A 57,671-nucleotide genomic window follows, 5' to 3' on the forward strand; every position below is an offset into this window, starting at 1 on the left:
CACGTTGGGAGCAAAAACACCGCCATCCCACTGCGGAGCGCATCTAGCCCCCCCCCCCCGGTGCCGTGGCGGGTCGGACCGGGCAGGTCCTAGAACGGGTCGAACTCGTCGTACTCGCGCTCCGGGTCGACGCGCTCCGCCTCGCGGTCGCGGCGGCGCTGGGCCGCCGGGCGGGGGGCCTCCAGACGGTGGTCCTCACCGCGGCGGCCGAGCATCTCGGCGCCGGCCATCATGGTGGGCTCCCAGTCGAAGACGACCGCGTTGTCCTCGGAGCCGATCGCGACGCCGTCGCCCGCGCGGGCACCGGCCTTCATCAGCTGGTCCTCGACGCCGAGGCGGTTGAGGCGGTCGGCCAGGTAGCCCACGGCCTCGTCGTTGTTGAAGTCGGTCTGGCGGACCCAGCGCTCCGGCTTCTCGCCGCGCACCCGGTAGACCTCTTCGTTCTCGTCGTACGTGACGGTGAAGCCCGCGTCGTCGACGGCCTTCGGGCGGATGACGATCCGGGTCGCCTCCTCCTTCGGCTTGGCCGCGCGCGCCTCGGCGACGATGCCGGCGAGGGCGAAGGAGAGCTCCTTCAGACCCGTACGGGCCACGGCGGAGATCTCGAAGACCTGGTAGCCGCGCTCCTCCAGGTCCGGGCGGATCATGTCCGCGAGGTCCTGGCCGTCCGGGATGTCGATCTTGTTGAGGACGACGATCCGGGGCCGGTCCTCCAGGCCGCCGTACTGCTTGAGCTCCTCCTCGATGACGTCGAGGTCGGTGACCGGGTCGCGCTCGGACTCCAGCGTCGCCGTGTCGAGGACGTGGACCAGGACCGAGCAGCGCTCGACGTGGCGGAGGAACTCGAGGCCGAGGCCGCGGCCCTGGCTGGCGCCCGGGATCAGGCCCGGCACGTCGGCGATCGTGTAGACGGTCGAACCGGCCGTGACCACGCCGAGGTTCGGGACGAGCGTGGTGAACGGGTAGTCCGCGATCTTCGGCTTGGCGGCCGACAGGACGGAGATCAGCGAGGACTTGCCGGCGCTCGGGTAGCCCACCAGGGCCACGTCGGCGACGGTCTTGAGCTCCAGGACGATGTCGCGGGCCTCGCCGGGCTCGCCGAGGAGCGCGAAGCCGGGGGCCTTGCGGCGGGCCGAGGCCAGCGCGGCGTTGCCGAGGCCACCACGGCCGCCCTGGCCGGCGATGAAGGTGGTGCCCTCGCCGACCAGGTCGGCGAGGACGTTGCCCCGCTTGTCGAGGACGACGGTGCCGTCGGGCACGGTCAGGACCAGGTCCTGGCCGTCCTTGCCGGAGCGGTTGTCGCCGGCGCCGGGCTGACCGTTGGTCGCCTTGCGGTGCGGGGAGTGGTGGTACTCGAGGAGGGTGGTGACCGACTGGTCGACGACCAGGATCACGTCGCCGCCGCGCCCGCCGTTGCCGCCGTCGGGGCCGCCGAGCGGCTTGAACTTCTCCCGGTGGACGGAGGCGCAGCCGTGGCCTCCGTTACCCGCGGCGACGTGCAGCTCGACGCGGTCCACGAAGGTGGTCATGGTTGTGCCTCCAGAGAATTACTTACGTGCGGAATGTCTATCTAGTAACACGCGAAAGGCGGACCCGCTTCCCGGTCCGGGAAGTGAGGTCCGCCTCCGCAAAGAGTTCCGATCAGGCGACCGGAACGATGTTCACGACCTTGCGGCCACGGTGGGTGCCGAACTGCACCGCACCGGCCTGCAGGGCGAACAGCGTGTCGTCGCCGCCACGGCCGACGCCCGCGCCCGGGTGGAAGTGGGTGCCACGCTGGCGGACCAGGATCTCACCCGCGTTGACGGCCTGACCGCCGAAGCGCTTCACGCCGAGCCGCTGGGCATTGGAGTCGCGCCCGTTCCGGGTGGACGATGCGCCCTTCTTGTGTGCCATGTCTCAGTCCCTCTTACTTCGCAGCCGCGGGGATACCGGTGACCTTGATCGCCGTGTACTGCTGACGGTGACCCTGGCGACGGCGGTAGCCGGTCTTGTTCTTGTAGCGCAGGATGTCGATCTTGGCGCCCTTGTGGTGGTCCACGACCTCGGCCGTGACCTTGATACCGGCCAGGACCCACGGGTCGCTGGTCACGGCGTCGCCGTCGACAACGAGCAGGGTCGAGAGCTCGACCGTGTCGCCAACCTTGGCAGTGGAAATCTTGTCAACCTCAACGATGTCGCCGACAGCAACCTTGTGCTGGCGACCACCGCTGCGCACGATGGCGTACACGCGGATCTCTCTCTCACTCGGGATCGAAACCTCTGAAGCCAGCCGCTCACACGGGCCCGGGGGCCCGCGGCGTTCCGGAATCGGACGAGCGGCCTCTCCCGACGAGCGGGAGGGAGGTGCTCAGAGGCGCGGCGCATCGATAGACACGCCGACGGTCTAGGTTACGGGCGGCTGCCGCAGAGGGTCAAATTCGCCCGTGTGGTGCGGGCCGCCCTCGAAGGAGGGGCAGCGGCCCGCACCGGCCGGTCAGTCCTGGGCCGGGGCGGCGGTCTTCTCCGCCGTCTTCTTGGCCGGGGCCTTCTTGGCGGTGGTCTTCTTCGCCGCCGTCTTCTTGGTCGCCGCCGTCTTCTTGGTGGCGGCCTTCTTGGCGGTGGTCTTCTTCGCCGCGGTCTTGCGCGCCGCCGTCTTCTTGACGGGGGCGGGCTCGGCCTCGGCGGCCTCGGCCGGGGCCGTGGTCACCACGACGACGGCCGCCTCCTCGGCGCCCGAGGGCGAACCGGCGGGAGCGGTGGCCTTGCGGACCACCCGGCGACGGGCACGCGGCGGGGCGGCCACGGGGGCCTCCTCGACGACCGGCTCGACGACGGCCTCGGCGGCGGGCTCGGCCACCGGCTCCGGCGCCACGACGGGCTCCGGCTCCGGGGCGGCCTCGACGACGACCGGCTCGGTGACGACCTCGGCGGCCGCGTCCGTGGTCGAGACGACCGGGGACGTGACCCGACGGGTGGCACGGCGACGGCCGCGCGGCGCCGGGGCGGCGGTCTCCTCGACCACCGACTCGACCACCGGCTCGACGACGGGTTCGGCCACCGGGGCGGCCACCGGCGCGGGCTTCACGACGGGCGCCGGCTCGAAGTCGACACCCTCCGTCTCCACGACCGCCGGGACGACGGGCGTCGAGGCGACCGGCGCGGACACCCGGCGGGTGGCGCGACGACGGCCACGACCGCGCGTGGCGGCGGCCTCCGCCTCGGCGGCGGAGCCGTACAGCTCCTCGTCCGGGGCGATCGGCACCGGCACGGCCACCGGGGCGGCCAGCTCCGCGGCGACCTCGGCCTCGGTCTCGGCCTCGGCGGTCTCCGCCTCCAGCTCCGCGGCCTCGGCGTGCTCGTGCTCGTGGACGTGCTCGGCGCCGCCGCGGCCGCGCTTCTTCGAGCGCTTGCCGCCGCCACCGCCACCGGCGGTGGCCGGCTGCTCCATGTGGACGATGACACCGCGGCCGTTGCAGTGGACGCAGGTCTCGGAGAAGGACTCCAGGAGGCCCTGGCCGACCCGCTTGCGGGTCATCTGCACCAGACCGAGCGAGGTGACCTCGGCCACCTGGTGCTTGGTCCGGTCCCGGCCCAGGCACTCCAGGAGACGGCGCAGCACCAGGTCGCGGTTGGACTCCAGGACCATGTCGATGAAGTCGATGACGACGATGCCGCCCAGGTCGCGCAGGCGCAGCTGGCGGACGATCTCCTCGGCCGCTTCGAGGTTGTTCCTCGTCACGGTCTCTTCGAGGTTGCCGCCCTGACCGGTGAACTTGCCGGTGTTGACGTCGACGACGACCATCGCCTCGGTCTTGTCGATCACCAGCGAGCCGCCGCTCGGCAGCCAGACCTTGCGGTCGAGCGCCTTCATCAGCTGCTCGTCGATCCGGTACGTCGCGAAGACGTCGACCTCGCTGGTCCACTTGGACAGACGGTCGGCCAGGTCGGGCGCGACGTGCGAGACGTACCCGTGGATGGTCTCCCACGCGTCGTCGCCGCTGACGATGACCTTCGAGAAGTCCTCGTTGAAGATGTCGCGGACGACCCGGACGGTCATGTCCGGCTCGCCGTAGAGCAGGCTCGGCGCGGACGTCGAGATCTGCGCGGCCTTCTTCTGGATGTCGGCCCACTGCGCCTGCAGGCGCTCGACGTCACGGCGCAGCTCGTCCTCGCTCGCGCCCTCGGCGGCGGTGCGCACGATGACGCCCGCGTCCTCGGGGACGATCTTCTTGAGGATGGTCTTCAGGCGGGCGCGCTCGGTGTCCGGGAGCTTGCGGCTGATGCCGGTCATCGAGCCCTCGGGGACGTACACGAGGTAGCGGCCCGGGAGGGAGACCTGGCTGGTCAGACGCGCGCCCTTGTGGCCGATCGGGTCCTTCGTGACCTGCACGAGGACCGACTGGCCGGACTTGAGGGCGGCCTCGATGCGGCGCGGCCCGTTGGCCATGCCGAGCGCCTCGAAGTTGACCTCACCGGCGTACAGGACGGCGTTGCGGCCCTTGCCGATGTCGACGAAGGCGGCCTCCATGGACGGCAGCACGTTCTGGACCTTGCCCAGGTAGACGTTGCCGACGTACGAGGTGGCCTGCTCCTTGTTGACGTAGTGCTCGACGAGCACGTTGTCTTCCAGGACGCCGATCTGGGTGCGCTCGCCGTTCTGGCGGACGACCATGACGCGCTCGACGGCCTCGCGGCGGGCCAGGAACTCGGCCTCGGTGATGATCGGGACGCGGCGGCGGCCCTGCTCGCGGCCTTCGCGGCGGCGCTGCTTCTTGGCCTCCAGGCGGGTCGAGCCCTTGATGGACTGGACCTCGTCGGACGGCTCGGTCTTCTCGCGGGCCGGGCGCGGCTCGCGGACCTTGACGACCGTACGGACGCCGTCCTCCTCGCCCGCCTCGACGTCGGCGGAGGCGTCCCCGCTGCGACGGCGGCGACGGCGGCGGCGACGGGAGCTGCTGGAACCGCCGGCGTAGGCCTCGGCGTCCTCCGGCTCCTCCTCGCCTTCCTCGGTCTCCTCGGCCTCGTCCTCGGCGTGCGGCTCCTCGCCCTCCTCGGTCTCCTCGACCTCGGTGAGCTCGCCGCGACGGCGGCGGCGGCCGCCACGGCGGCGACGGCGGGACGGACGGTCCTCGTACTCGTCCGTCTCCTCGGCCTCCTCGACCTCGTCCACCTCGTCGGCGACGGCCTCGACCTCGGGCTCGTCGGCGACGGTGGCCGGGACGGGCTCGACGGCGACGGGCTCGCCACGACGGCGACGGCGGCGGCGGGAGCCGGACTCGGCGCGCTCGGCGGTCTCGGTCTCGACGACCTCGACGACCTCGGCGGCCTCGACCGTCTCGACGGTCTCCTCCTCCGGCTCCTCGACCACGGCGGCGGCCATGGCGGCGGTCTCCGGGGTCTGGAACATCGGCTCCGCGAAGACCGGGGCCTGGAAGACGGCGACGGCGGGGCGCGCGGCGCGGCGCGTCTCGCGGGCCGGGGCCGGCTCGGAGGTGAACTGCGGCGAGGTGGCGCGGCGGCGGCCGCGGCCACGGGTGGCGGCGGTCTCGGCGGCGGCGACCTCGGCCTCGTCGGCGGCGATCTGCTCGACGGCGGCCTGGGGCAGCGACTCGCCGGTGGCGGCCGTCTCGACGACCGGCTCGGGCGAGGCGGCCTTACGGGTGGCACGGCGGCGGGTACGGGCCGGGGCGGCCTCGGGGGCCTCCTCCACGACCTCGGCGACCGGCTCGGCGACAGCGGCCGGGGCCACGGCCACGGTCTCCTCGGCGGCAGCGGGCGCGCCGGCCGGAGCGGTGGCCTTACGGGTGGCACGGCGGCGGGTACGGGCGGGGGCGGCCTCGGGGGCCTCCTCCACGGCCTCGACCGCTTCCACGGCCTCGGCGACGGGCTCGGCGACCGGCTCGGCGGCGGCCGGGGAGGTCACCGGCGCGGTGGCCTTACGGGTGGCACGGCGGCGGGTACGGGCCGGGGCGGCCTCGGGGGCCTCTTCGACGACCGACTCGGCAGCGACCACCGGTTCGGCGGCCGGAGCGGCAGCGACCACGGGCTCCGCGGCTTCCTCAGCGACCACTGCCGCGGTGGCCTTACGGGTGGCCCGGCGGCGGGTACGCGGCGCGGGGGCGGCCTCGGCCTCGACCGGGGCGGCCTCCACGGCGGGGGCCTCGGCGGCCGCCGGGGTCTCCGTGGTCTCGGCGGTCGCGTCCGTCACCGGCGGACCGGCCGGCCGGGAAGCGGCGCGGCGCCTGCGGCGCGGCGGCAGCTTGTCACCGGGGGCGTTGGTGTCTTCGTTGGACTCGAGCATGCGGGGTTTCTCCCGTCACGCTCCCGGGCGCCGCGCCTGGTTCCGGTCCGGCGGCACGGTCGCGCCTGTGGCGCGGTGCCGCCGTCCGGGGCGCGGGCGCCGCACGGGAGCTCTAGGTCTGGCTCGCCGGTTCCGTACGCCCTGTGCGGACGGCCTGGCGAAAGTCTCCTGGTCTGTGCGCTGCCCGACCCAGGTGGCTCCCGAGTACCAGGGCGGCGCTACGACGACCGCTCCCTACGCGGAACCGGCACCCGGCGCCGTCGCTGAGGCAGCTGCCTCGCGGTCGGGCGCGAGCGGGTCGGTCACCGTGCCGGACTCCTCGTCGAAGAGCCCCTGCGCCAGCCTGGTCACCGCAGCGGGGACCGGCGGCGCCAGGTCGGCCACAGCTCGGAGACCGGACAGGACGTCGTCGGGTCGCACGGCAGGTGTCACGTGCCGAACAACCAGCCGCAGTATCGCACAGGCGCTGTCGAGCGGCCTATCACCCTGGGGATCGCCCTGGGGACGGGCCGCCGTCAGCTCGGTGACGGCGGAACGGGCGTCGAAGGTGCGGACTCCGTTCTTGGTCTTGCGCTGTACTTCCACCGTCTCGGCCGCGAGAAACGCCTCGATGGCCTTCTCCGCGTCCTCGACCGTGACGCCTTCGAGCCGCAGCTCCCACACGGAGGCGGTGAGCCGGTCGGCGAGACCCGAGGTCCGGGCCTCGACGGCGTCGGTGATGTCGAGGCCGGCCGGAAGGGACTCGTCGAGCAGGACCCGCAGGGTCTCCGGGTCACGCGTCTCGGTGAGCGCGATCTCCAGGTACTCGGCCTCGGAGCCCGTGCCCGTCGGGGCGGCGTTGGCGTACGACACCTTCGGGTGCGGGGTGAAGCCCGCCGAGTACGCCATGGGCACCTCGGCACGGCGCAGCGCACGCTCGAAGGCGCGCTGGAAGTCACGGTGGCTGGTGAACCGGAGGCGGCCGCGCTTGGTGTAGCGCAGTCGGATGCGCTGCACCGCCGGTGCGGGCGGCGGGCCTTCGGGCTGTCGCTTGCCCAGTGGTTCTTCTCCTCGATGCGGGGCGGCGCGGCTGGCGCCGTCCACGAGATGTACGGGCCCTGGGGGTCCCGCCCGGTTCACCCCCGCTTCCGCGGGGAGATCTCGGGGGCGGGCGCCACGCCGGGGACGTTCGTTGTACTACCCAGAGTACGCGCCCGGGCCGCCTCCGGTTCCCCGGGCTCGGTCAGCGGGGTCCGCCGAAGAGGGCGAGGCGGAGCTCGCGGGCGGCGGCGCGGACGGCCCGGGCGGCGACGGCGACGGGCGCCCACACCCAGGTGCGCAGCCAGTGGCCGACGGGCGTGAGGATCACCCGGTACGTCCAGGCGAGGGGGCGCCCGACCAGGTTCCACAGCACCCAGCCGACGGCACGCCCGAGGGCCCGGGAGATCTGGCCGGCCACTCCCCAGGCCCAGGCGACCGCGACGCCGACCGCCCGGCCGACCGGCGCGAGCACGTACCGCCAGAGCCAGGTCAGCGGGGTGACGAGCAGCAGGTCGACGACCCACCAGACGGCCTTGGCCACGGGGAGGAGGACCCGGCGCCCGAGCCACTTCAGGGGCGTGACGACCAGCAGGTCGGTCACCCACCAGAGGGCCCGGCCGACCGGGGCGAGCACCCACTCCCACAGGAACCGCAGCGGAACGACGACCAGGTGGTGGATCAGCCACCCGAGGGCCCGGCCGACCGGGGCGAGGACCCGGCGCCACAGCTGCGTGAGGCACCAGCCGAGCGCGTCCCAGACCAGCCGTACCGGCAGGACGACCACCAGGGCGATGGCGCGCGCCACCCCCGTGAGACACCCCGCGGGCTCGTTCTGGGGCTGCGACCTGGCCTTCTCCGTGTTCATGCCGGAAATGACGCGACGGCCCGGCAAAGGGTTTCCCCTTCGCCGGGCCGTCACTCAAGCGTTACTGATTGACGACCGTCAGCGGCAGCAGCTTCTTGCCGGTCGGGCCGATCTGGATGTGCGTGTCCATCTGCGGGCAGACGCCGCAGTCGAAGCACGGGGTCCAGCGGCAGTCCTCGACCTCGGTCTCGTCGAGGGCGTCCTGCCAGTCCTCCCAGAGCCAGTCCTTGTCGAGGCCCGAGTCCAGGTGGTCCCAGGGCAGGACCTCCTCGTAGGTGCGCTCGCGGGTGGTGTACCAGGCGACGTCCACGCCGACCTCGGGCAGCGTCTTCTCGGCGCAGGCCATCCAGCGGTCGTACGAGAAGTGCTCGCGCCAGCCGTCGAAGCGGCCGCCGTCCTCGTACACCGCGCGGATGACCGCGCCGAGGCGGCGGTCGCCGCGGGAGAGGAGGCCCTCGACGATGCCGGGCTTGCCGTCGTGGTAGCGGAAGCCGATCGAGCGGCCGTACTTCTTGTCGCCGCGGATCTTGTCGCGGAGCTTGCGCAGGCGCTCGTCCGTCTCCTCGGCCGACAGCTGCGGGGCCCACTGGAAGGGGGTGTGCGGCTTGGGGACGAAGCCGCCGATGGAGACGGTGCAGCGGATGTCGTTCTGGCCGGAGACCTCGCGGCCCTTGGCGATGACGTTGATCGCCATGTCGGCGATCTGGAGGACGTCCTCGTCGGTCTCCGTCGGCAGGCCGCACATGAAGTACAGCTTCACCTGACGCCAGCCGTTGCCGTACGCGGTGGCGACGGTACGGATGAGGTCCTCTTCCGAGACCATCTTGTTGATGACCTTGCGCATGCGCTCGGAGCCGCCCTCGGGGGCGAAGGTCAGGCCGGAGCGGCGGCCGTTCCTCGTGAGCTCGTTCGCCAGGTCGACGTTGAACGCGTCGACGCGGGTCGAGGGGAGGGACAGGCCGATCTTGTCCTCCTCGTACCGGTCCGCCAGGCCCTTCGCGATGTCGGCGATCTCGGTGTGGTCCGCGGAGGACAGGGAGAGGAGGCCGACCTCCTCGAAGCCCGTCGCCTTGAGGCCCTTCTCGACCATCTCGCCGATGCCGGTGATGCTTCGCTCCCGCACGGGGCGCGTGATCATGCCGGCCTGGCAGAAGCGGCAGCCGCGGGTGCAGCCGCGGAAGATCTCGACGGACATGCGCTCGTGGACGGTCTCCGCGAGCGGGACGAGGGGCTGCTTGGGGTACGGCCACTCGTCGAGGTCCATGACGGTGTGCTTCGAGACGCGCCACGGCACGCCGGAGCGGTTCGGGACGACACGGCCGATGCGGCCGTCCGGGAGGTACTCGACGTCGTAGAACGCCGGGATGTAGACGGCGCCGGTCTTCGCGAGGCGGAGGAGGACCTCCTCGCGGCCGCCGGGCCGGCCCTCGGCCTTCCAGGCGCGGATGATCTCGGTCATGTCGAGGACGGCCTGCTCGCCGTCGCCGATGATCGCCGCGTCGATGAAGTCCGCGATCGGCTCGGGGTTGAAGGCGGCGTGGCCGCCGGCGAGCACGATCGGGTGGTCGATCGTCCGGTCCTTCGACTCCAGCGGGATGCCCGCCAGGTCCAGGGCCGTGAGCATGTTCGTGTAGCCGAGCTCGGTGGAGAAGCTCAGGCCGAAGACGTCGAACGCGCCGACGGGGCGGTGGCTGTCGACCGTGAACTGCGGCACGTCGTGCTCGCGCATCAGCTCTTCGAGGTCCGGCCACACGCTGTAGGTGCGCTCGGCGAGGACGCCCTCGCGCTCGTTCAGTACCTCGTAGAGGATCATGACGCCCTGGTTGGGCAGACCGACCTCGTACGCGTCCGGGTACATCAGCGCCCAGCGGACGTCGGCGGACTCCCACGGCTTGACCGTGGAGTTCAGCTCTCCACCGACGTACTGAATCGGCTTCTGCACGTGCGGGAGCAGAGCTTCGAGCTGCGGGAAGACAGACTCGGCAGCAGACATCTCGAACCTTCGTGAGCTGGCAGGGGGGCGACTCTCAAGCGTACCCCGGTGCTCAGCGGGTCAGCGCCGCCGTGAGTTCCGGGCCCCCGGCGCGGGCCCAGACCTCCGGGAGCTCCCGCTCGATCTCGGCGGCCGCGGCCTCCTCGCGGCCGTAGAGAAGTCCCCAGGTGAAGGCCGATTCGCCGGCGCCGTGGGCCTGGATCGCGCAGTCGCGGAGGGCGGTGCGGGCGACGACGGCGTCCTGGTGTTCTCCGAGGAGGGTCTGGACGGCCTTGACGCGCTTGGCGAGCTTCCTGGCGGGCTTGCCGAGGGTGGGGCGGGCCGCCTCGGCGGCGTAGCGGGCGCGTTTGGCGGCCTTGCGGGCCTCGTGGAGGGCGAGGTCCCGCTCGTGGCCGGGGTCCAGGGCGAGGGCGTGTTCGATCCGGCCGCCGAGGCGGTCGTGGTCCTTGCGGACGGCGCGGGCGAGGACCGTGCGGGCGTCGCGGCGGGCGGCCTTGCGCAGCGGCGGGTCGGCGAGGAGCGCGGCGAGGGTGTCGAGGAGGGCGAGGTGGCGGTCGGAGTCGAGGGCGGCGAGGGCCTGGTGCCGGGCGTTCCCGGCGAGGGCGGCGTCCCGGCGGGACAGCCGGGCCTCGACGGGGCCGAGGGTGAGGGTGGGAGGCAGGTCGGCGAGGCGGGCGCGCAGGCGGGCGTCGAGGACCTCCTGGTCGCGGGCGACGCCGAGCTCCCCGGCGAGCCATTTCAGTTCGTCGCCGACGGGGTCGGTGACGGTCCGGTCGAGGACCCGGCGGTAGGTCTTGAAGGCGCTGCGCATCCGGCGGCAGGCGACCCGCAGTTGGTGGACGGCGTCGGGCAGGTCGCGCCGCACGGCGGGGTCGAGCGCGACGATCGCGTCGGCCTGTTCCCGTACGTAGGCGAGGACGGCGGCTCCGGACGTACCGGGTTTCCCGGAGGTTCCGGCGGCGCCGGGTTTGCCTTGGTCGGGGGCCACTTCCGGTTCCCGGCCCGTCTCCGCCAGGGCGCGGGCCAGTTTCGACGGTGCCGCCGACGGATGGATACCCGCCTCCTTGAGGTGCTTCTCGATGGCGTCGAGGAGGGCGGGGTCGTCCACGTCGTCGGCGAGTTCCACCTCGATCTCCGTCCAGGTGGCCACCGGTCCGTCGGGCAGGCGTTCGGCGTGGACGGTGTCGACGGAGAGTTCGGCGAGGGGGGTGCCGTCGGCGGCGAGCAGCCGGCGGACGTCGCGGGCGGAGCGGAGGCGGACGACGGGGACGATCTCGGCGTGCCGGACGCGGGAGCGCAGGAGCTCCGCGAGCTCGCCCGGCAGGGTGTCGCTCAGCGGGGCTCTGATCTCGTCGCGGATTCCGGCGGCGACGGGGAACTTCACGTGCCAGCCGGCGTCGCTCCCGCCGGTGCGGCGGCGGAGGGTGACCTCGTCGGCCGCGAGCCGGAGGTCGGGGGTGTCGTGGTAGACGGCGTCGAGTTCCGTGACGCCGTCGTCGACGGCCTCCGCCACTCCGGCGACCCGGGTGAGGTCCGGCAGCGGAGTCTCCCCCGTGGCTTCGTACTTCCGCTCGATCTCACGCTTCGTCTCGGCCATACCTCGAATCTAGTCGCGGTCAGGCCGTCATCGGGCGCTGTACGCGAATCGACTGGAGAAGTCCGATCGCCACCCAGACGGCGAACATCGACGAGCCTCCGTAGGAGACGAACGGCAACGGCAGGCCGGCGACGGGCATGATGCCGAGGGTCATGCCGATGTTCTCGAAGGCCTGGAAGGCGAACCAGGCGATGATGCCGGCCGCGACGATCGTGCCGTAGAGCTCGGTGGTCTCGCGGGCGATCCGGCAGGAGCGCCAGAGGATGACGCCGAGCAGGACGAGGATCAGGCCGGCGCCGACGAAGCCGAGTTCCTCGCCCGCGACGGTGAAGACGAAGTCGGTCTGCTGTTCGGGGACGAACTGGCCCGTCGTCTGCGAGCCCTTGAAGAGGCCCGCGCCGAGGAGGCCGCCGGAGCCGATGGCGATGCGGGCCTGGTTGGTGTTGTAGCCGACGCCGGCGGGGTCGAGGTCGGGGTTGGCGAAGGCCGCGAAGCGGTTGATCTGGTACTCGTCGAGCATGCCGAGCGCGGTGACGAGGACCGCGCCGAGGATGCCGGCGCCGATGAGGCCGAGGACCCAGCGGTTGGAGGCGCCGGAGGCGAGGAGGACGCCGAGGACGATGACGGCCATGACCATCACGGACCCGAGGTCGGGCATCAGCATGACGATGCCCATGGGGAGCGCGGCGAGGCCGAGGGCCTTGGCGACGGTGCGGTGGTCGGGGTGGAGCTGGTCGCCGGCGTCGACCTTGGCGGCGAGCAGCATCGCCATGACCAGGATGATCGTGATCTTCACGAACTCGCTGGGCTGGAGGGAGAAGCCGCCGCCGACGACGATCCACGCGTGGGCGCCGTTGATGGTGGCGCCGAGCGGGGTGAGGACGGCGAGGATCAGCACGATCGAGAGGCCGTAGAGGATCGGCACCGCGCCGCGCAGGGTGCGGTGGCCGAGCCAGATCGTGCCGATCATCAGGGCGAGGCCGATGCCGGTGTTGAGCAGGTGCCGGAAGAGGAAGTAGTACGGGTCGCCCTGGTTGAGCTCGGTGCGGCCGCGGGTGGCGGACCAGACGAGCAGCGAGCCGATGCCGGAGAGGGCGAGCGCCGACAGCAGGATGGGCCAGTCGAGCCGGCGGAGCACCGAGTCGCGGGCGGCCAGCTTGGCGAGGGTGCCGCGCTCGGGTGCGTACCGGGAGACGGAGAAGCCGTGGGGTGCGGTCATCGGTTCAGAGCCTCCCGCGGTGGGCGGGCGGGCCCGCCAGCTGGTTGTCGTCCGGCTTCCTGGCGGGCGTCGTGGGGTCGGCCGGCGGCTGGGTGCCGTCGGGCTTCGGCTTCGTCTCGTCGACCTTCTGGGCCTCGGGATCGTACGGCGTGATCTTCGGCGCGTCGATGGAGCCGTCGGCCTCGATCTTCGGCAGGGTCTTCTGCGGCTGCGGCAGCAGGGCCCGCTTGAGGTCCTGGTTGCCGGCGTCGTCGAGTCCGTAGAGCGCGTCGTAGATGTTGCGCACGGCGGGGCCGGAGGCGCCGGAGCCGGTACCACCCTGGGCGATCGTCATGATGATCGCGTAGTCCTTGGTGTACGTGGCGAACCAGGAGGTCGTCTGCTTGCCGTAGACCTCGGCGGTACCCGTCTTGGCGTGCATCGGGATCTTGTCCTGCGGCCAGCCGCCGAATCGCCAGGCGGCCGTTCCGCGGGTGGCGACTCCCGCGAGGGCTTCGTCTATCAAGTCGCGGGTGTCCTTGTCGAAGGGCAGCTTGCCGTGCGACTTGGGCGCGATCTCGCGTACGTTCTTGCCGTCGGGGCTGATGACGGCCTTGCCGACGGTGGGGTTCCACAGGGTGCCGCCGTTGGAGATGGCGGAGTAGATGGTGGCCATCTGGATGGGGGTGACGAGGGTGTCGCCCTGTCCGATGGAGTAGTTGACGGAGTCACCGGCGCGCATCAGGTTGCCTTCGAGGCAGTTCTCGTACGAGAGCTGCTGGACGTAGGTGCCGCCCTTCTTGCCGTACTTGCACCACCAGTCCTTGTTGTCCTCCCAGAACTTCTGCTTCCACTGGCGGTCGGGGACGCGGCCGGAGACCTCGTTGGGGAGGTCGATGCCGGTCTCGGCGCCGAGGCCGAACTGGTGGGCGGTCTTGTAGAACCAGTCCCCCGGGTTCTTCTTCGGCTTCATCCCGCCGTCCTTGATCCACTGCTGGTGGGCGAGGGCGTAGAAGACGGTGTCGCAGGAGACTTCGAGGGCGCGGCCGAGCGAGATCGGGCCGTGGTTCTGCGATTCGAAGTTCTTGAAGACCTGGTTGCCGATGGAGTACGAACTGGTGCACGGGTAGCGGCCGTCGAAGTCGTAGCCCGCGTTGACGGCGGCGGTGGTCGAGATGACCTTGAAGATGGAGCCGGGGGCGGCCTGGCCCTGGATGGCCCGGTTGAGGAGCGGGAAGTTGGAGTCCTTGCCGGTGAGGGCGGAGTAGTCCTTGGCGGAGATGCCGCCGACCCAGGCGTTGGGGTCGTAGTCGGGCTGCGAGGCCATGGCGACGATGCGGCCGGTCTTGGCCTCCATGACGACGACGGCGCCGGAGTCGGCCTTGTAGTTCTCGTTGGTGTTCCTGTCGACGACCTTGCGGGCCTCGACCATCGCGTTGTGCAGCTCCCATTCGGCGACCGCCTGCACGCGGGCGTCGATGGAGGTGACGACGTTGGCGCCGGGCACGGCCGGGTCGTTCTTGGCCTGGCCGATGACCCGGCCGAGGTTGTCGACCTCGTAGCGGGTGACGCCGGCCTTGCCGCGCAGCTCCTTGTCGTAGGTGCGCTCCAGGCCGGAGCGGCCGACCTGGTCGGAGCGGAGGAACGGCGACTCGGTGTCCTTGGCCTTCTCGATCTCGGCGTCGGTGACGGGCGAGAGGTAGCCGAGGACCTGCGAGGTGCGGGACTTGCCGGGGGCCGGGTAGCGGCGGACGGCGGTGGGTTCGGCGGTGATGCCGGGGAAGTCCTCGGCGCGCTCGCGGATCTGGAGGGCCTGCTGGGTGGTGGCCTCGTCGGTGACGGGGATCGGCTGGTAGGGCGAACCGTTCCAGCAGGGCTTGGGCGTCTTGGAGTCGCAGAGCCGGATCTTGTTGACGACCTCGTCGGACTTCATGTCGAGGACGTCGGCGAGCCGGGTCAGGACGGCCTTGCCGCGGTCCTTCATCTTCATGAGCTCGGTGCGGGACGCGGAGACCACGAGCCGGGTCTCGTTGTCGGCGAGCGGGACGCCGCGGGCGTCGAGGAGCGAGCCGCGGACGGCGGGCTGGACGACCTGCTGGACGTGGTTGTTCTTCGCCTCGTCCGTGTACTCCTTGCCGTTGCGGATCTGGAGGTACCAGAGCCGGCCCCCCAGCGTGAGCAGCAGGGAGAAGACGAGGATCTGGATGACGACGAGCCGGATCTGGACCCGGGGGGTCCGTCCCGTCTCGGGGATGTTGGTCATGCTGCCGGGGCCCCCTCGGTCACGGTCGCTCGGCTCCCTTGCTGCGTCCGGTGACGCGTCCGGTCGTCACAGTCGCTTGACTCCCTTGATGCGCCCGGCGCGTGAGGCGCGGCTCCGCGCGGCCTTCACGCGCAGGCCGCCGCGCTGGGTGCCGATCCGCAGGCCCGTGCCGGAGGAGAGCCAGCCGGAGGCGACGTCGGAGCCGTTGCCGCCGCCGGCGTCGGCGAGCGGGTCGTTCTCCGCGCGGCGGGCGATCGCCATGATGAGCGGCACCGTGAAGGGCGCGAGGAGCAGGTCGTAGACGACCGCGGTGAACAGCAGGAACCCGAGGCCGACATGGCGGGCGGCGGTGTCGCCGACGAGGGCGCCCACGCCCGCGTAGAGGAGCGTGGAGCCGACGGCCGCGGCGACGACGGTGGCCATGGGGCCGGTCGCGGAGGTCAGCCGGCCGTTCTCCGGCCTCGCGAGGCCGACGAGGTAGCCGATGACGCAGAGCACGAGGGCGTAGCGGCCGGCGGCGTGGTCGGCGGGCGGGGCGAGGTCGGAGAGGAGGCCGGCGGTGAAACCGATGAGGGAGCCGCTGACGGGTCCGTAGACGAGGGCGAGGCCGACGACGGTCAGGAGGACGAGGTCGGGGACGGCTCCGGGGAGTTGGAGGCGGGCGAGGACGGAGACCTGGACGACCAGGGCCACCACGATCAGGGTGGCGGAGAGGAGGATGCGGTTGAACTTCACGGTGTCACGCCCCCCTGGTCCTGCGGTGCCTGCTGGTTCTGCTGGTCGGTCTGCTGTCCGTCCGGTGGTGTCGCTGTCGGTGTGACCGTGACGGTGACGGTCGGGGCCGGCTTGGGCTTCTGCGGCAGGACCGTGTCGCGCGGGTCGGACGTCGGCGCCTGGACGACGACGCCGACGATGTCGAGCTTGGTGAAGCCGACGTACGGGCGGACGTAGATGTTGCGGGTCAGGCCGCCGGCCGCCGGGTCGACGCGGACGACCTGGCCGACGGGGACGCCGGGCACGAAGGGCTTGTCGGCGCGCGAGCCGAAGGTGACGAGCCGGTCGCCGGGCTTGACCTTGGCCTTGCCGTTGAGGAGCTGGACGAGGAGGGGGCTGTCGCCCTGGCCGGTGGCGAAGCCGAGTTCGTCGCTCTTCTCCATGCGGGTGCCGACGGTGAAGTCGGGGTCGCTGGCGAGGAGGACGGTGGAGGTGGAGGGGCCGACGGTGGTGACCCGGCCGACGAGCCCGGAGCCGTTGAGCACGGTCATGTCCCGGGTGATGCCGTCGCGGGCGCCGACGTCGATGGTGACGGTCCAGGAGAAGCCCTGGGCCGCTCCTATGGCGATGACCTGGGCGCCCTTGATGCCGTACTGGCCGGCGCCGGCGGTCTTGAGCATGGCGTCGAGCTCGCGCAGCCGGTTGCGGTTGCGGTCGTCGCTGCCGAGCTTCGCCTTGAGTTCGGCGTTCTCCTTCTCCAGGGCGGCGATCCGCGTGTGCCGCTCGCCGGAGTCCCGTACCGCGCCTATGGCGTTGCCGACGGGATCGACGGCGGCCGCCACACCCTTCTCGACCGGCCCGAAGACCGCCGCTGCGGCCTGTCGGGCACCGTCGACGGGTGACTCCTGGCCGCCGCGGATGTCCACCGTGATCAGTGCGAACGCGATGGCGATCAGCAGCACCAGGAGCAGCCGGCTCTCTCGTGTGTCCCTCACGTGCGGCGGCCGTGCCTTTCCTCGTGGTTCGGTTGTTCGGCTGTACGAGTGAAGCTGTACGGATTGAGCTGTACGGGTGGAGCGGTACGGGTGAGGCCGTACGGGTGGAGCGGTGTCGCTAGCGGCGCGGCTGGGCGTCCAGGACCTGCTGGAGGGCCTCGAACTCCTCCACGCACTTGCCGGAGCCGAGGGCCACCGAGTCCAGCGGGTCCTCGGCGATGTGGATCGGCATGCCGGTCTCGCGGCGGAGGCGCTCGTCGAGGCCGCGGAGCAGGGCGCCGCCACCCGTGAGAACGATGCCGCGGTCCATGACGTCACCGGAGAGCTCCGGCGGGCACTTGTCGAGGGTGGTCTTCACCGCGTCGACGATCGCGTTGACGGGCTCCTCGATGGCCTTGCGGACCTCGGCCGCGGAGATGACCACGGTCTTGGGCAGACCGGAGACGAGGTCGCGGCCGCGGATCTCGGTGTGCTCGTCCTTGTCGAGGTCGTACGCGGAGCCGATGGTGATCTTGATCTGCTCGGCGGTGCGCTCACCGAGGAGGAGCGAGTACTCCTTCTTGATGTGCTGGATGATCGCGTTGTCCAGCTCGTCGCCGGCCACCCGGATGGACTGTGCCGTGACGATTCCTCCGAGGGAGATGACGGCGACCTCGGTGGTGCCGCCGCCGATGTCGACGACCATGTTGCCGGTGGCCTCGTGGACGGGGAGGCCCGCGCCGATGGCCGCCGCCATGGGCTCTTCGATGATGTGGACCTGACGGGCGCCGGCCTGGGTCGAGGCCTCGATGACGGCGCGGCGCTCGACTCCGGTGATGCCGGAGGGCACGCAGACGACGACGCGGGGGCGGGCCAGGTAGCGGCGCTTGTGGATCTTCAGGATGAAGTAGCGGAGCATCCGCTCGGTGATCTCGAAGTCCGCGATCACACCGTCCTTGAGCGGACGCACGGCGACGATGTTGCCGGGGGTCCGGCCGATCATCTTCTTCGCCTCGGCGCCGACCGCGAGGATGCCCCCGGTGTTGGTGTTGATGGCGACGACCGACGGCTCGTTCAGAACGATGCCTCGACCCCTGACGTACACCAGCGTGTTGGCGGTCCCGAGGTCGACAGCCATGTCACGGCCGATGAACGACATTGAGTTCCCCTTGATTTCCCATGGCTGAGAGTGGTGCGGCGTGGAGTTTTCCATCGTAGTGCCGCCCGCACGGATGGGCGCGCGGTGGTCCACCTCTGTACAGGTGACGGCAGGACGCGGCGATCCGTTCCCGGGATTGGCGTTCATATGCCTGGGGGCGACCGAAATTCCTTCGGCCGCCCCACAGGGTGCTTCGTTCGGCTGACCGCTGGTCAGATCAGACGAGACCCGGGAAGAAGATCTTCAGCTCGCGCGCGGCGGACTCCTCCGAGTCCGAGGCGTGGATCAGGTTCTCCCGGACGATGGTGCCGAAGTCGCCCCGGATGGAGCCCGGCGCGGCGGCGATCGGGTCGGTCGGGCCGGCCAGCGTGCGCAGGCCCTCGATGACCCGCTCGCCCTCGACGACGAGCGCGACGACCGGGCCGGACTGCATGAACCCCATCAGCGGCTCGTAGAAGGGCTTGCCCTTGTGCTCGCCGTAGTGCTGCTCCAGCGTGTCCTGGTCCAGCGTGCGCAGCTCCAGGGCCGTGATGGTCCAGCCGGCCTTGCGCTCGATGCGGCCGATGACCTCGCCGATCAGGCCACGGCGGACGGCGTCGGGCTTGAGCAGGACGAGCGATCGCTGGCTCACGGGGGAACTCCTTCGGAAAAGCGGTGTGCGGGACTCCGAGGCTACAGGGCCCCCACGGTCCGCGATTACGCAGCGTCAGGCCCTGCCGAGGCCTGCGCGGCGGCCCAGCTCGCCTTCACCTCGTCGATCCGCCGCCCGTAGTGCACCGAGGCCCACCACAGACCGGCGAAGACCGCGCCGAGGAAGAACATCGTCGGGACGAAGAAGCCGCTGAGGATCAGCCCGATCTGCAGGGCCCAGCCCAGCTGCACCCCGCCGGGCCGGGTGATCATCCCGCACAGCAGCACGGAGACGAGCATGGCCGCACCGCAGACCCACCAGACGGTGGACGTCGCGAGGCTGTCGTCCTTCATGGCGACGAGACCGGCGAAGCCGATCACGAAGAACTCGCCGATCAGCGTCGAGGAACAGAGCACACGCATCGGGTTCAGCCCCTTCGCAGCAGCAGCCGGGCGTCGCCGACCGTGAAGATCGAACCGGTCACGAGGACACCCGCGCCGCCGTACTCGCCCTCTTCCTCCGCGAGGGTGATGGCCGCCTCGATCGCGTCGGGCAGCCGCGGCTCGACGACGACCCGGTCCTCGCCGAAGACCTCGACCGCGGTCGCGGCGAGCGCGTCCACGTCGGTGGCCCGCGGGTTGGAGTTCGCGGTGATCACGACCTCCGCGAAGATCGGCTCGAAGGCCTCCAGGAGACCCTTCGCGTCCTTGTCGCCGCTCGTGGAGACCACGCCGATGAGCCGGGAGAAGCCGAAGGCCTCGCTGACGCCCTCCGCCGTGGCCCGCGCGCCGTGCGGGTTGTGCGCGGCGTCCAGGATGACGGTCGGCGAGGAGCGGACGATCTCCAGACGGCCCGGCGAGGCCACCTGGGCGAAGGCCCGGCGGACGGTGTCGAGGTCCAGGGTCCTGGCGTGCTCCGCGCCGATCCCGAAGAAGGCCTCGACCGCCGCGAGCGCCACCGCCGCGTTGTGCGCCTGGTAGGCGCCGTGCAGCGGCAGGTAGACGTTGTCGTACTCGCCGCCCAGGCCGCGCAGGGTGAGGAGCTGGCCGCCGACCGCGACCTCGCGGGAGACGACGCCGAACTCCATGCCCTCACGGGCCACGGTCGCGTCCGTCTCGACGGCCTTCTTCAGCAGCACCTGGGCCGCGTCGACCGGCTGCTGGGCCAGGATGACCGTCGAGCCCTGCTTGATGATCCCGGACTTCTCGGCCGCGATCTCGGCGGTCGTCGCGCCGAGCCGGTCGGTGTGGTCGAGGTCGATGGGGGTGACGACGGCGACGGAGGCGTCGATGACGTTCGTCGCGTCCCAGGTGCCGCCCATGCCGACCTCGACGACGGCCACGTCGACCGGGGCGTCCGCGAACGCGGCGTACGCCATGCCGGTGATGACCTCGAAGAAGGAGAGCCGGTACTCCTCGCGGGCGTCGACCAGCTCCACGTACGGCTTGACGTCCTGGTACGTCTCGATGAACCGCTCGGCGGAGATCGGGGCGCCGTCCAGGCTGATCCGCTCGGTGATGCTCTGCACGTGCGGCGAGGTGTAGCGCCCGGTGCGCAGCTCGAAGGCGCCGAGCAGGGCCTCGATCATGCGGGCCGTCGACGTCTTGCCGTTGGTGCCGGTGATGTGGATCGAGGGGTACGCGCGCTGCGGCTCGCCGAGGACGTCCATCAGGGCCGCGATCCGGGTGACGGAGGGCTCCAGCTTGGTCTCGCCCCAGCGCGTGGACAGCTCGGTCTCGACCTCGCGCAGCGCCTTCTCCACCTCGGGGTCCTCGGGGCGGCTGGGCACGGGGTCGCCCTGCGGCGATCCGCCCTGCGTGCGCAGGGTGCGGCTGCCGGCCTCGATCACCGCCAGGTCGGGGTCGCGGTTCGTCTCTTCGTCGACGATGTCGTCGAACTGGTCATTCGGGTCGCTCGGCTCGCTCACGGGGCCAGTCTACGGAGCGGCACCGACAGGACATCGGACCCACCCCATTCGGGACTTTCGGCCCGAGGCGGTCTGGAGCCGCTCCGCCCCTGATCCGCCGGACAGGCCCTAGCGGTCCAGGCCCGTCGGGAGCAGCGCCGTCACGGCGTACGTGCCGCTCTCCCGGCGGGCCTTCAGGGTGCCGCCCATGCTGGTGACCCGCTCCTCCATGGAGACCAGGCCGGTGCCGGTCGAGACGGGCGACGGGTCCGGCGGGCTCTTCGGCAGCGGGTTGCGGACCTCGATCCGCAGGTCGGGCCCCTCGACCGTGATCGCGACGGTCACCGGGAGGCCCGGGGCGTGCTTGGCGGCGTTCGTCAGGCACTCCTGGACGACGCGGTGGACGGCGGCCTGCCGGAGCGGGGACAGCGCCTTGGCCTCCTCGGCGACCGTCAGCTCGACGGGGCCGCCCATGCGCTCGCTCTCCCCGGCGAGTTCGGGGAGCCCTTCGAGGCCGGGCGTCGCGGCGTCCCGGTCGGCGCGGCGCACGATCGTCTCGTTGAGCATGAGGTGGGCGCGCCGGGCGGTGTCCGCGAGCTCCTCGAAGTCCTTCTGGTGGGCCTCTCCCCTGGCCCGTACGGCGAGGACCTCGGCCCGTACCGCGAGGACGGTGAGCTCGCGGCCGACCAGGTCGTGGACGTCACGGCCGACGGAGATCCGCTCCTCCTGCACGGCCTGCCGGGCGGCGGCCTCGCGGCGCTGGGCCTCCAGGGCGCGGACGAGGTCCGTCCGGTACGCGGCGATGCCGACGCCGGCCGCGAGGACGCCGATCGGGACGACGAGGCTCAGGAAGTCGCTGACGGTCTCGCCGTGCTCGGCGGGCCAGCCGGGCGTCAGGAAGTAGCCGTACGCCACGGCGACGTACAGCAGGGTCGCGGTGATCGCGGCGCGCCGTCCCCGGTAGCGGCCGATCGAGTACAGCGCGAACTGGATCATGGTCAGTTCGTGCAGCCAGCCCATCAGGCCGAGCGCGACGACGTACGGGACCCAGGGCAGCCGCCGCCGGAGCACCAGCGTGGCCGCCCCGCCGGCGAGGACGAGGGTCGCGGTGACGCCGGTGAGGGAGTTGTCGGCGCGGGCGAGCCCCGGCACGTCCAGGACCATCAGGCCGAAGGCGAAGAGCGCGGCGACGACGTCGAGGGCGCGGGGCGAGACCGCCCACCGGTCCACGCAACGGCGGAGCGCGGGGACGGAGGGGAGGCGGGGCATGCCCTCCATCATCCAGGGTCTTTCGTCCCGGCGCCGTGGACCTGAAGTCCCGTCTGATGTGAGTTAAGGCACTTGGCCCGAATTGACGGTGTACATCTGGAAATACGGAAGGGCCCGGAACCGTCAGAAACGGTCCCGGGCCCTCTCCCTCGGCGACTAGGCCTGCGGCAGGGCCGCCAGCTGGGCCTGGATGCGGGCGATGTCCTCGTCCGCCTTGGCGAGGCGGCCCTTGATCTTGTCCACGACGTTGTCGGGGGCCTTGGCGAGGAACGCCTCGTTGCCGAGCTTGCCCTCGGCCTGAGCCTTCTCCTTCTCGGCCGCCGCGAGGTCCTTCGCGAGGCGCTTGCGCTCGGCGGCGACGTCGATCGTGCCCGACAGGTCGAGCGAGACCGTGGCGCCGGCGACCGGCAGGGAGGCGGTGGCGGCGAACCCGTCGCCCTCCGGCTGGAGGCGCAGCACCTGACGGATGGCGGCCTCGTGCGGGGCGAGCGCGGTGCCGGCCATCTCCAGACGGGCCGGGACCTTCTGGCCGGGCTGGAGGCCCTGGTCGGAGCGGAAGCGGCGGACCTCGGTGACGACCCGCTGGACCAGCTCGATCTCCTTCTCAGCGGCCTCGTCGCGGAAACCGGAGTCCTTCGGCCACTCGGCGATGACGACCGACTCGCGGCCCGTCAGCGTGGTCCACAGGGTGTCCGTGACGAACGGGACGATCGGGTGGAGCAGCCGCAGGGTGACGTCGAGGACCTCGCCCAGGACGCGGGCCGAGACCTTGGCCTGCTCGCCACCGTCGAAGAACGTCGTCTTCGACAGCTCGACGTACCAGTCGAAGACCTCGTCCCACGCGAAGTGGTAGAGGGCGTCGGCGAGCTTGGCGAACTGGTAGTCGTCGTAGTAGGCGTCCGCCTCGGCGACGACCTTGTTCAGGCGCGACAGGATCCAGCGGTCCGTCGCCGACATCGCGGAGGCGTCCGGCAGCGGGCCCTCGACCGTCGCGCCGTTCATCATCGCGAACCGGGTCGCGTTCCAGATCTTGTTGGCGAAGTTCCGGGACGCCTGGACCCAGTCCTCGCCGATCGGGACGTCGACGCCCGGGTTGGCGCCCTTGGCCAGGGTGAAGCGCAGGGCGTCGGAGCCGTACTTGTCCATCCAGTCCAGCGGGTTGACCGTGTTCCCGAACGACTTCGACATCTTCTTGCCGAACTCGTCGCGGACCATGCCGTGGAACGCGATCGTGTGGAACGGCGGCTGGCCGTCCATCGCGTACAGGCCGAACATCATCATCCGGGCGACCCAGAAGAACATCAGGTCGTAGCCGGTGACCAGGACGGAGTTCGGGTAGAACTTCTCCAGGTCCGGCGTCTGCTCCGGCCAGCCCATCGTCGAGAACGGCCACAGGCCGGACGAGAACCACGTGTCGAGGACGTCGGTGTCCTGCGTCCAGCCCTCGCCCGTCGGCGCCTCGTCGTCGGGGCCGACGCAGACCAGCTCGCCGTTCGGGCCGTGCCAGACGGGGATGCGGTGGCCCCACCACAGCTGACGCGAGATGCACCAGTCGTTGAGGTTGTCGACCCAGTCGAAGTAGCGCTGCGACATGTCGGCCGGGTGGATGTTGACCCGACCGTCGCGGACCGCGTCGCCGGCGGCCTTGGCCAGCGTCTCGACCTTGACCCACCACTGCAGGGACAGACGCGGCTCCAGCGTCGTCTTGCAGCGCGAGCAGTGACCCACCGAGTGGACGTACGGACGCTTCTCGGCGACGATCCGGCCCTCGGCGCGCAGAGCGGCGACGATCGCGGAGCGGGCCTCGAAGCGGTCCAGGCCCTGGAAGGGGCCGTGGGTGGTGATCACGCCGCGCTCGTCGAGGACCTCGATGGATTCGAGGTCGTGGCGCTGGCCGATGGCGAAGTCGTTCGGGTCGTGCGCCGGGGTCACCTTGACGGCGCCGGTGCCGAACTCCGGGTCGACGTGCGTGTCGGCGACGACCGGGATCGTACGGTCGGTCAGCGGCAGCTTGATCTGCTTGCCGATCAGGTGGGCGTACCGCTCGTCGTCGGGGTGGACGGCGACGGCCGTGTCACCGAGCATCGTCTCCGCGCGGGTCGTGGCGACGACGATGGTGTCGTCACCCTCGCCGTACTTCATGGAGACGAGCTCGCCGTCGTCGTCCTGGTAGTCCACCTCGATGTCCGAGATGGCCGTCAGACAGCGCGGGCACCAGTTGATGATGCGCTCGGCGCGGTAGATCAGGCCGTCGTCGAACATCTTCTTGAAGACGGTCTGGACGGCCCGGGACAGGCCCTCGTCCATGGTGAAGCGGTCCCGGCTCCACGCCAGGCCCTCGCCGAGGCGGCGCATCTGGCCGGCGATCTGGCCGCCGGACTCGGCCTTCCACTCCCAGACGCGCTCGACGAACGCCTCTCGGCCCAGGTCGTGGCGGGACTTGCCCTCCTTGGCGAGCTCACGCTCGACGACGTTCTGGGTGGCGATGCCGGCGTGGTCCATGCCGGGCTGCCACAGCGTCTCGAAGCCCTGCATGCGCTTGCGGCGGGTGAGGGCGTCGATCAGCGTGTGCTCGAAGGCGTGGCCCAGGTGGAGCGAGCCCGTGACGTTCGGCGGCGGGATGACGATCGTGTACGGCGGCTTCTCGCTCTTCGCGTCCGCCTCGAAGTACCCGCGCTCTACCCAGCGCTGGTACAGCGGCCCCTCTACCTCGGCCGGCGCATAGGTGGTCGGCAGTTCGGTGGTGGGCGCTGTCTGCTGCTGAGTGTTCTCGGTCACGGGCCCAGTTTAGGGGTGTCCCGGTCGTGTCCTGAAACGCTTTGGTTCGGTAACGGTGTGGCCCCCGCCGCACCTGCGGCTCCGTGGTTCCGACAGGATGTTCGCCAGGCATAAACATCCTGTGAGGGGAACCTGTCGATGAGCTACAACCAGCCGGGCCCGTACGGCGGCGGCCAGCAGCCCGGTCCTTACGGCCAGCCGGGCCCGTACGGCCAGCAGCCGCCGCAGCCGGGCCCGTACGGTCAGCAGCCGGGCCCCTACGGCCAGCCGCAGGCTCCGCAGCCGGGTTACGGATACCCCCAGCAGGCCCCGCAGGGCGTCCCGCCGCAGCAGCCCCCCTACGGCTACCCGCAGCAGCAGCCCGCCCCCTACGGCCAGCAGCCCCCGTACGGCGCCCCGCAGGGCCCCGGCGGCTACCTGCCGCACCCCCCGGCCCCGAAGAAGTCCAAGGCGGGCTGGGTCGTCGCGGCGGTCGCGGTGGTCGCGGCGATCGGCGTGGGGGCGTACTTCGTGCTGGGCGGGGGCGGTGGCGCGGTCGCCGACGACGGCCCGCACAAGCTGATCACGCCGGAGACGGTGCTCGTCGAGTACAAGAAGGACCCCGCCCAGGGGAAGAAGTCGACCGGCGACGAGTCCCTCAAGGAGGCCGAGCAGAACGGCGTCAAGAACGCCAAGCAGGTCAAGGCCTCCTACAAGGTGGAGAACAAGGCCAACCCGCTCGCGGCCAAGATGCTCTCCTTCAACGGTCTCTACGGCGAGATCGACGACCCCGAGAAGGTCGTCGACAGCATCTTCGCCACCGCCAAGGCCGAGGCCGAGAAGAACGCCGGCAAGGGCGAGACGCCGACGCTGGAGGGAAGCCCCCAGGCGTACACGCCCGCCGACCTGGACGGCGCCGTCCTGAAGTGCCAGCAGGCCAAGACGAAGGCCGACGCGGCCAACAACGTGCCCGCGTTCACCATCAACATGTGCGTGTGGGCCGACCACAGCACCGTGGGCTTCGTGGTCCCGGCCGACGCGGCCTCGCTGATGGCGGGCAAGGCCGAGTCCCCCGAGGACGCCGCCGCCCTCACCGCCAAGCTCCGCAAGGAAGTCCGCGTCAAGCTCTGATCCGCGGCACGCGTACGACGAAGGGGGGGCGGGGGGGGGGGGGGGGGGGGGGGGCGGGGGGGGGGGGGGGGGGGGGGGGGGTGGGGGGGGGGGGGGGGGGGGGGGGGGGGAGGAGGGGGGGGGGGGGGGGGGGGGGGAAGAACCCCCCCCCCCCCCCCCCCCCACGACAGAGCCCAACGACAGAGCCCCTCGACGGAGCCCCTCGACGGAGCCCTCTGCTCAGGCCTCGGCTCAGCCGAAGACCGCGAGGCTCTTCGCCTTGCCCCGCTGGTCCTCGACCAGCGCGAGCAGCTTCCCCTCGGGTCCGAAGACCGCGACGGGCCCCTTCGGGTACTCCGGCATCTCCAGGCGGACGCCGTTGAGCAGCAGCCTGGCGCGCTTCTCGTCGACGTCCCAGCGCGGGAACGCCGCCGCGGCCGCGTCGGCGACCGGCATGACCGTGAGGTCCTCCTGGAGCTGGTCCAGGGTGCGGGCGCTGTCCAGCTTGTACGGGCCGACCCGGGTGCGCCGCAGCGCGGTCAGGTGGCCGCCGACGCCGAGCCCGGCGCCGAGGTCACGGGCGAGCGCCCTGATGTACGTACCGGAGGAGCACACCACCGAGACGACCAGGTCGACGACGGGCGTGCCGTCCTCGGCCGTGGCCTCGCGGACGTCGTAGACCCGGAAGGAGGAGACGGTGACCGGGCGGGCCGGGATCTCGAACTCCTCGCCGCCGCGCACGCGCGCGTACGACCGCTTGCCGTCGATCTTGATCGCGGAGACCTTCGACGGCACCTGCATGATGGCGCCGGTCAGCTCGGCGACGCCCGCGTCGATCTGCTCGCGGGTGACCTTCGAAGCGTCGACCGACGCCGTGATCTCGCCCTCGGCGTCGTCGGTGATCGTCGTCTGGCCCAGGCGGATGGTGCCCAGGTACTCCTTCTCGGTCAGCGCGAGGTGACCGAGGAGCTTGGTCGCCCGCTCCACGCCGAGGACGAGGACGCCCGTGGCCATGGGGTCGAGCGTGCCGGCGTGGCCGACGCGGCGGGTCCTGGCGATCCCCCGCATCTTGGCCACGACGTCGTGCGAAGTGAAGCCCGACGGCTTGTCGACGATGACAAGCCCGTCGGGCGTCTTTTCCGAGGTGCTCATTCGGCGGCTTCGTCCTCGCCCGGCTTCTTGTAGGGGTCGGCGTCGCCCGCGAAGGTGGCGCCCGAGGAGGCCTCCCGCACCTGGGCGTCCGAGGCCCGCGCCTTGTCGAGGAGGTCCTCGATCGTCTTGGCGTTCTCCGGGAGGGCGTCGGCCACGAAGGCCAGGGTCGGGGTGAACTTGGTCCCCGCCGCCCGGCCCACGGCCGAACGGAGGATGCCCTTGGCGCTCTCCAGACCGGCCGCGGCGCTCGCACGGTCCTCGTCGTCGCCGTAGACCGTGTAGAAGACCGTGGCCTCCCGCAGGTCACCGGTGACGCGGGTGTCCGTGATGGTCACGTGCGTGCCCAGGCGGGGGTCCTTGATGCCGCGCTGCAGCTTCTCGGCGACCACCTCCCGGATGAGGTCCGCCAGCTTCTTCGCCCGCGCGTTGTCGGCCACTGGTCCTTCTCCTTCTTTGCCTTGCTCAAATCAGTCTTCATCAGTGTGGAGCCTTCGGCGCACCGAAAGGAGTTCCACCTCCGGCCGTGCGGCGACGAGCCGCTCACAGCGGTCGAGCACGTCCGATACGAACCCCGCGTCCCCGGACACCAGCGCGACGCCGAGACGGGCTCTGCGATGGAGGTCCTGGTCGCCCACCTCGGCCGCGCTCACGGAGAACTTGCGCTGGAGCTCGGCGACGATGGGCCGGACGACGGAGCGTTTCTCCTTCAGCGAGTGGACGTCGCCGAGGAGCAGGTCGAAGGACAGAGTCCCCACGTACATGCGGTGCCGGATGTCCCGCCGGTTCGGGTTCGGTGGCCTGCCACGCCGTCGCTTGGCAGGGACACCAGAACCGTACACGCAACGGCCGGGGCCGATCGACGGAAATACTTCCGCCGACCGGCCCCGGACGCAGCCCTACGCGTTACGCGCGCGGCTTCTCGCGCATCTCGTACGTCGCGATGACGTCGTCGATCTTGATGTCGTTGTAGTTTCCGAGGTTGATACCACCCTCGAAGCCTTCACGAATCTCGGTGACGTCGTCCTTGAAGCGGCGCAGACCGTGGATGGTGAGATCCTCGGCGATGACCTTGCCGTCGCGGAGCAGTCGCGCCTTGGTGTTGCGCTTGACCTCGCCCGAGCGGATGAGGACACCGGCGATGTTGCCCAGCTTGGACGAGCGGAAGACCTCGCGGATCTCCGCCGTACCGAGCTCGACCTCTTCGTACTCCGGCTTGAGGAGGCCCTTGAGCGCCGCCTCGATCTCCTCGATCGCCTGGTAGATGACCGAGTAGTACCGGACGTCGACGCCCTCGCGCTCCGCCATCTGCGCGGCACGGCCGGCCGCACGGACGTTGTAGCCGATGACGATGGCGTCGGAGCCCATGGCCAGGTCGATGTCCGACTCGGTGACCGCACCCACACCGCGGTGCAGGACGCGGATGTCGACCTCTTCGCCGACGTCGAGCTGGAGCAGCGAGGCCTCCAGGGCCTCGACCGCACCGGACGCGTCGCCCTTGATGATGAGGTTGAGTTCCTGGACGAGACCGGCCTTGAGCACCTTGTCGAGGTCCTCGAGGGACACCCGGCGGACGCGCTTGGCGAAGGCGGCGTTGCGCTCACGCGCAGCGCGCTTCTCGGCGATCTGACGGGCCGTACGGTCCTCGTCGACAACCAGGAGGTTGTCGCCGGCACCCGGGACGTTGGTGAGACCCAGGACCAGGACGGGAGTCGACGGGGTCGCCTCCTCGACGTTGTTGCCCTTGTCGTCGAGCATCGCCCGGACGCGGCCGTACGCGTCGCCGACCACCACGGTGTCGCCGATGCGCAGCGTTCCGCGCTGGACCAGGACGGTCGAGACGGCACCGCGACCGCGGTCGAGGTGGGACTCGATCGCAATACCCTGCGCGTCCTGGTCCGGGTTGGCCCGGAGGTCGAGCGAGGCGTCGGCGGTGAGGACGACGGCCTCCAGCAGGGAGTCGATGTGCAGACCCTGCTTGGCGGAGATGTCGACGAACATCGTGTCGCCGCCGTACTCCTCGGCCACCAGACCGAACTCGGTCAGCTGACCGCGGACCTTGACCGGGTCCGCACCCTCGACGTCGATCTTGTTGACCGCGACGACGATCGGGACGCCGGCGGCCTTGGCGTGGTTGAGCGCCTCGATCGTCTGCGGCATGACGCCGTCGTTGGCCGCGACCACGAGGATCGCGATGTCGGTCGACTTCGCACCACGGGCACGCATGGCGGTGAACGCCTCGTGACCCGGGGTGTCGATGAAGGTGATCCGACGCTCTTCGTCGTTGACCTGGGTGGAGACCTGGTAGGCACCGATGTGCTGGGTGATGCCACCGGCCTCGCCCGCGACGACGTTCGTCTTGCGGATCGCGTCGAGCAGTCGGGTCTTACCGTGGTCGACGTGACCCATGACGGTGACGACCGGCGGACGGGAGACCAGAGCCTCTTCGCCGCCCTCGTCCTCGCCGAACTCGATGTCGAAGGACTCGAGGAGCTCGCGGTCCTCTTCCTCCGGCGAGACGATCTGAACGGTGTAGTTCATCTCCTCGCCGAGCATCGTCAGCGTGTCGTCGGAGACCGACTGCGTGGCCGTGACCATCTCACCGAGGTTCATCATCACCGCGACGAGCGACGCCGGGTTGGCGCCGATCTTCTCGGCGAAGTCGGTGAGGGAGGCACCGCGCGACAGGCGAATGGTGTCGCCGTTGCCGCGAGGCAGCATCACGCCGCCCACGGACGGGGCCTGCATGGCCTCGTACTCCTGGCGCCTCTGACGCTTCGACTTGCGACCACGACGCGCGGGACCGCCGGGACGACCGAAGGCGCCCTGCGTGCCACCACGGCCACCCGGACCGCCGGGACGGCCACCGAAGCCGCCGGGACGACCGCCGAAGCCGCCGCCACCGCCGCCGGGACCACCCGGACGACCGCCGCCGCCACCGGGACCACCGGGACGACCGGCGAAGCCGCCGCCGCCACCGCCGGGACCGGCCGGACGACCGGCGAAGCCGGGACGACCGCCGCCGCCACCGCCGGGACCGCCCGGACGACCGCCGGGGCCACCGGGGCCACGACCGCCGGGGCCGGGACGCGGGCCGGCAGCGGGACGCTGCGGCATCATGCCCGGGTTCGGACGGTTACCGCCGGGCGCGCCGCCCGGACGGGGAGCCTGCGGACGAGGCATGCCACCGGGAGTGGGACGGGCACCGCCCTGACCCTGCGGACGCGGGGCGCCACCGGGGCCACCCTGCGGACGCGGGGCGCCCGGAACGGCACCGGGGCCGCCGGGACGGGGAGCGCCGCCACCCGGACGGGGCGCCTGCGGGCGCGCCATTCCGGTGGAGCCACCCGAGGTGAAGGGGTTGTTGCCCGGACGGGGACCGGCCGGACGGGCACCGCCGGGACGGGGAGCACCCTGACCCTGCGGGCGCGGGGCACCCTGACCCTGCGGGCGCGGGGCACCCTGACCCGGACGGGCCGGGCGCTCGGGGCGGTCGCCGGTGGGACGGGGTCCCTGGGCGGCGCCACCGGGGCGCTGACCGGCGGCGGGAGCCGACGGGGGCGCGGTGAACTCCGGGGCGGCCGGAGCCGGGGTGACCGGCTTGGGCGCGGGCTTCGGGCCCGGGCGGGGGCCCGAGGCGGCCGGAGCCGGAGAGGGGGTGCTGCTCGCGGGCGCGGCCGGAGTGACCGGAGCCGGCGCCGCAGGCGCGGCGGGGGCCGGCTTGGGGGCCGGGGCGCCGGGCTTCGGAGCAGCGGGACGTGCCGCGGCGGCCGGAGACGGCGCCGCGGGGGAAGGCGCAGCCTTGCGGGGCGCGCCGGGCTTGGCAGCGGTCTTGCCGGCGTTGCCGCCGGGACCCTGCAAAGCGTCAGTCAACTTGCGCACGACCGGCGCCTCGATCGTCGAGGACGCCGAACGGACGAATTCACCGAGTTCTTGGAGCTTGGCCATGACGACCTTGCTCTCCACACCGAACTCCTTGGCGAGTTCGTATACCCGGACCTTAGCCACTTCGCTCCTTTTAGGTCCGGTTACCGCCGGACCGTCGCTACTTCATGGGCGTACTCATCGCGTACTCATCGAGTGCTCATCGCAATCTCGACCTACTTCCAACTCGCGAGGTACCTGACCGCACGGTGTTCCGTGCCGTACATCTTGTTCACTGCGGTGCCGGCTCGACGTGGTGGCGGAGCGCCTCGGTGTCGAGCGGTCCCTGGACCTTGAAGGCCCTGGGGAAAGCCCGACGGCGTACCGCCAGGTCGAGACAGACCACGGCGGGGTGCAGGTACGCACCCCGGCCGGGCAGCGTACCGCGATGATCAGGAACGCACTCGTCCTTGTTCACCACGATCCGCAGCAGATCGCTCTTGGCCGCTCGCTCCCGGCATCCCACACAGGTTCGCTCAGGGCACGCGCAGGCATGCGTCCGGCCAGACACGATTAAGTCTACCTCCCCGTACCGACCCCACCCGTTTGGGGCAAGAATCGAACAGTTGTTGGCCAAAAAACGGTCTCAGTCCCGCTGCTCGGCCGGCTCCGTGTCCGGACGGATGTCGATCCGCCAGCCGGTGAGGCGCGCGGCGAGGCGGGCGTTCTGGCCCTCCTTGCCGATCGCCAGCGAGAGCTGGTAGTCCGGCACCGTCACGCGCGCGGAGCGGGCGGCCAGGTCGACGATCTCGACCTTGGAGACCCGGGCCGGGGAGAGCGCGTTCGCCACCATCTCGGCCGGGTCGTCCGACCAGTCGACGATGTCGATCTTCTCGCCGAGCAGTTCCGCCATCACGTTGCGGACGCGGCTGCCCATCGGGCCGATGCAGGCGCCCTTGGGGTTCAGGCCCGAACGGGTGGAACGGACGGCGATCTTGGTGCGGTGACCGGCCTCACGGGCGATGGCCGCGATCTCGACCGAGCCGTCGGCGATCTCCGGCACCTCCAGGGCGAAGAGCTTCTTCACCAGGTTGGGGTGCGTGCGCGAAAGGGTGACGGACGGACCGCGGACACCCTTCGCCACCCGGACGACGTACGTGCGCAGCCGCAGGCCGTGCGTGTAGTCCTCGCCCGGCACCTGCTCCTGCACCGGAAGGATGGCCTCCAGCTTGTCGTCCAGCCGGACCAGGACGTTCTTCGGGTCCTTGCCCTGCTGCACCACACCGGCGACGACATCGCCCTCGCGGCGCGCGTACTCGCCGAAGGTCACGTCGTTCTCGGCGTCGCGCAGCCGCTGCTGGATGACCTGGCGGGCGGTGCTCGCCGCGATCCGGCCGAAGTCCGACGGGGTGTCGTCGAAGTCCTTGGGCTCCTGGCCCTCCTCCAGGTCGGAGGGGTCCTCCTTCGCCCACACCGTCACGTGACCGGTGGCCCGGTTCAGCTCCACGCGCGCGTGGCGGCGGGCGTCGGGGGTCCGGTGGTACGCGATGAGGAGGGCCGACTCGATCGCCTCGACCAGCATCTCGAAGGAGATGTCCTTCTCCTGCGCCAAGCCCTTCAGAAGCTTCACATCGATGTCCACGGCTACGCCTCCTCTTCCTTCTTGTCCTTGCGGCTGAACTCGATCTCGACACGCGCCTTGGTGATGTCGGCGAAGGCGACCCGGCGGGCGGTGGGCTTGCGCCCCTTCACGCCCGGCACCTCCATGTCGAGGCCGTCCTCGTCCACCGCCAGGATGCGCGCGACCAGGTCCCCGCCCTCGGCGAGCGTCAGCTTCGCCAGGCGGCCGGTGGCGCGCACGTAGTGGCGGTGCTCGGTGAGGGGGCGCTCGGCGCCGGGGGAGCTGACTTCGAGGACGTACTCGCCGTCGCCCATCGCGTCGGTCTCGTCGAGCTTCTCGGAGATCTCGCGGCTCAGCTCGGCGCAGACGTCCAGCTCCACGCCCTCCTCCGAGTCGACGACGATCCGCAGCAGTCCGCGGCGGCCGGCCCGGGACACCTCGATCTCTTCCAGATCCAGGTCCTTCGCGGCGACGAGCGGCTCCACGAGTCCGCGCAGCCTGTCGCTCTGGGTGGTGCTCATCCGGGTGACTCCTCGGCCGCGTGTGCTGTTGTGGGTTCGTCGCGTGTCAGCACAAAGGGTATCCGGTCCGGGAGGGTGTTGCCGTCCATCGCCCCGAGGCCCGCGGGTACGCTCGCCTGCGGTGATCTCGACGATCTTCGACGACGGACGGCAGCCGAGGGAGAAGGCGTGACGACGACGGGCAGGCGTGCGGTCCTGGTGGCGGGCGCCGCGGCGGGGGCGGCCGCCCTCGCGGGCTGCACCTCCGCGCCCGGCGAGCAGCCCCGGCGGCCCAGCGCCGCCGAACGGGAGGCCGAACGGGTGGCGCGCGCCGAGGCGGCCCTGCGGCTGCGGTCGGTGACCGCCGCGCGGAGCCTGCTGGAACGTTACGACGCGACCCTCGCCGCCCACCCGGCCCTGGCGCCCCGGCTGACGCCGCTACGGGGCGCGGTGGCGGCACACGCGAAGGCGCTCGGCGAGGGCGGGACGCCGACGGGTCCGACGGAACCGCCGGGCGGGAACACGTCCGGGACGCCCGGGAAGACGCCGGGTGCGGGCGCCACGACGGCGGCGCCGGCCGGGGCCGCGTCCGGAACGCCCGGAAGGGTGCCGGGTGCGGGCGACACGACGGCGGCGCCCGCCGGGACCACGTCCGGGACGCCCGGGAAGACGCCGGGCGCGAAGCCCGCGGGGGCCACCGGGTCGGCGGCCGCGGCCGCGTCCGCGAAGCCCGTCGCCTCGCCCACGGCCGTACGGGTGGCGGTCGACCCCCGGGCCGCCCTCGGGGAGCTCGCCGCCGCCGAGCGGGCCGCTTCCGACGGGCACGCGGCCGCGCTGCTCACCGCCCCGCCCGAGTACGCCCGGCTGCTCGCCTCCGTCGCGGCGGCGGGCGCCGCGCACGCCTACCTGCTGACCGAAGGAGCCCGGGCATGAGTGCCCTCGACGCGACCCAGGCCGCGCTGGCCGCCGAGCACGCCGCGGTGTACGGGTACGGGGTCGTCGGCGGCCGGATCGGCACCGAGCGGCGGACCGAGGCCACCTCCGCGTACGAGGCGCACCGGGCCCGGCGGGACGGGCTGCGCCGGACCATACGGGACCTCGGCGGGACGCCGGTGGCGGCGGAGGCCGCGTACGAGCTGCCCTTCCCCGTCGCGGACCGGGCCGGCGCGGTGCGGCTCGCGGCGGTCCTGGAGGACCGGGTGGCCGGGGTGTACTCCGACCTCGTACGGGCCACCGAGGGCCGCGCGCGGGGCGAGGCGGCCGCCGCGCTCCGGGAGGCGGCGGTACGCGCCGTCCGCTGGCGCGGCAGCGACGTAACCTTTCCTGGGCTCGCCGAGCGGGTAGGGCCTGTCCGGCCCTAGGGCCGGTCTGACAATTCGCGTCGGATCAGGCCGGGTCGTTCGGTGCGTGCGATCGGCGTGCGGCCGGGACGCCCTCGTAGCGGAGCTACTTGGGTGTTTCGGCCGTGCGGCGAGCGTGCGTGCCGGGCGGGCCGGACCCGACGCGAGTTGTCAGACAGGCCCTAGTCCCGCCCCGCATCCCGTCCCGACCGAAGGAACAACGTACGCATGGGTTTCGAACCGCCGCAGCGACTGGCCAGGGCGCTCGGTGAGACGTACGGGGAGGCCGCGGCGGCCGAGTGGCTCGGGAAGCTGCCCGAGCTCCTCGGCACGGCGCTCGACCACGCGTCGGTCGACACCGAACGGGTGATGGCGCCCGGCGGGCGGAGCAGCCTGGTCGTGCTCGTCCGCCGCTCCGACGGCTCCCCCGCCGCGCTCAAGATCGCACCGCCGTTCACCCGGCCGGACCTGGAGCGGGACGCGCTGGCGCACTGGAACGGCTGGGGCGCGGTCCAGCTCCTCGACGAGGCCGGGGAGGGCGCGCTCGTCCTCGAACGGCTGCACCCCGAGGTCTCGCTGCGCTCCCTGCCGGAGGCGAAGTCGCTCCTGGAGGCGGCGGGCACCGTACGGAAGCTGTGGGTCGAACCCCCGGCGGGGCACGGTTTCGAGACGGCGGCGGAGCGGACGGCCCGGCAGGCGGAGGCGATGGAGCCGTACCGCACGGACCCGGCGACCGCTGAGCTGACGGCGGCGGCGCTCGCGGCCCGCGAGGAACTGGTGGCCGACTCCTCCGAGTCCCTGCTGCTGCACGGGAACTTCCGGCAGGGCAAGGTGCTCGCCGGCGACCGGACGCCGTGGCTGGCCGTCGGCCCCGAACCGCTGGTCGGCGAGCGGGCCTACGACCTCGCGCGGCTCGTACGGGACCGGGTCGAGGACCTGGTGGCCGCGTCCTCCGGCGCCTCGGCGGCCCGGCGGCGGGTCAACAAGCTGGCGGACTCCCTGGACCTGGACCGGGAGCGGCTGCGCGGCTGGACGCTGTTCCGCGCGGTCGAGTCGGGGACGCGGGCGCTGACGGCGGGGCGGCGGCAGGATGCCGAGCTGCTTCTGGAGTTCGCGAGCTGGCTGTAGGGGAATACCCTTTTTGTACGGTTCGGCTCGATCCAGGGGGCCGTGATGATCCAAGAGCTGCTCATGGTGGCGGCCGGCGCGGCCGCGGCGGTCGCGGTGTACGCGGGCGCGGCGGCGCGGGTGGTCAAGCAGTACGAGCGCGGTGTCGTCTTCCGCTTCGGGAGGCTGCGCAACGAGATCCGCTCCCCCGGCTTCACGATGATCGTCCCGATCGCCGACCGCCTGCACAAGGTGAACATGCAGATCGTCACGATGCCCGTGCCCGCGCAGGAGGGCATCACCCGGGACAACGTGACGGTACGGGTCGACGCGGTCGTCTACTTCAAGGTCGTCGACGCGGCGGACGCGCTCGTGCGGGTCGAGGACTACAAGTTCGCGGTCTCCCAGATGGCGCAGACCTCGCTGCGGTCCATCATCGGCAAGAGCGACCTCGACGATCTGCTGTCCAACCGCGAGAAGCTCAACCAGGGGCTTGAGCTGATGCTCGACAGCCCGGCGATGGGCTGGGGCGTCGCGATCGACCGGGTCGAGATCAAGGACGTGTCCCTGCCGGAGACGATGAAGCGCTCCATGGCCCGGCAGGCCGAGGCCGACCGGGAGCGGCGGGCGCGGGTGATCAACGCGGACGCGGAGCTCCAGGCCTCGAAGAAGCTCGCGGAGGCGGCGGGCGTGATGTCGGCCCAGCCGGCGGCGCTGCAGCTCCGGCTGCTGCAGACGGTGATGGCGGTGTCCGCGGAGAAGAACTCGACGCTGGTCCTGCCGATTCCGGTGGAGCTGCTGCGGTTCCTGGAGCGGGCGACGCCGGGGGCCCCGGAGACGGAGCCGGGGCCGGCGCAGGTGCAGCCCCCGGGGGCCGCGGACGCGGAGCCGGGGCCGACGCCGCCGCTGAGCGAGGCGTACCTGAAGGGCCGTGCGGCGGCGGCCGACGCGATCGAGGACCTGACGGGCTCCTCGGTGGACCCGGTCCCGAGGGACGCCGACGCCTGAGCCGGCCATGCCCGAGCCCCGCCCGCGCGGCTCGCGCGGGCGGGGCTGTAGCGGCTTGCGTCAGGCCGTGAGCCGGGCCAGGGCCTCGGCGACCGTCAGTTCCTCGCGCTCGCCCGTGCGGCGGTCCTTCAGTTCCACGACGCCCTCGCCGGCGCGGCGGCCCGCGACGAGGATCTTCGGGACGCCCATGAGCTCCGCGTCGGTGAACTTGACGCCCGGGGAGACGCCCGCGCGGTCGTCGACGAGGACGCGCAGGCCGGCGGCGGAGAGCTTCTCCGAGACCTCCAGGGCCAGCTCGGTCTGGAGCGCCTTGCCCGCCGCCACGACGTGGACGTCGGCCGGGGCGACCTCGGCGGGCCAGCACAGGCCCTTCTCGTCGGCGGTCTGCTCGGCGAGCGCCGCGACCGCGCGGGAGACGCCGATGCCGTACGAGCCCATGGTCACGCGGACCGGCTTGCCGTTCTGGCCGAGGACGTCGAGCTTGAGGGCGTCGGCGTACTTGCGGCCGAGCTGGAAGATGTGGCCGATCTCGATGGCGCGGTCCAGCTTGAGGCCGGTGCCGCACTTGGGGCACGGGTCGCCCTCCTGGACGACGACGACGTCGACGTACTCCTCGACCTCGAAGTCACGGCCCGCGACGACGTTCTTCGCGTGCATGCCGTCCTTGTTGGCACCGGTGATCCAGGAGGTGCCGGGGGCGACGCGCGGGTCGGCGAGGTACGTCACCTTGCCGAGGCCCTGCGGGCCGACGTAGCCGCGGACCAGGTCGGGGCGCTCGGCGAAGTCGGCCTCTGTGACCATCTCGACGGTCGCCGGGGCGAAGTGGTCCTCGACCTTGCCCATGTCGACCTCGCGGTCGCCGGGCACGCCGATGGCGACGATCTCGCCGTCGACCTTCACCAGGAGGTTCTTGAGGGTGGCGGAGGCCGGGACGCCGAGGGAGGCGGCGAGGGTCTCGATGGTGGGGGTGTCCGGGGTGGGGATCTCCGCGGCGGCCGGGACGGCGGAGCCGTCGACGGGCTGCAGCTCGTAGGAGACGGCCTCGGTGTTCGCCGCGAAGTCGCAGTTCGGGCAGTCGGCGAAGGTGTCCTCGCCGGCCTCGGCGGGGGCGAGGAACTCCTCGGACTTCGAGCCGCCCATGGCGCCGGCGGTGGCGGCGACGATGCGGTAGTCGAGGCCGAGGCGCTCGAAGACGCGCCGGTAGGCCTGGCGGTGCAGGGCGTAGGACTGGGCGAGGCCCTCGTCCTCGGTGTCGAAGGAGTACGAGTCCTTCATGAGGAACTCGCGGCCGCGCAGGATGCCGGCGCGGGGGCGGGCCTCGTCGCGGAACTTGTTCTGGATCTGGTAGAGGATCACCGGCAGGTCCTTGTAGGACGAGCACTGGTCCTTGACCAGGAGGGTGAAGATCTCCTCGTGCGTCGGGCCGAGGAGGTAGTCGCCGCCCTTGCGGTCCTGGAGGCGGAAGAGCTCGGCGCCGTACTCGTCCCAGCGGCCGGTGGCCTCGTAGGGCTCGCGGGGCAGCAGGGCGGGCAGGGTGACCTCCTGCGCGCCGATGGCGTCCATCTCCTCGCGGACGATCCGCTCGACGTTGTTGAGGACCTTCTTGCCCAGCGGCAGCCAGCTCCAGATGCCGGCGGCGGTGCGGCGGACGTAGCCGGCGCGGACGAGGAGCTTGTGGCTGAGGACCTCGGCGTCCGCCGGGTCGTCGCGCAGCGTCTTCGCCATCAACTGGGACATGCGCTGGACCGGTGCGTTGGCCATGGTTCTCGTACTCCTGAAGGGACTGGGGGTCCCCCCTGCTCGAGCGAAGCCGAGAGCTCGGGGGAAGTGATGGCCCCGAGGTTAGCCGGGCCGCCCCTGGCAGGAGAAATCAGTTCCGGCGCTTGAGCGGCAGCGGCGCGCCCATGACGGCGTACGGGCGGGGGGCGCTCGGGAAGTGGACCTGGCGGGCGAGGTCGACGTAGCCGAGGGCCCGGTAGAGGCCGCGGGCGGGGCTCTCGGTGTCGATCGCGGAGAGGATCGAGCGCGGCTCGGCGGCGCCGTCGGTGATGGTGGTGATCAGCTCGCGGCCCACGCCGCGGCCCTGGAATTCGGGGTGGACGTGGAGTTCGGTGATGACGAAGGAGTCGTCGAGCCAGTCGGCGGTGCCGGTGGCCCGCAGGTACGTCTCGACGACGGTGGACCACCAGTGGGTGCGGTCGTTGGGCATCCCGTACACGAAGCCGACGAGCCGCCCGTCGGGGGTGGTGGCCCCGTAGGCGCGGGCGCCGGGGCTGAGGAGGTGGCGCAGCACGATGTGGCGGCGTACGGCGACCTCGCCGGCGTCCAGGCCGAAGGCGACCGCCTGCACGGCGAGGGCCTCGTCCACCCGGGCGGCGAGATTGACCGGACCGATCACGACCTCAGCGTCATCCATGCGGCGCACCCTACAAGCGACCGCCCGTATCCGGACACCGCGTTCAGAACAGAACGCTCGTGAAGGCGCCGGTCTCGCGGAAGCCGACGCGGCGGTACGCGGCCCTGGCCGGGGTGTTGTAGTCGTTCACGTACAGGCTGACGACGGGCGCGACGTCGGCGAGCGCGTACCGGAGGACGGCGGCCATGCCGGTCTCGGAGAGGCGCTTGCCGCGGTGCTCGGGGGCGACCCAGACGCCCTGGATCTGGCAGGCCTGGCGGGTGGCGGCGCCGATCTCGGCCTTGAAGAGGACCTTGCCGTCCTCGATGCGGGCGAAGGAGCGTCCTGAGCCGACGAGTTCGGCGACGCGGGCCTGGTAGAGCAGTCCGCCGTCGTTGGCGAGCGGGGAGACGCCGACCTCCTCGGTGAACATGGCCACGCAGGCGGGCATGATCACCTCCATCTCGTCCTTGCGGACGCGGCGGACCAGCGGATCGGGCGTGACCGTCGTGGAGGGTCCCTCGGCGACCATGAGCGGCTGGTGGGCCCTGACGTCCCTCGCGGGACCCCAGTACGGCTCAAGCAGCCGCCACAGCTCGCCGGTGGCCTCGGCGGGGCCGACGATCGAGGAGCAGCGGCGGCCGATCCTGCGGGCCCGGTCGGCGAAGGCGCGGACGGCCTCGGGGGTGGCGCAGATGGGGACGAGGTTGGCGCCGGAGTAGCAGAGCGAGCGCAGTCGGCCCTCGGTGTACCAGCCCCACATCTCGCCGCCGAGGCGCCAGGGGTCGAGCCCGGCGACCTGGACGCGGGCGGTCACGAAGGCGTTCTCGACGGGGGCGCTCTCCAGGACGGCGAGTGCGGCGCCGAGGTCGGCGGGTTCGAGGACCCGAGTGGTGGTCTCTGTCAGCACGAGGGGGGCCTCACGGGAAGGATCTGCTGGTCTCCGCACTGTACCCCCGTGCCTCTCCTTTGGGCTCGGTTCGTCTGTCCCGCGGGCGGGCGGGCGTCCCGGAAGGCGCCGAGCCCCTCCGCCGGGTGGGGCGGAGGGGCTCGGCGAGGGGTTCCGGGAAGGGTCAGCCGGCGATGGCGACCGTCGGCTCGCCGCTGGCGACGCCGTCCTTCTCCATCTGCTCGGCGATCTTGAGGGCTTCCTCGATGAGGGTCTCGACGATCTTCGACTCGGGGACGGTCTTGATGACCTCGCCCTTCACGAAGATCTGGCCCTTGCCGTTGCCGGAGGCGACGCCGAGGTCGGCCTCGCGGGCCTCGCCGGGGCCGTTGACGACGCAGCCCATGACGGCGACGCGGAGCGGGACGGTCATGCCGTCGAGGCCGGCGGTGACCTCCTCGGCGAGCTTGTAGACGTCGACCTGGGCGCGGCCGCAGGACGGGCAGGAGACGATCTCCAGGCGGCGCTGGCGCAGGTTCAGCGACTCCAGGATCTGCATGCCGACCTTGATCTCCTCGGCCGGCGGCGCGGAGAGGGAGACGCGGATGGTGTCGCCGATGCCCTGGGAGAGCAGGGCGCCGAAGGCGACGGCCGACTTGATGGTGCCCTGGAAGGCCGGGCCCGCCTCGGTGACGCCGAGGTGCAGCGGGTAGTCGCACTGGGCGGCGAGCTGGCGGTAGGCCTCGACCATGACGACCGGGTCGTTGTGCTTGACCGAGATCTTGATGTCGCGGAAGTCGTGCTCCTCGAAGAGGGACGCCTCCCAGAGGGCGGACTCGACGAGCGCCTCGGGGGTGGCCTTGCCGTACTTCTTGAGGAGGCGGGCGTCGAGCGAGCCGGCGTTGACGCCGATCCGGATCGGGGTGCCGGCGTCGGAGGCCGCCTTGGCGATCTCCTTGACCTTGTCGTCGAACTGCTTGATGTTGCCGGGGTTGACGCGGACGGCGGCGCAGCCGGCGTCGATCGCGGCGAAGACGTACTTCGGCTGGAAGTGGATGTCGGCGATGACCGGGATGGAGGACTTCCGGGCGATCGTGGCGAGCGCGTCGGCGTCGTCCTGGGTCGGGCAGGCCACGCGCACGATCTGGCAGCCGGAGGCGGTCAGCTCGGCGATCTGCTGGAGCGTGGCGCCGATGTCGGAGGTGCGGGTCGTCGTCATCGACTGGACGGAGACGGGCGCGTCACCGCCGACGGCCACGCTGCCGACCTGGATCTGGCGGCTCTTGCGCCGCTCGGCGAGCCGGGTCGGAACGGTCGGGATACCGAGAGAAATCGCGGTCATCTGAAGTGCAACCTCAAGGTTGTGCGTCGGCGGGCTCAGGGTTCCGAGGTTACCGCCCCGGGGGCGGGGGGCCGGACACCACCGGGTGCGGCCCCCCTGGGGATTACGTGATCTTCACCGGGTTGACGATGTCGGCGGCGAGGACGAGCAGGGTGAAGCAGACGAAGACGCCGGCCACCACGTAGGCGGCGGGCATCAGCTTGGCCACGTCGAACGGGCCGGGGTCGGGGCGCTTGAAGATCCGGGCCAGCTGGCGGCGCAGGGACTCCCACAGGGCGCCCGCGATGTGTCCGCCGTCGAGCGGCAGCAGCGGGAGCATGTTGAACAGGAACAGCGAGACGTTGAACATGACCAGCAGGTTCATGAACATCACGAGGATCGTCGTCTTCGGGGCCTCGACGGTCATCAGCTCGCCGGTGATCCTGGCCGCGCCGACGACACCGACCGGCGAGTCCTCGGCGCGCTTGCCGTCGCCGAAGGTGGCGTCCCAGAGGCCGGGGATCTTGCCGGGGAGGGCGATCACCGAGTGGACGCCGTTCTCCATGAGGTCGGTCATGCGCTCGGTGGTCTCGCCGAAGCTGAGGGGCGCGACCTCGGTCTTCGAGGCGAAGCCGAGGTAGCCGGCGTCGATGTACGTCACCGGCTGGACGACCTTGCCGTCCGCGTCCTTCTTCGGGACCTTGTTGGAGACCAGCGTCGGGTGCAGGTCGATGCGCTGCCCGGCCCGCTCGACGGTGACCGTGGCGGGGCCGATGGTGTCGCGGATGCGGTCGGAGAGGGTGTCCCAGTCGGACACCGGCGCGCCGTTGAAGGCGACGATCCTGTCGCCGTCCTTCAGGCCGGCCTTGAACGCCGGGGAGACGGGGTCGCCCGCCTTGCACGCGTCGCGCTTCTCGCTCTGCTCGATGACGCACTTCTGGACGCCGGCGACCTGGGTCGTCTGGCCCTCGATGCCGAGCGTCATCATCGAGCCGAAGAACAGCACGGCCGCCAGGACCAGGTTCATGAACGGCCCGGCGAACATCACGATGACGCGCTTCCACGGCTTGCGCGTGTAGAACAGCCGCGTCTCGTCGCCGGGCAGGAGCTCCTCGTACGAGGCCTCCCGGGCGTCCTCGATCATCGAGCGCCAGGGCGAGGTGGAGCGGGCCTCGATCTTGCCGTCCTCGCCCGGCGGGAACATGCCGATCATGCGGATGTAGCCGCCGGCGGGGATGGCCTTGATGCCGTACTCGGTATCGCCGCGCTTCCTCGACCAGATGGTGGGGCCGAAGCCGACCATGTACTGCGGGACGCGGATGCCGAAGAGCTTGGCCGTGGAGAGGTGGCCGAGCTCGTGCCACGCGATGGAGACGAGGAGGCCCAGGGCGAACAGCACGATGCCCAGGGCGTACAGGAGCATTTCGGTCATGCGCGGGCCTCCGCTGTTGCCTTCGCTGCGAGCTCTCGGGCCCGGGCCCGTGCCCAGGTCTCCGCTTCGAGGACGTCCGACACCGTGAGCGAGGTTCCCCTGGCGGGGTTCCCGTGCTCGGTGACGACCGCAGTGACCGTATCCATGATTCCGTTGAACGGCAGGCGTCCGGCGAGAAACGCCTCGACGCACTCCTCGTTCGCGGCGTTGAAGACGGCGGGGGCGGTGCCGCCCAGCTCGCCCACGTGCCTGGCCAGGCCGACGGACGGGAAGGCCTCGGTGTCGAGCGGGAAGAACTCCCAGGTGGAGGCCTTGGTCCAGTCGAAGGCGGGGGCCGCGTCCGGGACGCGCTCGGGCCAGCCGATGCCGATGGCGATCGGGCCGCGCATGTCCGGCGGGGTGGCCTGGGCGAGCGTGGAGCCGTCCGTGAACTCGACCATCGAGTGGACGTACGACTGCGGGTGGACGACGACCTCGATGCGGTCGAACGGGATGTCGTAGAGCAGATGGGCCTCGATGACCTCCAGGCCCTTGTTCACCAGGGTCGCGCTGTTGATCGTGATGACCGGGCCCATGGCCCAGGTCGGGTGCGCGAGGGCGTCCTCGCGGGTGACGTGGGCCAGCTGCTCGCGCGTACGGCCGCGGAAGGGGCCGCCGGAGGCCGTCACGACCAGCTTGCGGACGTCGGCGCGGGTGCCGGCGGCGAGCGCCTGGAACAGGGCCGCGTGCTCGGAGTCGACCGGGATGATCTGGCCCGGCTTCGCGAGCGCCTTCACCAGCGGGCCGCCGACGATCAGCGACTCCTTGTTGGCGAGGGCGAGGGTGCGGCCGGCTTCGAGGGCGGCGAGGGTGGGCGCGAGGCCGATGGAGCCGGTGATGCCGTTGAGGACGGTGTGGCACGGGGAGGCGGCGACCTGAGTGGCCGCGTCCGGGCCCGCGAGGATCTCGGGCAGGGGCTCGGAGCCGTACAGCGCCTTCAGGGCCGTACGCAGTTCCTCGACCGCGTCCTCGCGGGCGACCGCGACCGTCCGGACATGCAGCCGGTGCGCCTGCTCGGCGAGCAGCCCGATCCGGCTGCCGGAGGCGGCGAGGGCGGTGACCCGGAACCGGACGGGGTTGCGCAGGACCAGGTCGATGGCCTGCGTGCCGATGGACCCGGTCGAACCGAGGACGACGATGTCCCGGCGTCCTTCGGAGACATCGAAGGCGATGTGCGGGTCGGCGAGAGGAGAGGGGCGGTCGCTCATGCCCCCCATTCTTGCCGCAAAGACCGTGCGGTCTTCACGGGGTGCGGGTGAACGTGTCGAACACGCGGTGGAAGTCGGGGAACGTCTTCTTCACGCAGCCGGGGTCGTCGAAGCTGATCCCGGGGGTGCGCAGGCCCGTGACCGCGAAGGACATGACGATCCGGTGGTCGCCGTGCGTGGCGATCTCGACGGGTCCTGCCGGGGTGCCGGGGTGGATCTCGATCCAGTCGGGACCGGTGTGCACGGCGATCCCGAGGCGGCGCAGGTTCTCGGCGCAGGCGTCGAGCCGGTCGCACTCCTTCACGCGGGTGTTCGCGACGTCCTCGATGCGGACCGGGCCGTCGGCGAAGGGCGCGATCGCGGCGAGGGTCGGCATGGTGTCGGAGATGTCCCGCATGTTGACGGTGAGGCCGCGGAGGGTGCCGGTGGAGCGGACGGTGGTGGCGGTATCGCCGATCTCGACGTCGGCGCCCATGCGGCGCAGTACGTCGACGAAGGCCAGATCGCCCTGGAGGGCGCCGGTCCCGAGGCCGGGGACCGTGACGGAACGGCCGGGCTGGAGTGCGGCTGCCGCGAAGAAGTAGCTGGCGGTGGAGGCGTCGGGCTCGATGCCGTACGTCCGCGCGGTGTAGCCGGTGGGGGCGACCCGGTAGGTCCGCCCCTCCTGGCGTACGTCGGCCCCGAAGGCCCGCATCATCGCGAGCGTGATCTCGACGTACGGCTCCGAGACCAGGTCCGTGACGGTGATGTCGAGGCCCTCGGCGGTGAGCGGGCCGAGCATGAGCAGCGCGGTGAGGTACTGGGAGGACTGCCCGGCGTCGAGCGTGAGCGCCCCGCCCTTCACTCCGGCGGCGTGGACGTCGAGCGGGTGGTGCCCGTCCTTCCCCCCATGGCGGAGGTCGACGCCGAGCGCGCGCAGGGCGGTGCTCAGCGGGCCGAGGGGCCGGCGGCGCATCTGCGCGGAGGCGTCGAAGCGGTACGTCCCGTGGCCGGCGGCGGCGAGGGTCGGCAGGAAGCGGGCGGTGGTGGCCCCGTCCCGGCAGTACACGTCGGCCTCGGTGACGCCGGGCCCGGCGGGCCGCCCCTCGATGTGCCAGGCGTCGGCCTCCCGGCGCACGCCGTAGCCGAGCGAGCCGAGCCCCTCGGCGAACCCCTCCGTGTCGTCCGAGACGAGCGGACGCAGCAGGGTGGTGGTGCCCTCCGCGGCGGCGGCGAGGAACAGCGCGCGGGCGGTGACGGACTTGGAGCCGGGGATGTCGATGACGGTCACGGGGGCATCCTGCCGTGCGACGGGGACGCGCCGGGGCCCGGTCCGCCAGGTGGACCAACCGGGCCCCGGCCACCCCTCAGGGGAGCTTTCGGTGGGCGTTCGGGCGGGTCGACGGGCCCGGTGTCGCGTCCGCGATCCAGGGGCCCTCGTCGCTCGGGTCCACGATCCCCGCCTCCAGCCAGACGTAACGCCCCGCCAGGACCCGGTCGACGATCCGCCGGTCGAGGTCGTCCGTGTTGGACCAGAGGCCGCGGAAGAGGTCCTCTACGCGCAGGCGTGCCTGGCGGCAGAAGGCGTCCGCGAGTTCCCGCGCCTCACCGCCGTGCTCCGTCGTCGTGCGCAGCAGCTCCGCGCGGACGCACGCCGCGCTCATCGCGAAGAGTTCCGCCCCGATGTCCACGATCCGCCCGAGGAAGGCCTGCTTGAGCTCCATGCGCCCCTGCCAGCGGGACATCGCGTAGAAGGTGGACCGGGCGAGCTTGCGGGAGGTCCGCTCGACGTACCGGAGGTGGACGGCCAGGGCGCCGAACTCGCCGTACGCACCGGGCAGCTGTCCGGGGCCCGTGACGAGTCCCGGCAGCCAGCGGGCGTAGAAGCCGCCCGCCCGGGCGCCGGCCCGCGCCTTCTCGCCGAGGGACTTGTCGGGGTCGATGAGGTCGCCTGCGACGGAGAGGTGGGCGTCGACGGCCTCGCGGGCGATCAGCAGGTGCATGATCTCGGTGGAGCCCTCGAAGATCCGGTTGATGCGGAGGTCGCGGAGCAACTGCTCCGCGGGGACGGCCCGTTCGCCGCGGGCGGCGAGCGAGTCGGCGGTCTCGTAGCCGCGGCCGCCCCGGATCTGGACGAGTTCGTCGGCGATCAGCCAGGCCTTCTCGGAGCCGTACAGCTTGGCGAGGGCGGCCTCGATGCGGATGTCGTTGCGGTCCTCGTCGGCGAGCTGGGAGGCGAGGTCGACGACGGCCTCCAGGGCGAAGGCGGTGGCCGCGATGAAGGAGATCTTGGTGCCGACGGCCTCGTGGCGGGCGATCGGCCTGCCCCACTGCTCGCGCTCCGCCGACCATTCGCGGGCGATCTTCAGGCACCATTTGGCGGCGCCCGCGCAGGCGGCGGGGAGGGAGAGCCGCCCGGTGTTGAGGGTGGTGAGGGCGATCTTGAGGCCGGCGCCCTCGGGGCCGATGCGGTGTGCGGCGGGGACCCGGACCTGGTGGAGGCGGGTGACGCCGTTCTCCAGGCCGCGCAGGCCCATGAAGGCGTTGCGGTGCTCGACGGTGATGCCGGGCGCGTCGCCCTCGACGACGAAGGCGGTGATGCCGCCGGGGTGGCCCTCGGAGGCGGGGACGCGGGCCATGACGACGAGCAGGTCGGCGACGACGCCGTTGGTGGTCCAGAGCTTCACGCCGTCGAGGACGTACCCGTCCCCGTCCGGTACGGCGGTGGTGGCCAGGCGCGCCGGGTCCGAGCCGACGTCCGGCTCGGTGAGCAGGAAGGCGGAGAGGTCGGTGCGGGTGAGCCGGGGCAGGAAGGCGTCCTTCTGCTCCTGGGTGCCGAAGAGTTTCAGCGGCTGCGGTACGCCGATCGACTGATGCGCGGAGAGCAGCGCGCCGACGGCGGGGCTGGCGGAGCCGACGAGGGCGAGGGCCCGGTTGTAGTACAGCTGGGTGAGGCCGAGCCCGCCGTACTTCGGGTCGATCTTCATCCCGAGGGCGCCGATCTCCTTGAGTCCGGTGATCGTCTCGTCGGGGATGCGGGCCTCGCGTTCGATGCGGGCGCCGTCGATCCGGGTCGCGCAGAAGTCGCGGAGGACGGCGAGGAAGGCCTCGCCGCGCCGGACGTCCTCGGCGGCGGGGAGCGGGTGCGGGTGGACGAGGTCGAGGCGGAAGCGGCCGAGGAACAGCTCCTTGGCGAAGCTCGGTTTGCGCCAGTCCCGCTCGCGCGCGGCCTCGGCGACCTGCCGGGCCTCGCGCTCGGTGACCTTGGGCCGCTGGGCGGGTGCGGACATGGACACCTCCTTGGGCTTCCTGTCCGTCGTACCCGATATCGGCGGGTCCGGAAAGAGGAGGGGAATCCTCCGGGTACGTCCTTCTGGTGAGACGGACCGACGGCGCCGGACGGGCCGCGCGTAGGGTCCGCGGCATGTCTCAGCAGCCGATCAAGCTCATCGTCCTCGTCAGCACCCTGCCCGGCCGGGGCGACGAACAGGTCGCCGCCTTCCGGGCGCTCGCGCCTCTCGTACGGGCGGAGGAGGGCTGCCTGCAGTACGACCTGCACCGGGTCGCCGACGATCCCGACCGCTTCGCCCTGATCGAGCGCTGGGGCTCGGCCGAGGCCCTCGCCGCGCACGACGTCGCCCCGCACATGGCCGCGGCGGGCACCGCGAACAAGGCCTTCCGCGCGGGCCCGGCCGAGGTCGTGCGCCTCGTCGACACCCCCGTCTCATGAGGAAAGGCGGTCCGAGCCCCCGCACAGTGGGCTCGGACCGCCTGGTCTCGTGAGGCGTGCGCCTTGGAGGGCGGGGCCTCGTGAGGCGTGCCCCTTAGAGGGCGAGGCCTCGTGAGGCGTGCCCCTTAGAGGGCGAGGCCCGTCAGGACGAGCACGCGCTCGTAGGTGTAGTCGTCCATCGCGTACTTGACGCCCTCGCGGCCGACGCCGGAGCGCTTGGCACCGCCGTACGGCATCTGGTCGGCGCGGTAGGACGGGACGTCGCCGACGATCACGCCGCCGACCTCGAGCGCGCGGTGGGCGCGGAACGCGGTCTGCAGGTCGTGGGTGAAGACACCGGCCTGGAGGCCGAAGTCCGAGTCGTTGACCGCGGCGAAGGCCTCGGCCTCGCCGTCGACCTTGGCGATGGTCAGGACCGGGCCGAAGACCTCGGCGCGGGCCAGGGTGACGTCGGCCGGGAGGTCGGTGAGGACGGTCGGGGCGTAGGCCGCGCCCTCGCGCTTGCCGCCGGCCAGGAGCTTCGCACCGGCCGCGACGGCCTCGTCGACCCAGGACTCGACGCGCTTGGCGGCGTTCTCGTCGACGAGCGGGCCGACGTCGGTGGCGCCGTCCGCCGGGTCACCGGTGACCTGCGCCTCGACGGCGGCGACGATCTTCGGCACCAGGCGGTCGTAGACCGAGGCGTCGGCGATCACGCGCTGCACGGAGATGCAGGACTGGCCGCCCTGGTAGTTGGAGAAGGTCGCGATGCGGGTCGCGGCCCAGTCCAGGTCGGCCTCGGTGGACCAGTCCGGGAGGACGACGGCCGCGGCGTTGCCGCCGAGCTCCAGGGTGACGTGCTTGTGCGGCACGGACTCCTTGATGGCGTAGCCGACCTTGTCGGAGCCGGTGAAGGAGATGACCGGGAGGCGCTCGTCCTGGACGAGGGCGGGCATGCGGTCGTTGGGGACCGGCAGGACCGACCAGGAGCCGGCCGGGAGGTCGGTCTCAGCCAGGATCTCGCCCAGGATCATGGAGGAGATCGGGGTGGCCGGGGCCGGCTTGAGGATGATCGGGGCGCCGACGGCGATGGCCGGGGCGACCTTGTGGGCGCCGAGGTTCAGCGGGAAGTTGAACGGCGCGATGCCGAGGACGACGCCCTTGGGGATGCGGCGGACGAGCGCCAGGCGGCCCACGCCGCCGGCCTCGGTGTCCAGGCGCTGGGCCTCGCCGGCGTTCCAGCGGCGGGTCTCCTCGGCGGCGAAACGGAAGACGGAGACGGCACGGCCGACCTCGCCGCGGGCCCACTTGATGGGCTTGCCGTTCTCGGCGGAGATCACCTGGGCGATCTCCTCGGTGCGCTCGGCGAGCCGCTTCGACACGTGGTCGAGGGCGGCGGCGCGGACGTGCGCCGGGGTCGCGGCGAACTCGTCGACGACGGCGTGCGCGGCGGCGACGGCCTCCTCGACCTGGGCCTCGGTGGGCACGCTGACCTTGCCGACCAGACGTCCGTCGTACGAGTTCGTGACGTCGAAGGTGGTGTCGCCGGTGGCCTCGCGGCTGGCGAGCCAGAAGGCGTGGGTGGTCGTCATTGCGTCCCGGCCCTTTCCGTTTCGGGGAGCGAGCGTTTGCTCTCGTGACACGTTAGGGCCGAGCGGGCGAACGTGGGTTTGTCCGGTGTGGAGTGGTGGTGGTACCGGCGCTGTCCGCTTTGGCCGAAGCGGACAGAACGAAGCGGGCAGAAGCCGGTGGCACCGGCGCGCGGGCGCCGGCGGCGCAGATGTCGGTCCGGCGGGGCGGCACGTACTCCCAGCGCTTGGCGCCGGTGCGGACGTCAAGCGGCTTCAGGCCAGGGGACGGATGATCATCCGCGCCGCTCGGTCGAGACGATCAGGCAGACACCGCCGACGACGATCGCGCCGCCGAGGAGGATCGGCCAGGTCAGGGCCTCGTTCAGGACGAGGGCGCCGAGCAGGACGGCGACGACCGGGTTCACGTAGGCGTAGGTGGCGGCGAGGGAGACCGGGGCGGTCTGGAGGAGCCAGGCGTACGCGGTGAAGGCGACGAGCGAGCCGAAGACGACGAGGTACGCGAGGGCGGCCCAGGAGCGGCCGGAGACGGCGCCCAGGTCCAGGCCGTGCTGTTCGCCGCGCACGAGGCCGAGGGTGAGCGCGGCGAGGCCGCCGGCCAGCATCTCGTACGCGCTCGCCGTGAAGGGGTTGGCGGGCAGCGGCAGCCGGGCGGAGGAGACGGAGCCGACGGACCACAGCAGGGCGGCGACGAGGACGAGGACCACGCCGCCGATCTTCACCGCGCCGCTCAGGCCCGGGACGGTGAGGACGCCGAGGCCGGCGAAGCCGAGCAGGACGCCGCCGAGGGCGCCGAGACCGGGGCGGTCGCCGGAGAGCGCGCGGAGCAGGACGACCCAGACGGGGACGGCGGCGACGAGGAGCGCGGCGAGGCCGGAGGGTATGGAGGTCTCGGCGAGGACGACGAGGCCGTTGCCGCCGAGGATGAGCAGCAGGCCGACGAGGACGGCGGAGCCGAGCTCCCGGCGCGTGACCTTGAGGGCGGCGGGGCCCTGCCGCCAGGCGACGATCGCGGCGAGGAGCAGGCCGGCGGTGATGAACCGGGCGCCGCCGGAGAGGAACGGCGGGAGGGTCTCGACGACGATCCGGATCCCGAGGTACGTGGACCCCCAGACGACGTACACGATGCCGAGCGCGGCCCAGACGGCGCCGGTGATCCGGCGGGCGGGAGCGGCGGGGGCTCCGCCGGTACGGGGTGCGGGGGCGGCCGGGTGCGTCTCGGGGGCCGGGTCGACGGCGGGGCTTGTCATGAGCAGGAGAGTAAGGAGTGATAGCCCCTAAGACCAAGAAAACTGCCCGGATTCGGGCAGGAGTAGCGGAATTTGGGCGACGAAGAGCCTCCCGGGACCCATGCGGAGGGGTGGGAGGATGTCCGGGACCGCACGACCACAGGGGGAAGACATGATCCTTTACGTACTGATCGGCGTCCTGGTCCTGGCCGTCGCCGGCTGCGCCTCGGTGGTGTGGGCGGCACGCGGCGGACCCCGCTGGGTCCGCGCGGCGGCGACCCTGACGCTGCTGGGCGGAGAGGTGGTCCGCGACGCACAACGCAGGAGCGTGAGGCGGGGCGGCGAGGGCGACGACGGGGGCGTGGGGGGCGGGGCGGACGCGTAGGGCCCCGGGGAGTCCGGGGGCTCCGGGGGGTCGCGGTGACTCCCCGGGTGGGCCCGGGTGGGCCCGGGTAGGCCCGGGGAACCCGGGTAGGCCCGGGGAGCCTTGGAGAGCACGGGTGAGATCTGAAGGCTCCCCGCTACTCCCCGCTCTCCCCCGTCGCCTTCAGGGCCAGCCACAGCTCCATCCGTACGTCCGGATCGTCCAGCGAGCGGCCGAGGATCTCCTCCACCCGGCGCATCCGGTAGCGCAGCGTGTGCCGGTGGACGCCCAGGTCCGCCGCGGCCGCGTCCCACTGCCCGTGCCGGGAGAGCCAGGCGCGCAGCGAGGCCACCAGGTCGCCGCGACCGGTCGCGTCGTGCTCCCGCAGCGCGCGGAGCATCCCGTCGGCGAAGGCGCGGACGGCGTCGTCGGCGAGGAGCGGAAGCACCGAGCCGGCCGCCAGGTCCTCGTGCTCGACGAGCGCCCTGCCCCGCCGCCGGGCGACCGAGAGGGCCTGCTCGGCCTGCTTGTACGCGGCTGCGGCGGCGCTCGGGCCCGCCAGGGCCGACAGGCCGACGACGACACCGGCGTCCTCCGCCTCCCGCTCCGCGTAGCCCTCGCAGGCGGCGACGACCGCGCCTCCGTCCGCGGCGAGGACGACGAGCCGCCGCTCGCTCTCGGCGACCGTGAGCACCGACTCGCCCGCGCGGGCGGCGGCGGCCTCCAGGGCCTCGGCGAGCGCCGGCAGCGGCGGCTCCCCGGTCGGCTGCCCCCCGGCGGGCTCGGCGACGAGCAGCCGGTACGGGGCGTCGAGCAGTCCTCCGTACAGGTCGCCGGCCACCGCGCGGGCGGGCTCGGGCCGGCCCTCCAGCATCAGGCGCAGGACCGCCGCGCCGAGCCGCTGCTCGGCCGCCTGGAGCGAGCGGGAACGTTCCGTCGTGAGGGTGAGCAGGGCGATCGCCGAGTGCACCGCGTAGCGCTCGGCCGTGCCGAGGGGCGCGCCCGTACCGACGGCGAGGGCACCGCGGACCCGGCGTCCGGTGCCGAGCGACTGGAGCTCGACGCGGTCGTCCGTACCGCCGACGACCGCGCTGGCGGGCGCGGGCCGCTCGCGCAGCCGCTCCACGTCGGGGGTGAGCCGGGCGGCCCGGCGCGCCGCCCAGTCGGGCGAGACGGCGACGACGGTGCCGGAGGCGTCGTACAGGGCGGCCCAGCCGTCGACGTGCGCGGCGAGCCGGGCGACGACGGCCTCGGGACCCTCCGCGAGCGCGGCGCGGGTCAGCTCGCGCTGGGCCTCGAAACCGGCCGTGACGGCGCGGTACTGGTCGGCGGAGATGGCCGCGGACACGGCCTTGCTGATGGCGAGGAACGGCGTCCGGCGCGGCACTTCGAGCAACGGCAGATGCTCCTCGCGGGCCGCGTCGAGCAGGGCCGGCGGGATCTCCTCGTAGTTGACGCCGACGGCGAAACCGAGCCCGACCACCCCGGCGCCGAGCAGCCGCCGCACGTAGCGGCGCATCGCGTCCAGGTCCTCCGCGTCGAGCGTGAGCGCGGTGGTGAGGAGGAGCTCACCGCCCTCCATGTACGGGACGGGGTCGGCGAGCTCGCTGACATGAGCCCAGCGGACGGGGGTGTCGAGGCGGTCCTCACCGGCACGGACGATGAGCTTGAGGGCGGAGTGCTGGACGAGCGAGGCGAGGGTGGGCGGCATTGGGGACCGTCGGACCTTTGAGCGAGGACCGTGCGCGGGGGGAGCCGAGCACGGAGGCGGGGAGGCGCCGCTCAACTGAGCGGCGCCCCCGATTGTGCCAGCACGCCCGACGGGCCGCGCGGGCGCCGCGAGGGGTGAGACGGTCGGCGACGCGGGGGGTGAGCCGGGTCAGGCTTGCAGGTCGGCGCGAGAGGCGAGCCGGGTCAGGCTCGCAGGTCGACACGAGAGGCGAGCCGACTCCGCCCCGCGGGTCGACGCGAGAGGCGAACAGACTCAGCCCCGCAGGTCCACCAGCATGGGCGGTACCTGCTCGCCGCGCACATGGCGCAGGGAGAGGACGGCATGGCCGGGAGGCACGGTGTGCGCGAGGTCCGAGGCGGACCAGCGCTCCCGCTCCACCTCCCGCACGGTGACGGCCTCGGTGGTCACGGCCTTGCCGGTCACCAGCTTGCGCAGGGCGTGGATGGCGCGGGTCATGGGCTGGTCGGCGAAGACGGTGTGGTGGGCCACCTCGGTGGTCTGGACCCGCTCGGTGCCCCACGCCCCGGCGAAGGCGCCGCCGTCCCAGGTGGGAAGACCCGCGAAGGCCATCCGGCAGCCGACGACCGCGAGGAACGGCCCGTGCAGCGCCTCGGGCACCTCCGCGAGGGTGCGGAGGGCGAGCACGACACCCGCGTTCTGCGTGCGCAGCCGCTGGAGGGCCCGAAGAGCGCCGGGCGTGATCGCTCCCGCCGCATCGTCGAACACCAGACAGGCGAAGGGCCCCCGTCCGGCACCGTCCCGGGTGACGTGCTGGAACTGGGCGAGCAGCAGCCGGTTGAGCAGGCGCGCGGCCTCCTCGTGGCCACCGTCCGGCAGGCTGATCCGTACCCGGATCGGATGTTGGCCGACGGCCCGCAGGGAGAAGGCCCGCTCGTCCGGGCCCCCGCCGAAGAACTCGGCGAAGGCAGGCCGGTCGAGGGCCGCGAGCCGGTCGGCGAGCACGGGGCCCAGGTCGGTCGCGGTGCCGACCTGGGAGAGCCGGGACTCCAGTTCCCGGCGCATCGCCTGTGCTCCGTCGGCCGGCAGCAGGTCGAGCAGCGCCCGCAGGGTCTCGGGGCGGGCTTCGAGCAGCTCCCGCAGGACCGGGACGGTGGGGAAGCGCCCGTACGCGGTCCGGTAGGGGCCGATGAGCTGGGCGAGCACGGTGGCGGCGCGTCGTGTCTCCATGCCCTCCACGTCGCCGACCAGTCCCTCGGCCAGACAGACGGCGGCCTCGTCCGGGTCCGTGGCCCCGGCGTACAGGTCCAGGTCGTACCGGGAGGCGGGGTCACCGAGGCGGATCACGACGTCGTACGCCTCGTCCGGGCCGAGCGGCGTTCCCGCCCCTCCGACGGCGACGACGGCGCAGGCGCCGGTGAGGGCCTGGAGGGAGAGCGACTCGACGACGGGCGCGACGAGGGAGCGGGTCTTGCCCGCCCCGGAAGGGCCCACCGCCAGGAGGGAGGTGCCGAGCAGCGCGGGGTCGAGCGCGAGACCCGCGCCGTCATAGGCGCGGGAGCCTCGGTCGCCGGCGACCCACCTGCCCACGCGGACCTGGCTCAGGAGCAGGTCGTGGACGGCCGAACGGTTCGGCAGGTCGCGGTCACCCGACGGGTGCGCACCGGCGGCGGCGCCCTGGCGGACGAGGGCATCGACGAAGGCGGCCCGTCGTACGGCGTCCCGGTCGCTTTCCTTCCAGGTACGGCGCACCCGCGCGCAGTCGACGTCGTTCATCCGCCCGGCAGCGAGATCACCGGTGAGCATGTCCGCGGCTCGATGCCCGCCCGCTTCCCGCAGCTCGGGCCATTGCGAGCGGGGGGTCTCAGGGCCGACCGGGGCGGCGGGGGCCGGGGCGGCTGCGGTGGACTGGGAACGCCACTGCCGGAAGAAGCTCGCCCACTCGCCGGCCTGAGCGCACGGCCAGACGACTGCCGTCGCGCACAACACGTACACGGTGTAGACGACGACCGGCGACGCGGCGATGTCCCAGCCGCCGGTCATCAGAGCGATGACGTACAGGATCGGGTTGACGACGGGCACTGCCGCCCAGCCGAGGTGCAGGGGCTCGGGCAGAACGGCCCCCAGACCGATGAGGGCCCCCGCCCCCGTGAGCGCGGCGCGCACCGGCGGACGGCTCTTGTCCAGGTAGTGGCGGATGATCTTGCCCCAGGAGCCGAGCTTGACGGCCACCATCACGAGGCCGAAGAAGAGGACGGCGTTGAAGATCGTGTGCACCGCGACGCCCTGCCACACCCTCGGCGTGTTCAGGCCCGTCCACCACTCCGGCGGGGTGAGGCCCCGCATCAAGGTCACCGAATAGGGGAACTGGCCGTTCTTCCAGAGCGGCCAGACGACGATGGCGACGATCACGGGAATCAGCATCCCGAAAAGGGTGATGGGCGCGAGGCGCGTGGCCTCCTCAGGCGGCGGAACGTACCGAAACCGCCAGACGCCGAGCCCCGCCTTCGGGCGCGGAGCGTCCAGCCACGAGGCGACGGACGATGCCGACGCCCTGGGCTGCCCCGGAGCCTGGGACGGCATGGGCGGGACGCTCGGCGACGTGGATCCGGTCCCCGCTTTCCGGGCGAGGCCCGGCGGCACGTCCGGATACGCGGGGGCGGCGGGACGTACGTGAGGGGCGGGAGGGACCTGGGGGGCGGGTACCCCGACCGGCGCCGCCGGATGCGGCACCGCCCCCCCCTTCGTGTCGCGTGACTCGTACGTGCCGTCGGTCTCCATGAACCCCTGCCCCCTGACCAGCCAGGTCGCCGCCTCTGTGCCACGCCAAATCTAGTGGGCCCGGCGGCCCCGGGAGGGGATTCGACCACCCGTACGGCCGAGGGCGGGCCCGACGCGTCGTGACCCGGCCAGGGCACGGCAGGGATCCGGCCACGGCCCGGCGGAGGCGTGCCCGCCCGCGGAAGCGGAGCCGCCATGTCCATCCCGGACAACGACACACCCGCCACCACTCCCGAACGGCGCATGCCGGAGGCCCTCCGCCGCGCCTAGCCTGCGGAGGAAACCCGCAAGTGCGTCCAGAACCACCCCCAGGAGCCCCGCATGAACGCTGTCCCGCAGGAGCGGCGCGTCGTCACCGCCATCCCCGGTCCGAAGTCGCAGGAGCTTCAGGCCCGCCGTCTCGGCACGGTCGCCGGTGGCGTCGGCTCGACGCTGCCCGTCTTCACCAAGCGGGCCGGCGACGGCATCATCGAGGACGTCGACGGCAACCTGCTGATCGACTTCGGTTCCGGCATCGCCGTGACCTCGGTCGGCGCCTCCGCCGAGGCCGTCGTGCGCCGCGCGTCCGCGCAGCTCCAGGACTTCACCCACACCTGTTTCATGGTGACGCCGTACGAGGGTTACGTGGAGGTCTGCGAGGCGCTGGCCGAGCTGACCCCGGGCGACCACGCCAAGAAGTCCGCGCTGTTCAACTCGGGCGCCGAGGCCGTCGAGAACGCGGTGAAGATCGCCCGCTCGTACACCAAGCGCCAGGCCGTCGTCGTGTTCGACCACGGCTACCACGGCCGTACGAACCTCACCATGGGCATGACGGCGAAGAACATGCCGTACAAGCAGGGCTTCGGTCCGTTCGCGCCCGAGGTCTACCGTGTGCCGGTCGCCTACGGCTACCGCTGGCCCACCGGTGCCGAGAACTGCGGCCCCGAGGCCGCCGCCCAGGCGATCGACAACATCACCAAGCAGATCGGCGCCGAGAACGTCGCCGCGATCGTCATCGAGCCGGTCCTCGGCGAGGGCGGCTTCATCGAGCCGGCCAAGGGCTTCCTGCCGGCGATCGTGAAGTTCGCCAACGACAACGGCATCGTCTTCGTCGCGGACGAGATCCAGGCCGGCTTCTGCCGTACCGGCCAGTGGTTCGCCTGCGAGGACGAGGGCATCGTCCCGGACCTCATCACCACCGCCAAGGGCATCGCGGGCGGTCTGCCGCTCGCCGCCGTCACCGGCCGCGCCGAGATCATGGACTCCGTCCACGGCGGCGGTCTGGGCGGCACCTACGGCGGCAACCCGGTGGCCTGCGCCGGTGCGCTCGGCGCCATCGAGACGATGAAGGAGCTCGACCTCAACGGCAAGGCCAGGCGCATCGAGGAGGTCATGAAGGCCCGCCTCACCGCGATGCAGGAGAAGTTCCCGGTCATCGGTGACATCCGTGGCCGCGGCGCCATGATCGCCATCGAGCTGGTGAAGGACCCGGCGACGAAGGAGCCGCACGCCGAGGCCGCCGCCGCGCTCGCCAAGTACTGCCACAACGAGGGCGTCCTGGTCCTCACCTGTGGCACCTACGGCAACGTGCTGCGCTTCCTGCCGCCGCTGGTCATCGGCGAGGACCTGCTCAACGACGGTCTGGACGTCATCGAGGCCGCGCTCGCGACCGTCTGAGGACCGATCAGGCACACGGTGTGAAGACTCTGTGGGGGGCCGATGGCGGGACGCGTTTCCCGCTGTCGGCCCCCTGCCGCGTGACGTACGGTTTCCACAGATGAGAGAAACACCCCGGACGGCGCCTCCCCAGCACCGTCCGCACCGTGCCTTCGAGCACACCGCCGGAGCCTCGTGCTCCGGGACTCCTCACCGATCGGATGGCCGCCCGCCCCACACCCCCCGGGGCGCGCGGCAGCCCGATCCCCTCGGCCGCCCTGGAACCACCCCCCCTGTTCCAGGGCGGCCGGCTCTCTTCTCGGCGCTCGTCGCCCTCGCCGTCGTGACCTGGCAGGTGCTCGTCCACGGCCCCTTGGCCAGGCTCGACGAGCGGGTGTCCCGGTCCCTGGTGGACACGGTCCCCCGGCCCCTGAGCGAACTCGCCTCCGACCTCGGCAACATGACGGTCGCCCTGCCGGTCCTCGGCTGCGCGATGGCGTACGCGGTGTGGCGCGGCCGGCGCGCCGCCGCCCTGTACGCGGGGCTCGCGATGGCCGCCGTACCTCTTCTGGTGATCTCCTTGAAGGAGTGGACCGCGCGGCCCGGCCCCCTGGAGCCCTGGGCCCACGGCTACTACCCGTCAGGTCATACGGCCACGGCGGCGGTCGCGTACTTCGGCGCCGCCTTCCTCGTCTCGAACCGCCTGATCCCCGTCGCCGCCGTGCTGACGGCGGTGACGGGGACCGGTCTTGTGCTGCGGGGCTTCCACTGGCCGCTGGACGTGTGCGCCAGTCTCTGCCTGTCGCTGCTCCTGCTGACCGTCAGCTCCAGTTGTACGCGTCGAAGTTACGGCTGAACTCCCACTGGTTGTACCGGTCCCAGTTGACCGACCAGGTCATCAGGCCGCGCAGGGCGGGCCAGGTGCCGTGGGTCTGGTAGGTGCCGCAGTTGCTCTTCTTCGTGAGGCAGTCGAGGGCCTTGTTCACCTCGGCCGGGGCCGTGTGGCCGTTGCCCGCCTGGGTGGAGGCGGGGAGGCCGACGGCGATCTGCTCGGGGCGCAGCGGCGGGAAGAAGCGGTCCGCG

General features: G+C 72.1%; 47 protein-coding genes (1 of these 47 running past the window's edge). 9 read left to right on the forward strand and 38 right to left on the reverse strand.

Going from position 1 to position 57,671, the window contains the following annotated elements:
• Positions 1-89 precede the first annotated feature (89 nt).
• From obgE to ACZ7HT_RS02065, 18 genes are all read right to left on the reverse strand, one after another.
• Positions 90-1,529 carry a GTPase ObgE gene (gene obgE, locus ACZ7HT_RS01980; protein WP_471158714.1) on the reverse strand — a complete coding sequence of 480 codons (1,440 nt, stop codon included), beginning with the start codon at positions 1,527-1,529 and terminating at the stop codon, positions 90-92.
• Positions 1,530-1,641: 112 nt separating this feature from the next.
• A complete protein-coding gene (gene rpmA, locus ACZ7HT_RS01985) occupies positions 1,642-1,896 on the reverse strand; it encodes a 50S ribosomal protein L27 (RefSeq protein ID WP_003976205.1) in 255 nt (84 codons plus the stop codon).
• Positions 1,897-1,909: 13 nt separating this feature from the next.
• On the reverse strand, positions 1,910-2,230 hold the full coding sequence (rplU, locus tag ACZ7HT_RS01990) for a 50S ribosomal protein L21 (RefSeq protein WP_015033583.1): 321 nt from the start codon (positions 2,228-2,230) through the stop codon (positions 1,910-1,912).
• A gap of 246 nt (positions 2,231-2,476) precedes the next feature.
• Positions 2,477-6,283 carry an Rne/Rng family ribonuclease gene (locus ACZ7HT_RS01995; protein ID WP_471158716.1) on the reverse strand — a complete coding sequence of 1,269 codons (3,807 nt, stop codon included), beginning with the start codon at positions 6,281-6,283 and terminating at the stop codon, positions 2,477-2,479.
• Between the two features lie 234 nt (positions 6,284-6,517).
• A complete protein-coding gene (locus tag ACZ7HT_RS02000) occupies positions 6,518-7,279 on the reverse strand; it encodes a TIGR03936 family radical SAM-associated protein (protein ID WP_471158718.1) in 762 nt (253 codons plus the stop codon).
• Between the two features lie 226 nt (positions 7,280-7,505).
• The gene (locus ACZ7HT_RS02005) at positions 7,506-8,168 is read right to left on the reverse strand and encodes a hypothetical protein (RefSeq protein WP_471158720.1); all 663 of its coding nucleotides are present in this window, start codon (positions 8,166-8,168) and stop codon (positions 7,506-7,508) included.
• 61 nt (positions 8,169-8,229) lie between these two features.
• A complete protein-coding gene (locus ACZ7HT_RS02010; RefSeq protein ID WP_359510031.1) occupies positions 8,230-10,161 on the reverse strand; it encodes a TIGR03960 family B12-binding radical SAM protein in 1,932 nt (643 codons plus the stop codon).
• Positions 10,162-10,213: 52 nt separating this feature from the next.
• Positions 10,214-11,758, reverse strand: coding sequence for a CYTH and CHAD domain-containing protein (locus tag ACZ7HT_RS02015; protein ID WP_471158723.1), 1,545 nt, complete (start codon positions 11,756-11,758; stop codon positions 10,214-10,216).
• 19 nt (positions 11,759-11,777) lie between these two features.
• Entirely contained in the window at positions 11,778-12,977 is a 1,200-nt protein-coding gene (gene rodA, locus ACZ7HT_RS02020; protein ID WP_471158725.1) for a rod shape-determining protein RodA, read from the reverse strand.
• A 4-nt stretch (positions 12,978-12,981) separates the two neighbouring features.
• Positions 12,982-15,219, reverse strand: coding sequence for a penicillin-binding protein 2 (mrdA, locus tag ACZ7HT_RS02025; RefSeq protein WP_471158727.1), 2,238 nt, complete (start codon positions 15,217-15,219; stop codon positions 12,982-12,984).
• A 66-nt stretch (positions 15,220-15,285) separates the two neighbouring features.
• The gene (mreD, locus tag ACZ7HT_RS02030; RefSeq protein ID WP_471158729.1) at positions 15,286-15,954 is read right to left on the reverse strand and encodes a rod shape-determining protein MreD; all 669 of its coding nucleotides are present in this window, start codon (positions 15,952-15,954) and stop codon (positions 15,286-15,288) included.
• A complete protein-coding gene (mreC, locus tag ACZ7HT_RS02035; protein ID WP_471158731.1) occupies positions 15,951-16,928 on the reverse strand; it encodes a rod shape-determining protein MreC in 978 nt (325 codons plus the stop codon). The genes mreD and mreC overlap by 4 nt, the downstream gene beginning before the upstream one ends.
• A 118-nt stretch (positions 16,929-17,046) precedes the next feature.
• A complete protein-coding gene (locus ACZ7HT_RS02040) occupies positions 17,047-18,066 on the reverse strand; it encodes a rod shape-determining protein (RefSeq protein ID WP_093876113.1) in 1,020 nt (339 codons plus the stop codon).
• A 217-nt stretch (positions 18,067-18,283) separates the two neighbouring features.
• Positions 18,284-18,697, reverse strand: a complete 414-nt coding sequence (gene ndk / locus ACZ7HT_RS02045; RefSeq protein WP_388848661.1) for a nucleoside-diphosphate kinase — start codon at positions 18,695-18,697, stop codon at positions 18,284-18,286.
• Positions 18,698-18,762: 65 nt separating this feature from the next.
• Positions 18,763-19,119, reverse strand: coding sequence for a DUF4233 domain-containing protein (locus ACZ7HT_RS02050; RefSeq protein ID WP_471158734.1), 357 nt, complete (start codon positions 19,117-19,119; stop codon positions 18,763-18,765).
• A gap of 5 nt (positions 19,120-19,124) precedes the next feature.
• The gene (gene folC / locus ACZ7HT_RS02055; protein ID WP_471158736.1) at positions 19,125-20,624 is read right to left on the reverse strand and encodes a bifunctional tetrahydrofolate synthase/dihydrofolate synthase; all 1,500 of its coding nucleotides are present in this window, start codon (positions 20,622-20,624) and stop codon (positions 19,125-19,127) included.
• 108 nt (positions 20,625-20,732) lie between these two features.
• The gene (locus tag ACZ7HT_RS02060) at positions 20,733-21,872 is read right to left on the reverse strand and encodes a sensor histidine kinase (RefSeq protein ID WP_471158738.1); all 1,140 of its coding nucleotides are present in this window, start codon (positions 21,870-21,872) and stop codon (positions 20,733-20,735) included.
• 156 nt (positions 21,873-22,028) lie between these two features.
• Positions 22,029-24,650, reverse strand: coding sequence for a valine--tRNA ligase (locus ACZ7HT_RS02065; protein ID WP_471158740.1), 2,622 nt, complete (start codon positions 24,648-24,650; stop codon positions 22,029-22,031).
• A 138-nt stretch (positions 24,651-24,788) separates the two neighbouring features.
• Between ACZ7HT_RS02065 and ACZ7HT_RS02070 the strand changes: the two genes are divergently transcribed.
• Positions 24,789-25,760, forward strand: coding sequence for a hypothetical protein (locus tag ACZ7HT_RS02070; RefSeq protein ID WP_471158742.1), 972 nt, complete (start codon positions 24,789-24,791; stop codon positions 25,758-25,760).
• A gap of 231 nt (positions 25,761-25,991) precedes the next feature.
• Here the strand turns inward: ACZ7HT_RS02070 and truB are convergent, their stop codons facing one another.
• The 7 genes from truB to rimP all read right to left on the reverse strand — a co-directional run bounded on the left by truB (position 25,992) and on the right by rimP (position 32,894).
• Entirely contained in the window at positions 25,992-26,891 is a 900-nt protein-coding gene (truB, locus tag ACZ7HT_RS02075) for a tRNA pseudouridine(55) synthase TruB (RefSeq protein ID WP_471158744.1), read from the reverse strand.
• On the reverse strand, positions 26,888-27,328 hold the full coding sequence (gene rbfA / locus ACZ7HT_RS02080; protein ID WP_471158746.1) for a 30S ribosome-binding factor RbfA: 441 nt from the start codon (positions 27,326-27,328) through the stop codon (positions 26,888-26,890). Before rbfA ends, truB begins: the two co-directional genes overlap by 4 nt.
• 30 nt (positions 27,329-27,358) lie before the next feature.
• Entirely contained in the window at positions 27,359-27,652 is a 294-nt protein-coding gene (locus tag ACZ7HT_RS02085; protein WP_116158557.1) for a DUF503 domain-containing protein, read from the reverse strand.
• A 142-nt stretch (positions 27,653-27,794) separates the two neighbouring features.
• Positions 27,795-30,896 carry a translation initiation factor IF-2 gene (infB, locus tag ACZ7HT_RS02090; protein ID WP_471158749.1) on the reverse strand — a complete coding sequence of 1,034 codons (3,102 nt, stop codon included), beginning with the start codon at positions 30,894-30,896 and terminating at the stop codon, positions 27,795-27,797.
• Between the two features lie 148 nt (positions 30,897-31,044).
• Entirely contained in the window at positions 31,045-31,323 is a 279-nt protein-coding gene (locus ACZ7HT_RS02095) for a YlxR family protein (RefSeq protein ID WP_471158751.1), read from the reverse strand.
• A gap of 75 nt (positions 31,324-31,398) precedes the next feature.
• The gene (nusA, locus tag ACZ7HT_RS02100) at positions 31,399-32,394 is read right to left on the reverse strand and encodes a transcription termination factor NusA (RefSeq protein WP_471158753.1); all 996 of its coding nucleotides are present in this window, start codon (positions 32,392-32,394) and stop codon (positions 31,399-31,401) included.
• A 2-nt stretch (positions 32,395-32,396) separates the two neighbouring features.
• Positions 32,397-32,894, reverse strand: a complete 498-nt coding sequence (gene rimP, locus ACZ7HT_RS02105; protein ID WP_471158755.1) for a ribosome maturation factor RimP — start codon at positions 32,892-32,894, stop codon at positions 32,397-32,399.
• Positions 32,895-33,062: 168 nt separating this feature from the next.
• Here rimP and ACZ7HT_RS02110 point away from each other — a divergent pair, with 168 nt between their 5' ends.
• The 4 genes from ACZ7HT_RS02110 to ACZ7HT_RS02125 all read left to right on the forward strand — a co-directional run bounded on the left by ACZ7HT_RS02110 (position 33,063) and on the right by ACZ7HT_RS02125 (position 36,328).
• Entirely contained in the window at positions 33,063-33,806 is a 744-nt protein-coding gene (locus ACZ7HT_RS02110) for a hypothetical protein (protein WP_471158757.1), read from the forward strand.
• On the forward strand, positions 33,803-34,234 hold the full coding sequence (locus tag ACZ7HT_RS02115) for a ferritin-like domain-containing protein (protein ID WP_471158759.1): 432 nt from the start codon (positions 33,803-33,805) through the stop codon (positions 34,232-34,234). The genes ACZ7HT_RS02110 and ACZ7HT_RS02115 overlap by 4 nt, the downstream gene beginning before the upstream one ends.
• A 207-nt stretch (positions 34,235-34,441) precedes the next feature.
• Complete coding sequence (locus ACZ7HT_RS02120; protein WP_471158761.1) at positions 34,442-35,341, forward strand: aminoglycoside phosphotransferase family protein; 900 nt, start codon at positions 34,442-34,444, stop codon at positions 35,339-35,341.
• Positions 35,342-35,386: 45 nt separating this feature from the next.
• Positions 35,387-36,328 (forward strand): slipin family protein, encoded by a 942-nt coding sequence (locus ACZ7HT_RS02125; protein ID WP_471158763.1) that lies wholly within the window; start codon positions 35,387-35,389, stop codon positions 36,326-36,328.
• Positions 36,329-36,388: 60 nt separating this feature from the next.
• On the opposite strand, the gene ACZ7HT_RS02130 is transcribed toward ACZ7HT_RS02125, so the two are convergent.
• The 8 genes from ACZ7HT_RS02130 to ACZ7HT_RS02165 form a co-directional block, all read right to left on the reverse strand.
• A complete protein-coding gene (locus ACZ7HT_RS02130) occupies positions 36,389-38,089 on the reverse strand; it encodes a proline--tRNA ligase (protein ID WP_471158765.1) in 1,701 nt (566 codons plus the stop codon).
• Positions 38,090-38,198: 109 nt separating this feature from the next.
• Complete coding sequence (locus ACZ7HT_RS02135; protein ID WP_471158767.1) at positions 38,199-38,744, reverse strand: GNAT family N-acetyltransferase; 546 nt, start codon at positions 38,742-38,744, stop codon at positions 38,199-38,201.
• Between the two features lie 43 nt (positions 38,745-38,787).
• Positions 38,788-39,633 (reverse strand): GNAT family N-acetyltransferase, encoded by an 846-nt coding sequence (locus ACZ7HT_RS02140; protein WP_471158769.1) that lies wholly within the window; start codon positions 39,631-39,633, stop codon positions 38,788-38,790.
• Positions 39,634-39,796: 163 nt separating this feature from the next.
• Complete coding sequence (ispG, locus tag ACZ7HT_RS02145; protein WP_471158771.1) at positions 39,797-40,954, reverse strand: flavodoxin-dependent (E)-4-hydroxy-3-methylbut-2-enyl-diphosphate synthase; 1,158 nt, start codon at positions 40,952-40,954, stop codon at positions 39,797-39,799.
• Positions 40,955-41,057: 103 nt separating this feature from the next.
• Positions 41,058-42,365, reverse strand: coding sequence for a M50 family metallopeptidase (locus ACZ7HT_RS02150; RefSeq protein ID WP_471158773.1), 1,308 nt, complete (start codon positions 42,363-42,365; stop codon positions 41,058-41,060).
• Complete coding sequence (gene dxr, locus ACZ7HT_RS02155; protein WP_471158775.1) at positions 42,362-43,612, reverse strand: 1-deoxy-D-xylulose-5-phosphate reductoisomerase; 1,251 nt, start codon at positions 43,610-43,612, stop codon at positions 42,362-42,364. Before dxr ends, ACZ7HT_RS02150 begins: the two co-directional genes overlap by 4 nt.
• Before the next feature lie 34 nt (positions 43,613-43,646).
• Positions 43,647-44,882: a 3-phosphoshikimate 1-carboxyvinyltransferase gene (gene aroA, locus ACZ7HT_RS02160; RefSeq protein WP_471158777.1), complete on the reverse strand. Its 1,236-nt coding sequence runs from the start codon at positions 44,880-44,882 to the stop codon at positions 43,647-43,649.
• 76 nt (positions 44,883-44,958) lie between these two features.
• On the reverse strand, positions 44,959-46,881 hold the full coding sequence (locus tag ACZ7HT_RS02165; protein WP_471158779.1) for an acyl-CoA dehydrogenase family protein: 1,923 nt from the start codon (positions 46,879-46,881) through the stop codon (positions 44,959-44,961).
• Positions 46,882-47,015: 134 nt separating this feature from the next.
• On the opposite strand from ACZ7HT_RS02165, the gene ACZ7HT_RS02170 reads away from it, so the two are divergent.
• The gene (locus ACZ7HT_RS02170) at positions 47,016-47,321 is read left to right on the forward strand and encodes a putative quinol monooxygenase (RefSeq protein ID WP_471158781.1); all 306 of its coding nucleotides are present in this window, start codon (positions 47,016-47,018) and stop codon (positions 47,319-47,321) included.
• A 125-nt stretch (positions 47,322-47,446) separates the two neighbouring features.
• Here ACZ7HT_RS02170 and ACZ7HT_RS02175 read toward each other — a convergent pair whose 3' ends face one another.
• Both ACZ7HT_RS02175 and ACZ7HT_RS02180 read right to left on the reverse strand, forming a co-directional pair.
• Positions 47,447-48,892 (reverse strand): aldehyde dehydrogenase family protein, encoded by a 1,446-nt coding sequence (locus ACZ7HT_RS02175; protein WP_471158783.1) that lies wholly within the window; start codon positions 48,890-48,892, stop codon positions 47,447-47,449.
• 272 nt (positions 48,893-49,164) lie between these two features.
• On the reverse strand, positions 49,165-50,139 hold the full coding sequence (locus ACZ7HT_RS02180; protein ID WP_471158785.1) for an EamA family transporter: 975 nt from the start codon (positions 50,137-50,139) through the stop codon (positions 49,165-49,167).
• Between the two features lie 151 nt (positions 50,140-50,290).
• Here ACZ7HT_RS02180 and ACZ7HT_RS02185 point away from each other — a divergent pair, with 151 nt between their 5' ends.
• Positions 50,291-50,503, forward strand: a complete 213-nt coding sequence (locus ACZ7HT_RS02185) for a hypothetical protein (RefSeq protein ID WP_471158788.1) — start codon at positions 50,291-50,293, stop codon at positions 50,501-50,503.
• Positions 50,504-50,639: 136 nt separating this feature from the next.
• Here ACZ7HT_RS02185 and ACZ7HT_RS02190 read toward each other — a convergent pair whose 3' ends face one another.
• Together ACZ7HT_RS02190 and ACZ7HT_RS02195 are read right to left on the reverse strand one after the other, a co-directional pair.
• A complete protein-coding gene (locus ACZ7HT_RS02190; RefSeq protein ID WP_471158790.1) occupies positions 50,640-52,193 on the reverse strand; it encodes a PucR family transcriptional regulator in 1,554 nt (517 codons plus the stop codon).
• Between the two features lie 273 nt (positions 52,194-52,466).
• Entirely contained in the window at positions 52,467-54,596 is a 2,130-nt protein-coding gene (locus ACZ7HT_RS02195) for an ATP/GTP-binding protein (RefSeq protein ID WP_471158792.1), read from the reverse strand.
• A 678-nt stretch (positions 54,597-55,274) separates the two neighbouring features.
• On the opposite strand from ACZ7HT_RS02195, the gene gabT reads away from it, so the two are divergent.
• Both gabT and ACZ7HT_RS02205 read left to right on the forward strand, forming a co-directional pair.
• Positions 55,275-56,609, forward strand: a complete 1,335-nt coding sequence (gene gabT, locus ACZ7HT_RS02200; RefSeq protein ID WP_471158794.1) for a 4-aminobutyrate--2-oxoglutarate transaminase — start codon at positions 55,275-55,277, stop codon at positions 56,607-56,609.
• A gap of 100 nt (positions 56,610-56,709) precedes the next feature.
• Positions 56,710-57,444: a phosphatase PAP2 family protein gene (locus tag ACZ7HT_RS02205; protein WP_471158796.1), complete on the forward strand. Its 735-nt coding sequence runs from the start codon at positions 56,710-56,712 to the stop codon at positions 57,442-57,444.
• On the opposite strand, the gene ACZ7HT_RS02210 is transcribed toward ACZ7HT_RS02205, so the two are convergent.
• Positions 57,410-57,671, reverse strand: partial view of a chitinase gene (locus ACZ7HT_RS02210; protein ID WP_471158798.1) — the 3' end only. Its footprint extends 1,541 nt past the window's final position; the window shows 262 of its 1,803 coding nt (coding positions 1,542-1,803); the start codon falls outside the window, past its right edge; it ends in the stop codon at positions 57,410-57,412. The genes ACZ7HT_RS02205 and ACZ7HT_RS02210 overlap by 35 nt on opposite strands.

This window comes from Streptomyces sp. NPDC037410, from assembly GCF_055602235.1.

Bases quoted from the DNA above. Each gene is read 5' to 3' on its own strand.
- ACZ7HT_RS02190 (WP_471158790.1), bottom strand. From the start codon at position 52,193: ATGCCGCCCACCCTCGCCTCGCTCGTCCAGCACTCCGCCCTCAAGCTC.
- ACZ7HT_RS02120 (WP_471158761.1), top strand. From the start codon at position 34,442: ATGGGTTTCGAACCGCCGCAGCGACTGGCCAGGGCGCTCGGTGAGACG.
- ACZ7HT_RS02085 (WP_116158557.1), bottom strand. From the start codon at position 27,652: ATGTACGTGGGGACTCTGTCCTTCGACCTGCTCCTCGGCGACGTCCAC.
- ACZ7HT_RS02170 (WP_471158781.1), top strand. From the start codon at position 47,016: ATGTCTCAGCAGCCGATCAAGCTCATCGTCCTCGTCAGCACCCTGCCC.
- dxr (WP_471158775.1), bottom strand. From the start codon at position 43,612: ATGAGCGACCGCCCCTCTCCTCTCGCCGACCCGCACATCGCCTTCGAT.
- ACZ7HT_RS02060 (WP_471158738.1), bottom strand. From the start codon at position 21,872: ATGCCCCGCCTCCCCTCCGTCCCCGCGCTCCGCCGTTGCGTGGACCGG.
- ACZ7HT_RS02010 (WP_359510031.1), bottom strand. From the start codon at position 10,161: ATGTCTGCTGCCGAGTCTGTCTTCCCGCAGCTCGAAGCTCTGCTCCCG.
- rodA (WP_471158725.1), bottom strand. From the start codon at position 12,977: ATGACCGCACCCCACGGCTTCTCCGTCTCCCGGTACGCACCCGAGCGC.
- ACZ7HT_RS02195 (WP_471158792.1), bottom strand. From the start codon at position 54,596: ATGCTGATTCCCGTGATCGTCGCCATCGTCGTCTGGCCGCTCTGGAAG.
- mrdA (WP_471158727.1), bottom strand. From the start codon at position 15,219: ATGACCAACATCCCCGAGACGGGACGGACCCCCCGGGTCCAGATCCGG.
- ACZ7HT_RS02015 (WP_471158723.1), bottom strand. From the start codon at position 11,758: ATGGCCGAGACGAAGCGTGAGATCGAGCGGAAGTACGAAGCCACGGGG.
- ACZ7HT_RS02050 (WP_471158734.1), bottom strand. From the start codon at position 19,119: ATGCGTGTGCTCTGTTCCTCGACGCTGATCGGCGAGTTCTTCGTGATC.
- rimP (WP_471158755.1), bottom strand. From the start codon at position 32,894: ATGAGCACCACCCAGAGCGACAGGCTGCGCGGACTCGTGGAGCCGCTC.
- ACZ7HT_RS02185 (WP_471158788.1), top strand. From the start codon at position 50,291: ATGATCCTTTACGTACTGATCGGCGTCCTGGTCCTGGCCGTCGCCGGC.
- ACZ7HT_RS01995 (WP_471158716.1), bottom strand. From the start codon at position 6,283: ATGCTCGAGTCCAACGAAGACACCAACGCCCCCGGTGACAAGCTGCCG.
- ACZ7HT_RS02130 (WP_471158765.1), bottom strand. From the start codon at position 38,089: ATGGCCAACGCACCGGTCCAGCGCATGTCCCAGTTGATGGCGAAGACG.
- ACZ7HT_RS02205 (WP_471158796.1), top strand. From the start codon at position 56,710: ATGAGAGAAACACCCCGGACGGCGCCTCCCCAGCACCGTCCGCACCGT.
- ACZ7HT_RS02115 (WP_471158759.1), top strand. From the start codon at position 33,803: ATGAGTGCCCTCGACGCGACCCAGGCCGCGCTGGCCGCCGAGCACGCC.
- ACZ7HT_RS02040 (WP_093876113.1), bottom strand. From the start codon at position 18,066: ATGTCGTTCATCGGCCGTGACATGGCTGTCGACCTCGGGACCGCCAAC.
- ACZ7HT_RS02125 (WP_471158763.1), top strand. From the start codon at position 35,387: ATGATCCAAGAGCTGCTCATGGTGGCGGCCGGCGCGGCCGCGGCGGTC.
- gabT (WP_471158794.1), top strand. From the start codon at position 55,275: ATGAACGCTGTCCCGCAGGAGCGGCGCGTCGTCACCGCCATCCCCGGT.
- obgE (WP_471158714.1), bottom strand. From the start codon at position 1,529: ATGACCACCTTCGTGGACCGCGTCGAGCTGCACGTCGCCGCGGGTAAC.
- rpmA (WP_003976205.1), bottom strand. From the start codon at position 1,896: ATGGCACACAAGAAGGGCGCATCGTCCACCCGGAACGGGCGCGACTCC.
- truB (WP_471158744.1), bottom strand. From the start codon at position 26,891: ATGAGCACCTCGGAAAAGACGCCCGACGGGCTTGTCATCGTCGACAAG.
- ACZ7HT_RS02175 (WP_471158783.1), bottom strand. From the start codon at position 48,892: ATGACGACCACCCACGCCTTCTGGCTCGCCAGCCGCGAGGCCACCGGC.
- ACZ7HT_RS02005 (WP_471158720.1), bottom strand. From the start codon at position 8,168: ATGAACACGGAGAAGGCCAGGTCGCAGCCCCAGAACGAGCCCGCGGGG.
- ACZ7HT_RS02165 (WP_471158779.1), bottom strand. From the start codon at position 46,881: ATGTCCGCACCCGCCCAGCGGCCCAAGGTCACCGAGCGCGAGGCCCGG.
- ACZ7HT_RS02180 (WP_471158785.1), bottom strand. From the start codon at position 50,139: ATGACAAGCCCCGCCGTCGACCCGGCCCCCGAGACGCACCCGGCCGCC.
- ACZ7HT_RS02135 (WP_471158767.1), bottom strand. From the start codon at position 38,744: ATGGATGACGCTGAGGTCGTGATCGGTCCGGTCAATCTCGCCGCCCGG.
- ACZ7HT_RS02150 (WP_471158773.1), bottom strand. From the start codon at position 42,365: ATGACCGAAATGCTCCTGTACGCCCTGGGCATCGTGCTGTTCGCCCTG.
- ACZ7HT_RS02070 (WP_471158742.1), top strand. From the start codon at position 24,789: ATGAGCTACAACCAGCCGGGCCCGTACGGCGGCGGCCAGCAGCCCGGT.
- ispG (WP_471158771.1), bottom strand. From the start codon at position 40,954: ATGACCGCGATTTCTCTCGGTATCCCGACCGTTCCGACCCGGCTCGCC.